This is a genomic window from Streptomyces sp. NPDC046859, from assembly GCF_040645135.1.
Taxonomy (GTDB): Bacteria; Actinomycetota; Actinomycetes; order Streptomycetales; family Streptomycetaceae; genus Streptomyces.
In genome coordinates this window covers 337,380-393,591 of the sequence record NZ_JBEYXR010000005.1, presented here as the reverse complement: position 1 = coordinate 393,591, position 56,212 = coordinate 337,380, and the positions used below count along the sequence as shown (strand labels likewise).

The following is a 56,212-nucleotide window of genomic DNA, read 5'->3' as shown; positions in this document are numbered from 1 at the left end:
GAGGTTGGTGTCGACGACCGCGGTGAAGTCCTCCTCGGACATGCGCATCAGGAGCTGGTCCTTGGTGATGCCGGCGTTGGCGACGAGCACCTCGACGGGCCCGTGCGCGTCTTCGATCTCCTTGTAGGCCTGCTCCACCTGCTCGGTGTCGGTGATGTCGCACCTGACGGCGAGGCAGCCGAGGTCCGCCAGGGCGGCCGGCGGCTCACCCGAGCGGTAGGTGATGGCGACCTTGTCGCCGGCTTCGGCGAACGCGCGGGCGATGGCGAGGCCGATGCCCCGGTTGCCTCCGGTGACGAGAACCGAGCGGCTCAACGGATCACCCTTTCGATAGGGGTCTGACACGTCCGCCCCGACAGCTGGATGACAGGCGGCTTCTCCGAAAACCTATCGGTCGTGCCTGGGCGGAGGACATTCGGGCACCGACAGTGGCTCAGGGAAGTCACTGTCGGGTCCCTACAGAAAGTCGCCGGTGGGCGCCGGAAACGTGTGGTCCCGGGCGCCGCCCGCGCGACATGATCGGTGCCGACAGGTCACGACAGCAGGGAGACCCCCGTGCCCCATACCATCGACGAAGCCTTCACGGCGCTTCCGCTCCGCGCGTTGGCCGACGCGGCCCTCGCTCGCGCGCGTGCGCTGGGCGCCGAGCACGCGGACTTCCGGTTCGAGCGGGTGCGCAGCGCCTCGTGGCGGCTGCGGGACGCCCGGCTCGCCGGGTCGTCCGACACCACCGACCTCGGGTACGCGGTGCGGGTCGTGCACGGCGGCACCTGGGGCTTCGCCTCCGGTGTCGACCTCACGATGGACGCCGCCGCCAAGGTCGCCTCGCAGGCCGTGGCGATGGCGAAGCTGTCCGCGCAGGTGATCAAGGCGGCCGGGTCGGACGTGGGGGCACCTCCCGCGCCTTTCGGGCAGTGGGGGAGGGTGGAGCTCGCCGACGAGCCGGTGCACAGCGACAAGACCTGGATCTCGTCGTACGAGATCGACCCGTTCACCGTGCCCGACGAGGAGAAGTCGGGGCTGCTCGCGGAGTGGAGCGCGCGACTGCTCGCGGCGGACGGCGTCGACCACGTGGACGCCTCGCTGCTCACCGTCCACGAGAACAAGTTCTACGCCGACACCGCCGGCACCGTCACCACCCAGCAGCGCGTACGGCTGCACCCGCAGCTGACGGCCGTCGCGGTGGACGAGTCCAGCGGCGAGTTCGACTCCATGCGCACCATCGCACCACCGGTCGGACGCGGCTGGGAGTACCTGACCGGCACCGGCTGGGACTGGGAGTCCGAGCTGGCGCAGATCCCCGGGCTGCTCGCCGAGAAGATGCGGGCGCCGAGCGTGGAGGCCGGGTCGTACGACCTCGTCGTCGACCCGTCGAACCTGTGGCTGACCATCCACGAGTCGATCGGGCACGCCACCGAGCTGGACCGTGCCCTCGGCTACGAGGCCGCCTACGCCGGCACCTCCTTCGCCACCTTCGACCAGCTGGGCAAGCTGCGGTACGGCTCCGAGCTGATGAACGTCACCGGTGACCGCAGCGCCGAGCACGGCCTCGCGACCGTCGGGTACGACGACGAGGGCGTCGCGGCCCAGTCCTGGGACCTGGTGAAGAACGGCACCCTGGTCGGCTACCAGATGGACCGGCGCATCGCGAAGCTCACCGGGTTCGAGCGCTCCAACGGGTGCGCGTTCGCCGACTCCCCCGGCCGGGTGCCGGTGCAGCGCATGGCCAACGTGTCGCTCCAGCCCGATCCGGCGGGAATGTCGACGGAGGACCTGATCGGCAGCGTGGACCGCGGGATCTACGTGGTCGGCGACCGGTCCTGGTCCATCGACATGCAGCGCTACAACTTCCAGTTCACCGGACAGCGCTTCTTCCGGATCGAGAACGGCCGGATCACCGGGCAGCTGCGGGACGTCGCCTACCAGGCGACGACCACGGACTTCTGGGGCTCCATGGCAGCCGTCGGCGGCCCCCAGACCTATGTCCTCGGCGGCGCCTTCAACTGCGGCAAGGCCCAGCCCGGGCAGGTCGCGGCGGTGTCGCACGGCTGCCCGTCGGCCCTCTTCCGGGGCGTCAACATTCTGAACACCACGCAGGAGGCCGGCCGATGAGCGCCCGTACCCACAAGCCGCACGAGATCGTCGAGCGGGCCCTGGAGCTGTCCCGGGCGGACGGCTGCGTCGTGATCGCCGACGAGCAGTCCACCGCGAACCTGCGCTGGGCCGGCAACGCCCTCACCACGAACGGCGTCACGCGCGGGCGCACGCTCACCGTCGTCGCGACCGTCGACGGCCGGGAGGGCACCGCCTCCGGTGTCGTCTCGCGGGCCGCGGTGACCGCGGACGAGCTGGAGCCGCTGGTGCGGGCCGCCGAGGCCGCCGCGCGCGCCGCGGGCCCCGCCGAGGACGCGCAGCCGCTGGTGACGGACGTACCGGCGTCGCCCGACTTCACCGACGCGCCGGCCGAGACGTCGTCCACCGTGTTCGCCGACTTCGCCCCGGCGCTCGGCGAGGCGTTCGCCCGCGCGCGTGCGGGCGGCCGGGAGCTGTACGGCTTCGCCAACCACGAGCTCGTGTCGACGTATCTGGGCACCTCGACCGGGCTGCGGCTGCGGCACGACCAGCCGAACGGCACGCTGGAGGTGAACGCCAAGTCGCCGGACCGCACCCGCTCGGCCTGGGCGGGCCGCTCCACGCGCGACTTCAAGGACGTCGACCCCGTCGCCATGGACGCCGAGCTCGCGGTGCGCCTGGGCTGGGCCGAGCGGCGCCTGGAGCTGCCGGCGGGCCGGTACGAGACGCTGCTGCCGCCGACGGCCATGGCCGACCTGCTGATCTACCAGCTGTGGTCGGCGTCGGGGCGGGACGCGGTGGAGGGCCGTACGGTCTTCTCCCAGCCCGGCGGCCGTACGCGCGTGGGCGAGCGGCTGACGGAGCTTCCGCTGAGCCTGCGCAGCGACCCGAACGAGCCGGGCCTGGAGTCCGCGCCCTTCGTGATCGCCCACTCCTCGGGCGGCGACCAGTCCGTGTTCGACAACGGGCTGGCGCTGACCGCGACCGACTGGATGCACCGGGGCGAGCTGCGGCACCTCACGACCAGCCGCCACAGCGCCGGGCTCACCGGTCTGCCGGTCGCCCCGGGCATCGACAACCTGATCCTCGACGGCGGCGAGGACCGCTCGCTGGAGGAGATGGTCGCGGACACCGAACGCGGTCTGCTGCTGACCTGCCTGTGGTACATCCGCGAGGTGGACCCGGCGACGCTGCTGCTGACCGGCCTGACCCGGGACGGTGTGTACCTGGTCGAGAACGGCGAGGTGGCGGGCGAGGTCAACAACTTCCGGTTCAACGAGTCGCCGGTGGACCTGCTGGGGCGGGCCACCGAGGCGGGCCGCACGGAGAAGACCCTGCCGCGGGAGTGGAGCGACTGGTTCACCAGGGCGGCCATGCCGGCGCTGCGCGTCCCCGATTTCAACATGAGCTCCGTCAGCCAGGGCGTATAACCTCGTAGGCGGCTGTCACTCGACTGCCCGAGATCATCAAGGAGACACGAGAACCGTGACGGACATCGTCGACGAGCTGAAGTGGCGCGGCGTGATCGCCCTGTCCACCGACGAGGACGCCTTGCGCAAGGCGCTCGCGGACGGTCCCGTCACGTTCTATTGCGGCTTCGACCCGACCGCGGCCAGCCTGCACGTCGGCCACCTGGTCCAGGTGCTCACGATGCGCCGTCTCCAGCAGGCGGGCCTGCGCCCGCTGGCGCTGGTCGGCGGCGCCACGGGCCAGATCGGCGACCCGCGCCCGACGGCCGAGCGCACGCTGAACGACCCGGAGACCGTCGCGAACTGGGTGAACCGGCTGCGCGCCCAGATCGAGCCGTTCCTCTCCTTCGAGGGGGACAACGCGGCGACGATGGTGAACAACCTGGACTGGACGGCCGGCCTGTCCGCCATCGAGTTCCTGCGGGACATCGGCAAGCACTTCCGCGTCAACAAGATGCTCACCAAGGACTCGGTCGCCCGCCGGCTCCAGTCGGAGGAGGGCATCAGCTACACCGAGTTCAGCTACCAGCTGCTGCAGGGCATGGACTTCCTGGAGCTGTACCGGCGGTACGGCTGCACGCTCCAGCAGGGCGGCAGCGACCAGTGGGGCAACCTCACGGCGGGTCTCGACCTGATCCACCGGCTGGAGCCGCACGCGCAGGTCCACGCGCTGGCGACGCCGCTGATGACCAAGGCGGACGGCACCAAGTTCGGCAAGACCGAGGGCGGGGCCATCTGGCTCGACCCGGAGATGACGACGCCGTACGCGTTCTACCAGTTCTGGCTGAACGCGGACGACCGGGACATCTCGGCCTACATGCGCATCCTGTCGTTCAGGTCCCGCGAGGAGCTGGAGGAGCTGGAGCGGCAGACCGAGGAGCGTCCGCAGGCCCGGGCGGCGCAGCGCGCGCTGGCCGAGGAGCTGACGACGCTGGTGCACGGCGCCGACCAGACGGCCGCGGTGATCGCCGCGTCGAAGGCGCTGTTCGGTCAGGGCGAGCTGGCGGACCTGGACGACCGGACGCTGGCGGCGGCGCTCTCCGAGGTGCCGCACATCCAGGTCGAGCAGCTGAGCCCGGTGGTCGACCTGTTCGCCGAGGTGGGTCTGGTGGCCAGCAAGTCGGCGGCGCGGCGCACCGTGAAGGAGGGCGGCGCCTACGTGAACAACGTGAAGGTGGCCGGCGAGGACGCGGTCCCCGCGAAGGAGGACCTGCTGCACGGGCGCTGGCTGGTGCTGCGGCGCGGCAAGAAGAACCTGGCGGCGGTCGAGGTCACCGACGTCTGAGCGGCAGAGCCACGGCGAGGGGCCTCCGCTTTCGCGGGGGCCCCTCGCCGTGACACGGCCTAGGCGCGTTCCCTGCGTTTGCCCAGCGTCGCCATGTAGAGCATGTCGCCCACGTACACGATGATCACGGCGGCGACGATCTGGAAGATGTGCCGGATCCAGTCGATGCCGCGGGTCGCCTCGACACCGAACGCCCTGGCCACGGCGTTGCCGACGATCGCGCCGAGGATGCCGAAGATCGTGGTCAGCCAGAGCGGGCTGTGCTGCTTGCCCGGGATCAGCGCCTTGGCCAGCAGGCCCAGCACGAAGCCCACGATGATCGCCCACAACCAGCCCATGGCTGCCTCCTTGTACGGCTCGGGTGGACAGTACGGCCAGTCTTGGGCCGGTCGGGGTACGCCGCATGCCGGGCACGGCCGTACGTGTGAGGACGGAGACCGTCCGGTCGGCACCGGGATACCCGGTCTCGTAGGCGGCGCAGGCGAGGCGTACGGTGGGACTTGTCCCGGTCCGGCCCCCCCGACCGGCGGTGGACGGGTGAGAGCAGGGGGAGGGTCCGATGCGGGCGGATGGTGGAATCTGATGCGGAAGCTGCGTGCGGGCGGCAACGCCGAGGTGTTCCGGATCACCGGAGCGCGGACCGGGCTTCAGGAGGACGTACGCGGTCGCCAACGGCGCTATGTCATCTCGATGTCGATCCGCACCCTGTCGGTGATCCTGGCGGCCGCGCTGTGGAACGTCGAACGGCACGTCGCCGTCGTGGCGTTGGTGCTCGGCCTGATCCTGCCGTACATCGCCGTGGTGATCGCCAACGCGGGGCGTGAGAACGCGCCGTCGCTCCCGTCGACCTTCGTGGCCATGCCGACGCGCCCCATGATCGATCCGTCGCGGACGAATGACGGTTTCACGGAACCGTCTCCGGAAGATGTGGCGGGCACCGCGGGGCCCGGCGGACAAAGCGAACCGCGCGACCGGGCGTGACGTCCCGGAGCGTTGCACTCCGGAAGACCGGGGTGCGCCAACCTCAGTAAAACCTCAGATCGATACTGTTGTTCAGGTGCCGGGCGGCGGGTTACCCGTGACATACTTCGTAGGCGCTCCGCATCCCCCGTCGGAGCGACGGACCGACGCCGGGCAGCTCCCCCCGTGGCTGCTCGGCGTCGCCTTTTTGTGCGCAAATCTGTGAGACGAAAATCGTGAGTGACGAGACCCCCGAGACCCCTGTCTGCTCCGCCAAGGGCTGCCGCGCCGACGCCGTCTGGGTCCTGGCGTGGAACAACCCGAAGATCCACACACCGGAGCGGCGCAAGACGTGGCTGGCGTGCGAGGAGCATCGCGAGCATCTGTCGCAGTTCCTCGGGGTGCGAGGGTTCCTCAAGGACGTCGTGCTGATGGAGGAGTGGGAGGCGCGGGGGGCCTGAGCGCGCTCCCGGCGCCGCACCTCACCGGGCCGAGCGCTATCCCCCGATGGCGGACATCGGCCGGTCCGGCTGCACGAACGACGGGTCGTCGAGGCCCGCGCCCGCCTTCTTGCCCCACATCGCCAGCCGCCAGATCCGGGCGATCTCCTCGTCCGGCGCCCCGGAGCGCAGGGCCGCGCGCAGGTCGGTCTCCTCGCGGGCGAAGAGGCAGGTGCGGACCTGGCCGTCGGCGGTGAGGCGGGTGCGGTCGCAGGCCGAGCAGAAGGGGCGGGTGACGGAGGCGATCACGCCGACGACATGCGGGCCGCCGTCCACGATCCACCGCTCCGCCGGGGCCGAGCCGCGCTTCTCCGCGCCCTCCTCGGTCAGCTCGAAGCGGGTGCGCAGGGAGGTGAGGATGTCCCCGGCGGTGATCATGCCGTCGCGCTTCCAGCCGTGCTGGGCGTCCAGGGGCATCTGCTCGATGAAGCGCAGCTCGTAGTCGTGCTCGACGGCCCAGGCCAGGAGGTCGGGGGCCTCGTCGTCGTTCAGGCCCGGCATCAGCACGGAGTTGACCTTCACCGGGGTGAGGCCGGCCTCGCGGGCGGCGGACAGGCCCTCCAGGACGTCCTTGTGGCGGTCGCGGCGGGTGAGGGTCTTGAAGACGTCGGGGCGCAGGGTGTCGAGGGAGACGTTGACCCGGTCCAGGCCGGCGGCCTTGAGGGCGGCGGCGGTGCGCTTGAGGCCGATGCCGTTCGTCGTCAGGGACATCCGGGGGCGGGCGTCGAGGGCGGCGACCCGCTCGACGATGCCGACCAGCCCGGGCCGCAGCAGGGGCTCACCGCCGGTGAAGCGGACCTCCTCGATGCCGAGGGAGGTGACGGCGATGTCGATGAGCCGCACGATCTCGTCGTCGGTGAGCAGATCGGGCTTGGCGAGCCACTGCAGGCCCTCCTCGGGCATGCAGTACGTGCACCGCAGATTGCAGCGGTCGGTCAGCGAGACCCTCAGGTCGGTGGCCACCCGGCCGTAGGTGTCGATGAGCACGTGGGCCCCCTCCTGGTCGTGACCAGTTCTCGACGTACGTCACCTGCGAGCCTACGTGACCGCACGGACAGTCACACGGGTTCGATCCCACGACGTGGGACGGGGCCGGTGGTAGGGATGCACGACGGGGGGCCGGATCGGGGCCTCTGTCGGTCGTGGGGCGGTCCGGCGAGGGCGTGGGCGAGCCGATCCCGTCCCCGGCACACCGAACGGCCACGTCGCGCATCACGCGACGTGGCCGCCGGGGATAACGGGGTCAGTGCGCGCCCGTGCCCGTCAGGGAGCGGACCTCCAGTTCCGCGTACTTGCCGGCGTCCGGTTCCTCCTTGGAGAGGACCGTGCCGAGCCAGCCCATGAGGAAGCCGAACGGGATGGAGATGATGCCCGGGTTCTTCAGCGGGAACCAGGCGAAGTCGACGTCCGGGAACATCGCCTTGGGATCGCCGGAGACGACCGGTGAGAACAGCACCAGGCCGACGGCGACGATCAGGCCGCCGTAGATCGACCACAGGGCGCCCTGGGTGGTGAACCTCTTCCAGAACAGGCTGTAGAGGATCGTCGGCAGGTTGGCGGAGGCCGCGACCGCGAAGGCCAGGGCGACCAGGCCGGCCACGTTGAGGTCGCGGGCGAGGGCGCCGAGCAGGATGGAGACGGCGCCGATGCCGATGGTGGCCAGGCGGGCGGCCCGGACCTCCTCCTTCTCCGTGGCGGTGCCCTTCTTGATGACGTTCGCGTAGATGTCGTGGGCGAACGACGAGGAGGACGCCAGGGTGAGGCCGGCGACGACGGCGAGGATCGTCGCGAAGGCGACCGCCGAGATGGTGGCGAGCAGGATGGCGCCCCAGGTCGAGTCGACGCCGCCCAGATGCAGCGCGAGCAGCGGGGCCGCCGTGTTGCCGGACGGGTTGGAGGCGAGGATCTCGTCCTGGGAGATCAGCGCGGCGGCGCCGAAGCCGAGGGCGATGGTCATCAGGTAGAAGACGCCGATGATGCCGATGGCCCAGTTCACGGACTTACGGGCGGCCTTGGCGTTGGGCACCGTGTAGAAGCGGATCAGGATGTGCGGCAGACCGGCGGTGCCGAGGACCAGGGCGATGCCCAGGGAGATGAAGTCCAGCTTGGAGGTGCCTGTTGCGCCGTACTGCAGGCCGGGCTCCAGGAAGGCGGCGCCCTTGCCGCTGTTGTCGGCGGCCTTGCCGAGCAGGTCGGAGATGTTGAAGTTGAACTTCAGCAGCACCAGGAAGGTGATCAGGATGGTGCCGCCGATGAGCAGGACGGCCTTGATCATCTGGACCCAGGTCGTGCCCTTCATGCCGCCGATGGAGACGTAGACGATCATCAGCACGCCGACGAGGCCGACGATGAGGATCTTGCCCGCGTCGGAGGTGATGCCGAGCAGCAGGGAGACCAGCACGCCGGCGCCGGCCATCTGCGCCAGCAGGTAGAAGATCGACACGACGATCGTGGAGGTGCCGGCGGCGGTGCGGACGGGCCGCTGGCGCATCCGGTACGCGAGCACGTCACCCATCGTGTAGCGGCCGGAGTTCCTGAGCGGCTCGGCCACCAGGAGCAGCGCGACCAGCCAGGCGACCAGGAAGCCGATGGAGTACAGGAAGCCGTCGTAGCCGAAGATCGCGATGGCGCCGGCGATGCCGAGGAAGGACGCGGCGGACATGTAGTCGCCGGAGACGGCGAGGCCGTTCTGGAAGGCGCTGAACGACCGGCCGCCGGCGTAGAAGTCGGCGGCGTCCTTGGTCTGGCGGCCGGCCCAGACGGTGATGAAGAGGGTCGCGACCACGAAGAGCGCGAACAGGGTGATGATCAGCGGCCGGTGCTCGCTGGCCTCGTTGGCCGCGAGGGTCATCGCGGGGCTCATGCGCCGCCCTCCATACGTGTCTTGATGGCCTCGGCCTTGGGGTCGAGCTTGGCGTTCGCGTGCCGCGCGTACCACCAGGCGATGAGGAACGTGGTGACGAACTGGGCGATTCCGAAGACGAATGCGACGTTGACGTTGCCGACCAGCTTGGTGCCCATGAAGCCGCCGGCGTAGTTGGAGAGCAGGACGTACAGCAGGTACCAGACGATGAAGGCGACGGTCAGCGGAAAGGCGAAGGAGCGGTAGGAGCGGCGCAGTTCGGCGAACTCCGCGCTCGCCTGCACCTCGCTGAACTCCTCGGTCGTGGGGAGCCGGTGTGTCTCTTTCGAGGGGGGCGGTGCGTCGGTGGCCACGGAGTCTCCTCGCGTTGCGGGCGCCGGTTCGGCGGTGGACGGGGACGGTTCGGGGGTCGGGGGCGGCTCGGGGGTCGGGGGCGGGGTGGGTACGGACATGACGGCTCTGTCTTTCGCAGTGACATGGATCACGTGACCGGCTGGCGATGGTAGGGCCATGGCGAGTGATCCAAAAGGGGGCACGACCGGGCTCGTGCCTCCTGCCCAAGGTCACGGCGCCGCGTGAGGACCGGTTCAACTCCCGCTGCTTCTTTCCGAAGATGCCCCGTCCCGATTGCTGGCCAGGGAGTTCGGGGATAGCTTCGGGCTGCACCACTCGTCATGTACCTGCCCGGGCGTCATCCACGTCCCGGGCCGTTCCGTTCCGGATGATGTGGAGATCCCATGACTCCTCTGCGGTCCAGACGCCGTCTCGGCCTCGCGGTCCCGCTGGTCCTCTCGCTGACCGCCACGCTCGGCTTCCTGCCGACGGCGTCGTCCGCGGCCCCGCTCGCGGAGCCCTCCGCGCGGGCCGCGGACGCGTCCTCCCTGGCGTACGTCGTCAACACCAGGACGGACAACCGCACGATCGAGTCCGTGAAGAAGGCGATCCAGGCGGCCGGCGGCACCGTGGTCATCGCGTACGAGCGGATCGGCGTCATCGTCGTCCACTCGGCGAACCCCGAATTCGCCCGCACGATACGGGCGGTGCGCGGTGTGCAGTCCGCGGGAGCGACCCGTACGGCGCCGCTGACCGCCGCCGGCACGACGGACGAGGGGCCCGTCGAGCCCCTGACGAAGCAGCAGGCCGCGAAGATCGCCGGCGCCGCCAAGACGACCACGGGCAGCACCGAGGGCACCCCGGAGCCGCTGGAGGCGGACCAGTGGGACCTGCGGGCGATCGGCGCCGACAAGGCCGCGCTGATCAACCCGGGCAGCCGCAAGGTGACCGTCGCCGTGATCGACACCGGCGTCGACGACACCCACCCGGACCTCGCCCCGAACTTCTCCGCCTCCCAGTCGGCCAACTGCGTCGGCGGCAAGGCGGACACCAGCGCGGGAGCCTGGCGGCCGTACACGAGCGGGGACTACCACGGCACCCATGTGGCCGGTGAGATCGCCGCGGCCCGCAACGGTGTCGGCGTCGCCGGCGTCGCGCCCGGCGTCAAGGTGGCGGGCATCAAGGTGAGCGATCCGGCCAGCGGGCTGTTCTACCCGGAGAACGTCGTCTGCGCCTTCGTGTTCGCCGCCGACCACGGCGTGGAGATCACGAACAACAGCTACTACGTCGACCCGTGGATGTACAACTGCACGACCGACCCGGACCAGAAGGCCATCGTGGACGCGGTCGACCGCGCCCAGCTGTACGCCCAGCGCAAGGGCACCCTGCACGTCGCCTCGGCGGGCAACAGCAACCACGACCTGGCCTCGGACGCCATCGAGGACACCTCCAGCCCCAACGACACGACCCCGGGGCCGCGCACCGTCGACCCGTCGGTGTGCCTCGACATCCCGACGCAGCTGCCGGGTGTCGTGACGGTCAGCGCGACCGGCGTGCAGAACCTCAAGTCGTACTACTCGTCCTACGGTCACCGCGTCGTGGACGTGGCCGCGCCCGGCGGTGACGGCCGCTACCAGGTGCCGGACACCCCGTCCAAGAACGGGCGCATCCTGTCCACGCTTCCGGACGGCGGCTACGGCTTCCTCCAGGGCACGTCGATGGCCTCCCCGCACACCGCGGGCGTCGCCGCGCTGCTGAAGTCCCGCTATCCGAAGGCGACTCCGGCCCTGCTGAGGGCCCTGCTGAAGGCCCAGGCGGACAACCCGGGCTGCCCGGCGTCGTACGACCAGAACGGCGACGGCACACAGGACGCGCGGTGCGAGGGCGGCAAGCGGCTCAACGGCTTCTACGGAGCCGGCATCGTCGACGCCCTGGACGCCGTCGACTGAGCCTTGTGGCGCATAGTGCGGTCATGACTGCACTGGAATCCGCCTGGTCGGCGGTGGGCGGCGACGCCGCCCTGCTCGAAGGGGTGTCGGCCGTGGTGCGGGAGGGCGCGCTCGCCGCGCGCCTTCCCGTACGGGAAGCGGCGCGCGCCTGTGTGGGTGCGTGCGCCCTGGCCGCCGCGGAGGCGGGCGCCCGGCGGGCCGGTCTCGCCGGGGTGCCCGCGGTACGGCTGGACGACGGGGCGATCGCCACGGCGTTCGTCAGCGAACGGCATCTGCTGGTCGACGGGCGGGCGCCGGTCTGGTTCGCGCCGCTGTCCCGGTTCTGGCCGGCCGCCGACGGCTGGGTGCGCACCCACGCGAACTATCCGCACCACCGGGCCGCTCTGCGGGCCGCGCTGGGCGTGTCCCGGGAGGACCCGGACGCCGTCGCCGCGGCCGTCGCCGAGCGGCCCGCGCGCGAGGTGGAGGACGCCGTGTACGCCGCCGGCGGTCTCGCGGTGGCGCTGCGCACCCCCGCGGAGTGGGCGGCGCACGAGCAGGCGGCGGAGGTGGCCCGGCGCCCGCTGGTCGGACGGGAGCGGACGGCCCCGGCACGCGCGCGTGCGCTCCCGCCGCTCGACGGCACCCCCCTGCTGCCGGCCACCGGGGTGCGGGTCCTGGACCTGACGCGGGTCATCGCGGGGCCGGTCGCCACCCGCACGCTCGCGCTGCTCGGCGCCGACGTCCTGCGCGTGGACGCGCCGCGGCTTCCCGAACTGGCCGACCAGCACACCGACACGGGCTTCGGCAAGCGCTCGGCGCTGCTGGACGCGGCGGTGGACCGGCGCGGCCTCGAGGAGTTGCTGGAGGCGGCGGACGTGGTGGTCACCGGGTACCGGCCGGGCGCCCTGGACCGGTTCGGGCTGTCGGCGCGAGCGCTGGCCGAGCGGTGGCCCGGACTGGTGGTGGCGGAGCTGTCGGCCTGGGGCGCCTACGGCCCCTGGGGCGGGCGGCGCGGGTTCGACAGCCTCGTGCAGGCCGCGACCGGGATCGCGGTGACCGAGGGGTCGGCCGGGCGGCCGGGCGCCCTGCCGGCGCAGGCCCTGGACCACGGCACGGGCTATCTGCTGGCGGCGGCCGTGCTGCGGGCGCTGACCGACCGGGGCGAGGACGGGCACGGCTCCCTCCTGAGCCTGTCCCTGGCGCGTACGGCACACTGGCTGACCCGTGAGGTCGGTCCGGGCCCGGCCGGGGACGCGGTGTACGAGGCCCCGGACGACTGGCTCGCCGAGCGGGACAGCGCGCTGGGCCGGCTGCGGTACGCCCTGCCGCCGGTCTCCTTCGAGGGCGGTCCGCGCGACTGGGCGCGGCCTCCGGGGGCGTGGGGCGCCGATCCGGCGAGCTGGCTGCGACGGGCCTGGGACGGACCGGCGGAATGCTCTTCCGCCAGTTCTTTTCCGGCACTTGTGCGCCTCTGCGATGCTTTGTGAAGATCCTGAGGTGACGTTGACGAAGTCCTCGACCGGTACACCCGAGGGCAGCGAGGCCGGGTCCCGCCCCGGCGTGGGCCGGGCCGTCGCCGTACTGGCCCTGGTCGCCGCCGCCGCGTGCGTCCCGCTGCTCGGGCCGTCCGCCGCGCTGCACGGCACCGGGGAGGCCGCCGCACCCGGCACGGCCGGGATCGGGCTGCTGCGCGCGGTGCTGTTCGCGGCGCTGTGCGTCCCGCTGGGCGAGGTGTTCGTAGGGCGGCTGGCGCGGTCGGTGCCGGGGGCTTTGCCGGCGCTGCCGCGCAGTTGGGCGCCGTACGCCGCCGCCGTGGGTTTCGTCGCCGCCCTCGCGCTGGCCTCCGTCGTCTCCACGGGCAATCTGGTGCCGCGGGGCCCCACCGACCTCGACGTGGGCGGGCTCTACGCCACGCGCGACGGCAAGCTCGCGCTGCTGGAGGTCAACGCGTTCGTGGTGGCCGGGCTGTGCGCGCTGTCGCGCCGGCCCGGCACCCAGGTGTGGCCGCTGGCCGCGCTGGTCTTCGCCGAGGCGCTGCGCGCCCACCCCACCACCGAGGACGACCCGTTGCTCGGCTCCGCGCTGACGCTGGTCCATCTGACCTGCGCGTCGCTGTGGGCGGGCGGACTGCTGTACGTCCTGCGGACACTGCGCGGCCGGGGTGCCGGGGAGGCGGGCGCGGCCCTGCTCGGGCTGTACGCGCGCGTGGCGGCGGCGCTGCTCGTCGCCCTGACGGCCACCGGGGTGTGCAGTTCGCTGCGCCGGATGCCGCCGGAGACGATCCTGACGCAGCTGACCGGGACGGCCTACGGGCGGGCCCTGCTGGCGAAGGTGCTCCTCATGGTCGTCGTCGCCGGGCTGGCGCTGTGGGCCCGCATCCGGCTGCGCCGGGCCGCCGATCCGCTGACGGCGTGCACGCCCGCGCGTGCCGAGGTCGTGGCGCTGGCCGGGGTGGTCGCGCTGTCGGGGCTGCTGACGGCGCTTCCGGTCCCGATCCGCTGGTGAGGCGTCAGGGCGTGATCATGACCTTGAGGGCGGTGCGCTCGTCCATCGCCCGGTAGCCGTCCGGGACGTCCTCCAGGCCGACGGTCCGGTCGAAGACGGGGGACGGGTCGATCGTGCCGTCCAGCACGTCGGGGAGCAGCTCCGGGATGTAGGTGCGCACCGGTGCGACACCGCCGCGCAGCGCGATGTTCCCGTCGAACAGGACGCCGAGGTCGAGGCCGGTGCCGCTGCCGTGCGGCACCCCGACGAATCCGATGGCTCCGCCGTCCCGGGTGACGCCGACCGCCGTCCGCATGGACTGCTCGGTGCCGACGGCCTCGACGACGCAGTGCGCGCCCTGGCCGCGGGTGAGTTCGCGGACGGCCTCGATCGCCGCCTCGCCGCGCTCGGCGACGATGTCGGTGGCGCCGAAGCGGCGGGCGATGTCGGTGCGGTCCGGGTGCCGGCCGAGGGCGATGATCCGTTCGGCGCCGAGCCGCCGGGCGGCGAGGACGGCGCAGAGTCCGACGGCGCCGTCGCCGACGACGGCGACCGTGGCGCCCGGCCGGGCGCCCGCGCCGAGGGCGGCGTGGTGACCGGTGCCGAGGACGTCGGAGAGGGTCAGCAGCGCGGAGAGCAGATGGTCGTCGGAGGCCGCGTCCCCGGGCAGCCGGACGAGGGTGGCGTCGGCGAACGGCACCCGGACGGCCTCGCCCTGGCCTCCGTCGGAGCCGACGGAGCCCCAGAAGCCACCGTGCTCGCAGGAGGTGGTCAGGCCCTCGCGGCAGTAGTCGCAGACGCCGTCGGACCACATGAAGGGGGCGACGACGAGGTCGCCGCGCCGCAGCCCGCTCACCTCGGAGCCGGTCTCCTCGACGACGCCGAGGAACTCGTGGCCGATGCGCTGCCCCGGCCGGCGGGGCGACTCGCCCCGGTAGGCCCACAGGTCGCTGCCGCAGATGCAGGCGCGCAGCACCCGGACCACGGCGTCCGTGGGCTGCCGCACGGCGGCGTCGGGCACGTCCTGGACCCGTATGTCGAAGGGGGCGTGGATCGTGGTGGCTCGCATGACGAGGGTCCTTCTCGCGGGGGCGTCCGTGCGCCCGGGGGTGGGCGGGCGCCCGGGGATGTCGTGCGCCCGGGGGTGGGCGGGCGCGCTTCTCACCGTACGTCCCGGCCGGTGGTCGGCGCGCTTCGGGGAGGGCGTGCACCCCGAACACGCCGTGCCCGCCTCGGCTACACCCCCGCCACCTCCAGCGCGCTACCCGCCGCATAGGTGACGCCCATCGCCAGGGCACCGCCCGTCATGTTGCGCAGGACGGCCCGGGCGGGGGCGGCGGCGCCCAGGCGGGCGCTGCTCCAGCCGGTCAGGGCGAGGGCGGTCAGGACGGAGGCGACGGTGACGGCCAGTCGGGTGTCGGCCGGGGGCAGCACCATCGCCAGCAGCGGCAGCAGCGCGCCGGCCGTGAACGCCAGGAAGCTCGCCCACGCCGCGTGCCAGGGGTTGGTCAGCGCGTCCGGGTCGATGCCGAGCGCCACGCGCGCGTGTGCCCGGAGGGCGTCCCGGTCGGTCAGCTGGACCGCCGCCTCGCGGGCCACCTGGCGCGACAGCCCCCGGCGCCGCAGGAGGCCCGCCAACGCCTCGAGTTCGGCCTGCGGACGCTCTTTCAGCTCGCGCCGCTCCTCGGCCAGCGCGGCCCGCTCCGCGTCGCGCTGGGTGGAGACCGACACGTACTCCCCCGCCGCCATCGACATCGATCCCGCGAGCAGTCCGGCCAGGCCCGCCGTGAGCAGGGCGGAGCGGGTGTCGGTCGCACCGGCCACGCCGACGACGAGCCCGGCCGTCGACACGATGCCGTCGTTGGCGCCGAGGACGGCCGCGCGCAGCCAGTTCAACCGCTCCCCCAGACCACCCCGGTGGACCTGGTCGCGCTTCGGTTCGGTCATAGGGGGAGGATCGCACCGCCTTGGACATCAGGGACGTATCGACGCTCCAGGGCCGATCGACGGGTCGCCGGGCCGGGCCAACGCCCCGCGCCCGCCGTCCGGTTGGCGCCCGTCTGTTCGCCCGGCCCGAACAGACGGGCGGGGCAGGGCACCTGAGGGCCGGGGCTGTCAGTCCCGGCCCGTATCCTCAGTGACCATGCTCGAAGACCCGACGACCACAGCGTCCTCCCCGACTGCGTGGCCGGCCGCGTATCCGCAGGGATACGCGGTCGTTGACGTGGAGACCACCGGCCTCGCCCGGGACGACCGGATCATCTCCGCCGCCGTCTACCGGCTGGACGCGCTCGGCGAGGTCGAGGACCACTGGTACACGCTGGTCAATCCGGAGCGGGACCCGGGGCCCGTCTGGATCCACGGTCTGACGAGCGAGGCCCTGGAGGGCGCCCCTCTCTTCGCGGACATAGCCGAGGAGTTCGCGGCCCGGCTCGACGGCCGGGTGCTCGTCGCGCACAACGCCGTCTTCGACTGGCAGATGATCGCGCGGGAGTACGCGCGCGCCGAGCGGCAGGCGCCGGTGCGGCAGCGGCTGTGCACCATCGCGCTGTCCAAGGAGCTGGGCCTGCCCCTGCCCAACCACAAGCTGGCGACGCTCGCGGCGCACTTCGGCGTCGTACAGCGGCGGGCGCACCACGCGCTGGACGACGCGCGGGTGCTGGCGGAGGCGTTCCGGCCGAGCCTGCGGGCCGCGGCGGCGGGCAGCGTACGGCTGCCGCTGCAGGAGTGCCTGCCGCTGACGGAGTGGCGGGACACGGCGGTGCCCCGGATCGGCCGGCAGCCGGGCGGGGCCGGCGGCTACCGCCCGACGAGCTGGCGCCCGACCCGCAGGCGGCCCGCCTGCCCCTACCCGAACCCGGGGCGCTACGCGGAGGGCGGGCGGCTGAAGCAGGGGATGCGGGTCGCCTTCTCCGGGGACACGTCGACCGAGCGCGATCTGCTGGAGGACCGGGCGGTCGAGGCCGGGCTCCATGTGTCGACGAGCCTGTCCCGGCTGACCAGCCTGCTCGTCACGAACGACCCGGACTCGGGCACCTCGAAGGTGCTCAAGGCCCGGCAGTACGGGACGCCGGTGGTGGACGAGGCGGCGTTCGGTCAGCTCCTGGAGGACGTGGAACCGGCCACGGAGGGGTGACCGTACGGACGGGTGATTGACGCGCGACTCGCCCGGAGCCCTCTCGCCCCGGCCGCGGCGGGGGCCCACCCTGTGGCGCATGGCGACATGTGAAGTGTGCGGAAACGACTACGGCATGACCTTCGAGGTGCACGCGCAGGGCGCGGTGCACGTCTTCGACTGCTTCTCCTGTGCGATCCACCGCATGGCACCCATCTGCGAGCACTGTCGTGTCCAGATCATCGGCCAGGGCGTCGAGGTCGACGGGCAGTGGTACTGCGGCGCCCACTGCGCCCGCGCGGAGGGAAAGGCGGGCATCGTCGACAAGGTGTGACCGGGCACCCGCGTGAGAGCACCCCTCGACCGAGTTGTACGGTCGTGGGGTGTACCGCTTCCTGTTGTCCCGGCAGTGGGTGATCCTCACGCTGATCGCCCTGCTCCTCATCCCCACGATGATCAGGCTGGGCTTCTGGCAGATGCACCGCTACGAGGAGCGCAGCGCCCGCAACGATCTGGTCGCCGCCGCCCTCGACGCGAAGCCGGTGCCGGTGGAGCGGCTGACGTCACCGGGGCACTCCGTCACCGCCGGGCAGCGCTACCGCGCCGTGACCGCCGTGGGCCGCTTCGACGCCGACCACGAGGTGGTCGTCCGGCGGCGCGTCAACTCCGACGACAAGGTCGGCTTCCACGTCCTGACCCCGTTCGTGCTGGCCGACGGCAGGGTGCTGCTGGTCAACCGCGGCTGGATCCCGGCCGACGGCCCCAGCCAGACGGCCTTCCCGAAGATCCCCGCGCCGCCCAGCGGCCGGACCACCGTCACGGGCCGGCTGATGCCGGACGAGACGACCGCGGCCAGCGGCATCAAGGACCTCGAGGGCCTGCCCGACCGCCAGGTCATGCTGATCGACAGCGAGCGGGAGGCGCAGCGCCTGGACGCCCGGGTGCTCGGCGGCTACATCGTGCAGACGGCGCCCGCGCCCGGGGGCGACCGCCCGGAGCCGATCGGCCCTCCCGGTGACGAGAACGCCGCGCTGAACTACGCGTACGCCCTGCAGTGGTGGCTGTTCGCCGCGGGCGTCCCGCTGGGCTGGTTCATCCTGGCCCGCCGCGAGGCCCGGGACCGGGCGGCGGGTGCGTCGGAGCCGGCCGAGGCCGAGCCGGTCGCCGCGACACCGGCGGTCTGACGGCGGCTGTGGCGCCGGTCACACCGGGGGCTTCCGTCTGATTGGCGATGTGACCCCCGGGGAATCCGCACTTGCGTGCACCCCCGCATCGAGGACTACGCCCTGATCGGCGACGAGCAGACGGCAGCCCTGGTCGGCAGGGACGGTTCGGTCGACTGGCTGTGTCTGCCCCGCTTCGACTCGGCCGCCTGCTTCGCCAAACTGCTCGGCGACGAGGACAACGGCCACTGGCGGATCGCCCCGAAGGGAGTCGACGGGCCCTGCACCCGACGGGCCTACCGCCAGGACACCCTGGTGCTGGACACCGAGTGGGAGACCGCCGAGGGCGCGATCCGGGTCACCGATCTGATGCCCCAGCGCGACGAGGCCCCCGACCTCGTCCGCATCGTCGAGTGCCTGCGCGGCCGGGTCACCGTGCACAGCACCCTGCGGCTGCGTTTCGACTACGGCGCCGTGACGCCCTGGGTGCGCGAGTCGCACGGGCACCGCGTGGCCGTGGCCGGCCCGGACTCGACGTGGCTGCGCAGCGAACCCCAGGTGCACACCTGGGGCGAGAACTTCGGCACCCACGCGGAGTTCACCGTCGAGGAGGGGGAGAAGGTCGCGTTCGTCCTGACCTGGCACCCCTCGCACCGGCCGCGGCCCGCGCTCATCGACCCGTACGAGGCGCTGGAGGCCAGTGTCCGGGACTGGCGCGCCTGGGTGCGACAGTGCCACTACGACGGCCCCTACCGGGAGGCCGTGGTCCGCTCCCTGATCACGCTGAAGGCCCTCACGTACCGGCCCACCGGCGGGATCGTCGCCGCCGCCACCACCTCGCTGCCCGAGGAGACGGGCGGGGTGCGCAACTGGGACTACCGCTACTGCTGGCTGCGCGACTCCACCCTCACCCTGAACGTGGGCCTGTCGGCGGGCTACCGGGAGGAGGCCGAGGCGTGGCGGGACTGGCTGCTGCGCGCCGTCGCCGGCGACCCGGCCGACCTGCAGATCATGTACGGCCTGGCCGGTGAGCGGCGGCTGCCCGAGTTCGAGGTGCCCTGGCTGTCCGGCTTCCGCGGCTCCGCGCCCGTACGCATCGGCAACGAGGCGGTCAACCAGCTCCAGCTCGACGTGTACGGCGAGGTCATGGACACACTCTCGCTGGCCCGTGAGGCGGGGCTGCCCACCGAGCCGCACATGTGGGCGATCCAGGTGGCCCTCGTGGAGTGGCTGCGCGCGCACTGGCGGCAGCCCGACGAGGGGCTGTGGGAGGTGCGGGGCGGCCGCCGGCACTTCGTGCACTCCAAGGTGATGGTGTGGGTGGCCGCGGACCGGGCGGTGCGCACCCTGGAGCACAACCCGCAGCTCCACGGCGATCTGGAGGGCTGGCGCGCCTTCCGCGACGAGGTGCACCGGGAGGTGTGCGAGCGGGGCTACGACGCCGAACGCAACACCTTCACCCAGTCCTACGGCTCCAGGGAGCTGGACGCCGCCGTGCTGCTCATCCCGCGCGTCGGCTTCCTGCCGCCGGACGACCCGCGGGTCGTCGGCACGATCGACGCGATCCGCGCCGAACTCAGCCATGACGGGCTGCTGCGCCGCTACAGCACCGAGGGGCGGTCCGTCGACGGCCTGCCCGGCGGCGAGGGAGCGTTCCTCGCCTGCTCGTTCTGGCTGGCGGAGGCGCTGCACATGGCGGGCCGCGCCAAGGAGGCGCGCGAGCTGTTCGACCGGCTGGTGGGCCTCGCCAACGACGTGGGCCTGCTGGCCGAGGAGTACGACCCGGTCGCCGGGCACCAGCTGGGCAACTTCCCGCAGGCCTTCAGCCACATCGGCCTGGTGAACACCGCCCTCGCGCTGTCCGGGGACGGCGGGGCAGGATAGGGACCATGGATCTTGGACTGAAGGACCGGGTGTACGTCGTCACGGGTGCCACGCGCGGCCTGGGCAACGCGGCGGCACGGGAGCTGGTGGCCGACGGGGCGAAGGTCGTCCTGACCGGCCGGGACGAGGAGCGGGTCGCCGCGGCCGCCGCCGAGCTGGGGCCGGACGCCGTCGGGGTGGCCGTCGACAACGCCGACGCCGAGGCCCCGGGACGGCTCGTCGCCGCCGCGCGCGAGGCGTTCGGCCGCTTCGACGGCGTCCTCGTGAGCGTCGGCGGCCCGCCGGCCGGGTTCGTTGCGGACATCACGGACGAGCAGTGGCGGGCCGCGTTCGAATCGGTGTTCCTGGGCGCGGTCCGGCTGGCGCGCGTGGCGGCGGCCGAGCTCGACGAGGGCGGGGTGATCGGGTTCGTGCTGTCGGGCTCGGTGCACGAGCCGATCCCGGGGCTGACCATCTCCAACGGGCTGCGGCCGGGCCTGGCCGGCTTCGCCAAGTCCCTCGCGGACGAGCTGGGGCCGCGCGGCATCCGGGTGGTGGGGCTGCTGCCGGCTCGGATCGACACCGACCGGGTGCGGGAGCTGGACGCGCTGTCCGCCGACCCGGAGGCCACCCGCGCGGCGAACGAGTCGCGCATCCCGCTGCGCCGCTACGGCCGCCCGGAGGAGTTCGGGCGGGCGGCGGCGTTCCTGCTGTCCCCGGCCGCGTCCTATCTGACGGGCGTCATGCTGCCGGTGGACGGCGGGATGCGGCACGGGTTCTGAGCGGGCGAGCGGACGGGGTCGTCAACTGACCCGTTCCGCACCGTGCCTGACGCCCTTGAGGCGGACCTCCGCGGGCAAGGACGCCAGCCCCGCCGAGGTGCGGGCGTGCGCCAGGGCCCCGTCGGTGAACTCATCGAGCGCCGCCCCGGGGTCCACGTGCGGCTCCAGCAGCAGCCGTACCCGGGTCTCGGGCGCGGTGCGTCTGCCCCCCAGCTGGACGCGGGCGCGCTGCACGCCCTCCTGGACGGCGGTCTCGTCCGCGAGGGCGTCCGCCAGGGCGCGGCCCCGCAGCAGCGCGCCCGCGCCGTCACCGGTGTCGACGAGGACCTCGGTGAGGGTGCGCCTGCGCAGGTTCGCGGTCAGCCACCACAGGGCGAGCAGGACCAGCACCGCGAGGACGGCGATGACGGTCGGCCACCACCAGCCGTCGTCCCGCAGGCGGGTCCGCTCGGCGTCGCTGAGCAGTACGTCGTGCCGGTCGTCGTGGATCCACCAGGAGGGCGCGGGCGCCCCCAGCCCCACGGCGAACACGGAGCCGCCGACCACGAGCAGCACCAGTCCGACGAGCCCGACGAGCAGCCGGTTCACGGCCCTGAGCACGGCCCTCACCCCTTCCGTCCGGGTCGCCGGACCCGCACGGACAGGGCGGGCCGCCGGGACAGCCCGAGCCCCCGCACGGTCTCGGCGAGCGTGGCGTCCAGCTCGGCGCGTACGTCGTCCAGGTCGCCGAAGTGCGAGACGGCCCGCACGTCGGCCTTCGCACGGCGCACGCGGACCCGCACCGACTGGACGCCGGGGACCTTCATCGCCCGGTCGCGCAGGACCAGTGCGGCGAGGTCGCGGTGCAGCCCGGCGCGGACGTCGGGGTGGGTGCGCCGCATCGGCAGGACCCGGCGCAGGCCCGGGGTGAGCGCGAGGACGAGCAGCCACAGACCGAGGACGGCGACCAGCCCGGCGCCGACGAGCACCCAGGTGTCGTCGAGGGGGCGGTGGGCCAGTTGGTCGGCGAGTTCGCGGCGCCACCGCATGGCGGGCCGTCCGGCCCGCACGGAGACGACGTCGTACAGCAGGAAGCCGGCGCCGACGATCAGCACCAGCGCGGTGAGCGCGGCGGGGACCCGGCGGGCCGACCAGAAGCGGCCCGCGCGGCCGACCGGAGGCGGAGGCTGGTGGTCGGCCGCCGACGACGACTGGCCGTAGTCACCGGAGCCGGTCGTCTTCTCCAGGACCGGCAGCCGCTCGGTGGCGCCCTCCGGTCCCCCGGACTCGCTCATCGCGTCCTCCCCTGTGCCGCGTCCCGTACGGACGCCGGGTGCAGCCGCTCGACGTGCACGGCGACCTCCGTCACCTCCATGCCCACCAACGCGCTTACCCGTTCGGTGACATGGCGACGCACGGCCGCGCAGCGCGCGCCGATGTCGGTGGGGTGGCCGAGCTCGACGTGGACCCGGGCCCGGACGGTGTCGTGCGCGACGAGGACGTTGGCGTAGGGGTGTCCGGCACCCTCGGGCGGTGGCCCGACCGCCTCCCGGGCGCACTGCGAGGCGATCTTCGCGACGACCCGGTCGGCGATCCGGAGGGATCCGCGCTCCGCGGGCTCGATCTGGGCCGGGGGCCTGCGGACCTCCGCCCCGCCGCTCACGGCCGTCACCGGCGTCGTTCGTCGCGGTGGCGGAGGAAGTCGCCGAACTCCCCGTCCCCCTCCAGGAACCGCCCGACGGCGAACCCCACGGCGCCCAGGGCCGCAACCAGCAAAAAGGCGCCGAATCCGCCGAAGTATCCGGCGAAGGCCAGTGCCATGCCGGCGATCATGCCGACCACGGCCATGCTCATCCTGCGCTCCTCAGCTTCTCGGCGCCTTCACGCCCCCGGTCGTACGGCCCTCGGCGGATCACTGGATGCGGCGCTCCGGTTCCTCGTCCTCCTCGTCCGGCAGCTTCACGTCGCTCACCGCGATGTTGACCTCGACGACCTCGAGACCCGTCATCCGCTCCACCGCGTTGATGACGTTCTCGCGCACGTCGCGGGCGACCTCGGCGATGGACACGCCGTACTCGACGACGATCTCCAGGTCGAGCGCGGCCTGCTTCTCGCCGACCTCGGCCTTGACCCCGCGGGTGACCGACTTGGCCGTCCCGCCGCCGGGGACCCGGTCCCGCATCGCGCTGAAGGTCCGCGACAGGCCGCTGCCCATCGCGTGCACGCCCGCCACGTCGCGGGCGGCCATTCCGGCGATCTTCTCCACGACTCCGTCGGCGATGGTGGTCCTGCCCCGGGCGCCGGTGTCCGTCCCACCGCGCCCGGGCCCCTGGATCTTCTGCTCGGTCATCTCGGTCATGGCCGTCGGTCCCTTTCGGTCGTCGTCCCTCGACCACCGTAAGCACGGTTACGGGAAACCGCGCCATGGATACGGCAGGCTGGAGGAATGACGACGGCGGACCGGTGGCAGCGGGCGGTGCGGCAGCAGGTCGGGCTCGGACGGCTGCTGCCGCTGGGCGGGGCGCGCGACGGCGCGTGGATCTTCGAGACGGCGGCCGAGTCGGTGCTGCGGAGAGCGGCGGAGCCGGTGCGCGGTGCCCGGCTGGGCGCGCTGCGGATCGCACCGGCCGATCCGGACGGCAGCGGCGAGCCGGTCGTGCCGCCACCGCCGAGTGCCCTGCCGCCGGGGCCGCTGCGGATCACGGCCGAGTGCGCGGCGGCCGGCGCCGAGCCGCTGCCGGCCACGACGGACCGGCTGCGCGCGGCGCTGTCGGCCGCCTCGGATCAGCTCGGTCTGGCGGTGACCGAGGTGGATCTGCGGGTGACGGCCCTGTTCGACGAGGACGGTGGTGACGAAGGCCCCTCGCCCACCCGGCCGTCCGAGCCGGTGCCCCCGGCGCGGCCCGCGAACCCCGACGAGCAGCGCGTCACGGCCGTCGCCCTGGCGGTCCCGGGGGTCACCGGGCTGACCGGAGCGCTGGGCGGGCCGGGCCGCTCCGTGCACGTCGAGACGCGGCAGGACGGGGCCGCTCTGCCGCACCGGCATGTACGTGTCGAACTCGCGGTCGCCGCGGACCACCGGGCCGTGGAGGTGGCCCGGGAGGTACGCGAGAGGGTGGGCCGGGCCCTCGCGGACCGGCCGACGGTGGCCGTACTGGTCACTGCCGTCGGCTGATCCGCGCGCGGCTCACTCTCCGAGGCCGGCCAGGTCCCGCAGACGGCGCGCCTGCGCGGCCCGTTCGGCGCCGCGCTGCTCGTCGTAGGTGCGGTCGGTGGCACCGCGCAGCAGCGCCTTGGTCTCCACGACGGCGTCCCGCGGCGCGGCGACGACGGCCCCGGCCAGGTCCCGTACGGCGTCGTCGAGCTGGTCCACGGGCACGGCGAGGTTGGCGAGCCCGCCGGCCACGGCCTCCTCGGCCAGCACGGAGCGGCCCGTCACACAGATCTCCAGCGCGCGGCCGTAGCCGACGAGCCCGACGAGCGGATGCGTGCCGGTCAGGTCCGGCACCAGTCCGAGGCTGGTCTCGCGCATGGCGAACTGCACGTCGTCGGCGACGACGCGCACGTCACAGGCGAGCGCGAGCTGGAAGCCCGCCCCGATGGCATGGCCCTGCACGGCGGCGATGGACACCAGGTCGTTGCGCCGCCACCAGGTGAACGCCTCCTGGAACCCCGCGATCGCGGAGTCGAGCTCGCCGTCGCTGCTGCGCGCGAGGTCGATGAAGGAGGGTTCGCCCTCGATCCCCTCGGGCGTGAACATCTTGCGGTCGAGTCCGGCGGAGAAGGACTGGCCCTCTCCGCGCAGCACGACGACGCGCACGCTGCCCGGCAGGACCCGCCCGGCCTCGGCGAGCGCCCGCCACATGGCGGGGCTCTGCGCGTTGCGCTTGGCCGGGTTCGTCAGGGTCACCGTCGCGATCGCGCCGTCGACGGTGAGCCGGACGTGGTCCTTGTCGAGCAGGGGAGCGATGTCCTGGGCGGGCGAAGCCATGGGGTGCCTCCGATGCGTGCGGTCAGCCTGCGGATGCCGAGGAGGCACCCACTAAGTGACTGCACAGTAACCACCCGGTCGATCCGGTATCCCGCCGGGCCCCTCAAGGGCTCAGGGGAGGACCGGCCGGATGGTCACCATCGAAGCCGATGGACCGCCCGGGATCAGGACGATGCGGCCTTCTTGCCTCGCGTCGCCCCGCCACGCCCACGGAGCGTGACGCCCGATTCGCTGAGCATCCGGTGGACGAAGCCATACGAGCGGCCGGTTTCCTCGGCCAGTGCCCGGATGCTCGCACCGGAGTCGTACTTTTTCTTCAGGTCTGCCGCGAGCTTGTCGCGCGCGGCGCCGGTCACCCGGCTGCCCTTCTTCAGAGTCTCGGCCACCCGTGCCTCCTCATGGGAAGTGCGCTCTGGTCTCCTCATGATCACCCCTCCGGGGCTACATGGCCACCCATTCGGCAAGGTCCGTGAGACATGGTTGTGACGACAGGAGCGCGTCCCCACATGCGGAATATGGAATTCCGGAGGCTCGCGTCCGTACAGCCGAACGGGTTCATTTGTGAATTCCCAGGTCAGCGTCCTGGCATACGCGCGCCCCCGCCGATAACCGACGAGGGCGCGAAATCGATGTACTACACACCTCGGTACGAGGAGATCTCACACAGATGGTGGATCACCCGTGGGCCGAATGATCCATAGCCCGTGGATCACGCATTCGGTCACGCGAGGGCGACGAGATCCGCGTAGTCGGCGCCCCACAGGTCCTCGACCCCGTCCGGCAGCAGGATGATCCGCTCCGGCTGGAGCGCCTCCACGGCGCCCTCGTCGTGGGTGACCAGTACGACCGCGCCCTTGTAGGTGCGCAGCGCGCCGAGGATCTCCTCGCGGCTGGCCGGGTCGAGGTTGTTGGTGGGCTCGTCGAGGAGCAGGACGTTCGCCGAGGAGACGACCAGGGTGGCGAGGGCGAGCCGGGTCTTCTCGCCGCCGGAGAGGACACCGGCCGGCTTGTCGACGTCGTCGCCGGAGAACAGGAAGGAGCCGAGCGTCTTGCGCACCTCGACGAGGTCGAGGTCGGGGGCCGCCGAGCGCATGTTCTCCAGGACCGTGCGCTCCGGGTCCAGGGTCTCGTGCTCCTGGGCGTAGTAGCCGAGCTTGAGGCCGTGGCCGGGCACGACCGCGCCGGTGTCCGGCTGCTCCGTCCCGGCGAGCAGGCGCAGCAGGGTCGTCTTGCCCGCGCCGTTGAGGCCCAGGATGACCACGCGGGAGCCCTTGTCGATGGCCAGGTCGACATCGGTGAAGATCTCCAGCGAGCCGTACGACTTCGACAGGCCCTCCGCCATCAGCGGGGTCTTGCCGCAGGGTGCGGGCTCGGGGAAGCGCAGCTTGGCGACCTTGTCCTGCTGGCGTACCGCCTCGAGGCCGGAGAGGAGCTTGTCGGCGCGCTTGGCCATGTTCTGCGCGGCGACCGTCTTGGTGGCCTTGGCGCGCATCTTGTCGGCCTGCGAGTGCAGGGCCGCGGCCTTCTTCTCGGCGTTCTGACGCTCGCGCTTGCGGCGCTTCTCGTCCGCCTCGCGCTGCTGCTGGTAGAGCTTCCAGCCCATGTTGTAGACGTCGATCTGGGCGCGGTTGGCGTCCAGGTAGAACACCTTGTTGACGACCGTCTCGACCAGGTCGACGTCGTGGGAGATCACGATGAAGCCGCCGCGGTAGGTCTTCAGGTAGTCCCGCAGCCAGACGATCGAGTCGGCGTCGAGGTGGTTGGTCGGCTCGTCGAGGAGCAGGGTGTCGGCGTCCGAGAACAGGATGCGGGCCAGTTCGATACGGCGGCGCTGACCACCGGAGAGGGTGTGCAGGGGCTGGCCCAGCACCCGGTCGGGCAGGTTCAGCGCGGCGGCGATGGTGGCGGCCTCGGCCTCGGCGGAGTAGCCGCCCTTGGTGAGGAACTCCGTCTCCTGGCGCTCGTACTGCTTGAGGGCCTTGTCGCGGGTGGCGCCCTTGCCGTTGGCGATGCGCTGCTCGTTCTCGCGCATCTTGCGGATCAGCACGTCCAGGCCGCGCGCGGAGAGGATCCGGTCGCGGGCGAGGACGTCGAGGTCGCCGGTGCGGGGGTCCTGCGGGAGGTAGCCGACCTCGCCCGAGCGGGTGATCTGTCCGGCGGCCGGGATGCCCTCGCCTGCCAGGCACTTGGTGAGGGTCGTCTTGCCCGCGCCGTTGCGGCCGACGAGGCCGATGCGGTCACCCTTGGCGACGCGGAAGGTCGCGGACTCGATGAGGACGCGCGCGCCGGCGCGCAGCTCGATACCGGTGGCGGAGATCACGGTCAGACTCCAGGGCGGGGCTAGGTGGCGGTATGGGCGGCTGAGGACAGTCCCGCCGTCTAATGCGCGAGGAGAATGGCCATGGGGCCAGTCTAACGGGGCCGTGCAACCAGTTTTTCCGGGTTCGGACGACCCGGGGCGGGTCATGCATCACACCGGCGGCGGCGACGGCCGCCCGAGGTCGCTGCGCACGAAAGGGTGACGGCATGGCAGGCACGAGCGGTGGGCGTCCGGGACTCAGCCCGGCGCTGCTGTACACGGACGCCGAGGCGGCGGTCCGGCAGCTCACGGAGGCCTTCGGTTTCACGGGACTGGCCGTGCACGAGGGCGAGGACGGCAAGGTCGCGCACGCCGAACTGACGCAGGGCGGCGGCGTGGTGATGCTGGGCTCCAAGGGCACCGGCAGCGTCTTCGACCGGGTGATGGAGGGCGCGGGCCCGGCCGGGGTCTACGTCGTCGTGGAGGACGTCGACGCACACCACCGGCGGGCCGTGGAGCACGGCGCGGAGATCCTGATGCCCCCGACGGACCAGGACTACGGCGGCCGGGACTACCTGGCCCGGGACCTGGAGGGCAACGTGTGGAGCTTCGGCACCTACGTCCCCGGGACGGGCGGCTGAGCGGCGCGGGGCCGGCTCAGCTCCCCCCGGTGTGCACCTGGAAGGCGGCCCGGCGCACGGCCTTGGCGAGGGCCGGGTCGGGGTGCGCCGCGGCGAGGGCGACCAGGACCTGCACGGTGCGGGGGTGGCCGACGGCACGCACCTCGTCGAGGAGGGCGGGCACGGTCGGCTGGACGGCGGACTCCAGGTGCCGTACGAGCATCGGGGCCTCGCCGTGGTCGGCGACGGCGGCGGCGGTGTCGACCCACAGCCAGGTGGCCTCCTCACGGGTCAGCACCTCGTGGGCGTCCTCGGGGTCGGCGCCGTCGTGCTCGGCGAGCCACAGCAGGGCGTAGGGGCGCAGGGCCGGCTCGTCGGCGATCGCGCGCACATCGGGTTCGGCGGGGGCGCCGACGACGCGCAGCGCCTCGAAGGCGAGGCCGCGCAGCAGGGCGTCGTCGCCGCGGGCGGCGGCCAGCAGCTCGGTGACGGCGCTGCCGACGGGGCGGGCGGCGAGCCAGGCGCGGTACTCGTCGCGGGCGGCGTTGGGCCGCAGCTGGGCGCAGCCGCGCAGCATGTCCTCGGCGGACTGCTCGATGTTCCCGGCGGGGCTCTGGGCGGCCACGCAGATCTGCTCCAGCTTGACCCAGACCGCCCAGCTGCCGAGGGGGGTGAGGGTGGCCTGGCCGTCGCCGTAGGTGAGGGCGCCGACGGAGGCGAGGGCGGAGAGGGCCCAGTCGAGGAGCGGGGCGAGCGGGGTGTCCTCGACGGGTCTCGCGTCGGGGAGCGGCTCCGGCCGCGGTCCGTACGGGATCTCGCAGCGTTCGGTGCGCAGCTCGGTGACGCGCTGCTCCAGCAGGTCCAGGAGCTGTTCGACGGGGACCGGACCGGCGGACAGCTGGAGGAAGGACAGCACCTGGGGCAGGGCCGAGACGATGTCGGCGACGGCCGCGTGCTCGAGGTGGGCGGGCTCGGGGTGGGCCAGCGACCAGGCGTCGAAGAGGGCGACCCAGCCGCGCAGGACGGCGCTGTCGTCGCGGTCCCAGGCACGCAGCCGCCAGCTGGGGCGGGCGCTGTCGCCGTGCACCTCGACGAGGCCGGCGAGCCGGGCGGTGTCCCAGTCGGCGCGAACCTGAGCGACGGTCAGGCCGAGGGCGCGGGAGGCGCGTTCGGCGGTCTCGTCGGAGAGGGTGCCTTTGCCGTCGGGGTTCGCGTTCGTACGGCCGGGGCGCAGGGCGGTGTCGGCCCAGAGGGCGACGCGGACCGCGTCGGCGAGGAGGGAGCGTGCCATTCCGGCCAGCTCGGACCGGGCCGGTGTGCCCTCCGGCGGCCGGGGCGCGGGTCGGCGCGGGCGCCGCTGGTTCACTGCTCCGGGGGCGGCGGCCAGGGGTCGCGGGCGGACGAGTCGAAGCCTGGAGTCGCGCGGGATACGGGACGTCACGGGTGCAGTCTTCCGGTTGACGGTCCGAAAACCCAAACGGAATGCCGTGAGCGGCTTCGGGGACGGCCGGCGCGGGGGGTCCGACGGTGCCCGGGGGCCGGGAGCAGGCCGGCCGTACGGCCTTAAACGGAATGGCACGGGACCGGCCGCGGGTGCCGGTCCCGCGGGGGCGTCTCAGACCAGCGGCGTCATGAAGCGGCGCAGCGACTCCTCGTAGAAGTCCGGGTCGGCGTTCCACATGGCGGCATGGGGCGCGTCCCGCACGGTGTGCAGGGTGACGAGGCCGGGGTGCGAGTCGGCTAGGCGGCGGGACAGGGTCCAGGGGGCCACCTGGTCGCCGGGGCCGTGGAAGACGACGGTGGGCACCGTGACGGTGTCGGTGCCGGAGCGGTCGGCGGTCAGGTTCGCGCGGCCCTGGGCGGCGCGGACGGCGAGGGGCAGCAGGGCGCTCGGGATGTGGCGGGCCGCGGCGAGGGCGCGCAGCGTGGCCTCCCAGCTCAGCACCGGGGAGTCCAGGACGAGCCCGGCGATCCGGTCGCGCAGGCTGGAGCGGGCGGCGGCGCGCAGCGCCATGGTGGCGCCGGTGGACCAGCCGAGCAGGACGACCTTCCGGGCGCCGTAGCGCACGGCGTAGCGCAGCGCGGCGTCGAGGTCGCGCCACTCGGTCTCGCCGAGGTGGTTCAGGCCGTCCGGCGGGCGGGGCGCGCCGAGGTCGCCGCGGTAGGCGAGGGCGAGCACCGGGACGTGGCGGGCGTTGAGGGGCCGCATGAGGTTCATGGCGTGTTCGCGGGTGGTGCCCAGGCCGTGCACCGCGATGACCCAGGTGTCCCGGGCGCCGGGCACGAACCAGGCGGGCAGCGGGCCGAGTTCGCCGGGGATGTCGACGTCGGCGTGGTCGAGGCCGAGGGTGGCTCTCGGGTTGCCGACGTACAGGTTCGGGGTGAGCCAGACGCTGTCGCCGGGCCTCAGGGTGCCGTGGGTGACGAGCTCCAGGCGGCGGACCACGGTGTCGGCGGAGTGCGGCGCGTCCTCGAGCACCGGGCCGACGACGGCGTGGGAGCCGTGACCGGCGAGGCCGTACGTGCCGGGGCGCAGCGAGGCCAGGTCGCGGGTGAGGACGATCTGCCCGGGAGCCGTGGCGTGCACGGTGAGCCGGGGTTCGGTGGGCAGCGGACGGCCGGGGGGCGCCGTCAGGGCGGCGCCGCTGGCGAGCCGCCCGGCGGCGACGCTCGCGGCGCCGGCGGCCAGGGCCACGGAGACGGCTGCGGCCGTCGTTCGGACAGTGCGCACCCGTCCAGTGTCCGGAAGGACCGGGCGTGTGGCCAGTGGGAGGGCGGGGCGGGGTGAAGCGGGGCAGCCGCCCGCGGGCCGTCAGCGCCGCTGCCCGTACCCCTTCAGACGCTCCCCCACCTCCGCCACCTGTTCCTCGGACAGCAGGGCCGGGGACAGGCCCGGTACCGAGGCCGCCGTGAGCCAGACGCGGCACATCCATTCCAGTTGGGCCGTGCGGTCGTACGCCTGGTCCAGGGTGGCGCCGTGGGCGACGGTGCCGTGGTTGCGCAGGAGGCAGGCGGTGCGGCCGGTGAGGGCCCGCAGCATGTTCTCGGCCAACTCCTCGGTGCCGTAGGCCGCGTAGGGGGCGACCCGGACGGGTCCGCCGAGGGCGGCCGCCATGTAGTGGATCAGCGGGAGCTCGGGCACCAGGGTCGAGACGGCCGTCGCGTGGACGGCGTGGGTGTGCACGACGGCACGGGCGCCGGTGGCGCCGTAGACGGCGAGGTGCATGGGCAGCTCGCTGGTCGGCACCAGCGTGCCCAGCACCTGCCGGCCGTCGAGGCCGACGCCCGTGACGTCCTGGGGCGTGAGCCGGTCGTAGGGCACGCCGGAGGGCGTGACCAGCACCGTGTCCCCCACGCGCACCGAGACGTTCCCGGACGTGCCGACCACGAGTCCGTCGGCGACGGTCCGGCGGGCCGTCGCGACGAGGGCCTCCCAGGCCGCCGCCTCCTCGGGCCGCACCGTGCGCCGGTACGGGGTGTCCCCGTCCCCCTGCTCCCACCGTTCCTCAGCCATGCGGCGATCCTGCCAGGCGCGGTGCGTGAAGTCGCCGGAGAGTGGGGGCACTTTAGGGCGGAGAGGCGACCTCCGGAAGGGTGCATAGCAGGACATACCGCCTGCGCCGCCCGCTTGGCCTGAGATCGATCAGAGTTCAACGATCTTCCGATAATCTCCGGGTGATTTGCCGCACACGTCGCCATTCCGGGGGGAATCATGGCTCGTGCCCGCAAACCGTCCCGTCCGCACCATCCGCCCCGTCCGTCCCGTCACCGCATCCACCGCTCACGCCTCATGGCGGCCTGCGCGGCGGTGCTCGCGCTGAGCGGCGCCGCCGTCGCCGGCACCCCGGCCCCGGCCGTGGCCGCCGGGGAACCCAGAGGCCATGACGTCTCGTCGCACCAGAAGGACGTCGACTGGCCGGACAGCCGGGCGAAGGGCGCCCGGTTCGTCTACGTCAAGGCGACCGAGTCGCACACCTACCGCAACCCGTACCACGCCCGGCAGTACGACGGCGCCCGGGCCGCCGGCCTGGTGCGCGGCGCCTACCACTTCGCCCTGCCCGACCGGTCCTCGGGCCGCGCGCAGGCGGCTTTCTTCGTGCGCAACGGCGGCGGCTGGCGGCCGGACGGCTGGACCCTGCCGCCCGCCCTCGACATCGAGTACAACCCGTACGGCACGCACAAGTGCTACGGGCTGCGCAAGGCGGCGATGACCGCCTGGATCAGGGCGTTCAGCGACGAGGTGCGCCGGCTGACCGGCCGCCGTCCGGTGATCTACACCACCACCCACTGGTGGAACACCTGCACCGGCGCCTCCCGCGCCTTCGCCGACCACCCGCTGTGGGTGGCCCGCTACGATGCCCCGAACCCCGGAACGCTGCCGTCCGGATGGCGTGCGTGGACCCTCTGGCAGTACGACAACGGCGGCAGCCTGCCGGGTGACCAGAATCTCTTCAACGGGTCCCTGGCACAGCTGAGGTCGTTCGCCCGCGGCGGTTAGGCCGCGCCCCGCAAGGGCCCGGCCGGGGTGCCGCGGACGGAGGGCTTCCGTTCATAGCGGAAGTCCTCCCTGCCGGACACCGTGCGGCCCGCCCCAGTTCACCTTCCGTTCACTCAGGTTGCCTACGTTCATCGAGCCAATGACCTCGAACGATTGCCTGGGTAAATGGAAAACTTCTCGCTGATCCTCGCGATCGTGGTGGTAACCGCGCTCGCGTTCGATTTCACGAACGGTTTTCACGACACCGCCAACGCGATGGCCACGACCATCTCGACCGGTGCGCTCAAGCCCAAGGTCGCGGTGGCCATGTCCGCCGTGCTCAACCTTGTGGGCGCCTTCCTCTCGGTGGAGGTCGCCAACACGATCTCCAAGGGTCTCGTCGACGAGACCGGCATCCGTCCCGAGGTCATCTTCGCCGCGTTGGTCGGCGCGATCCTCTGGAACCTCCTCACCTGGCTGGTGGGCCTGCCCTCCAGCTCGTCGCACGCCCTGATGGGCGGCCTGATCGGCGCCACCATCGCCTCGGCGGGCGTCGGCGCCGTCCACGGCGACGTGCTGGTCACCAAGGTCCTGCTCCCGGCCGTCGCCGCCCCGATCGTCGCGGGCGTCGCGGCCCTGCTGGCCACGCGGCTCACCTACACGCTCGGCAGGAAGGCCGACGGCCAGGCCGCGAAGAAGGGCTACCGCGCCGGTCAGATCGCCTCCGCGGGCCTCGTCTCCCTCGCCCACGGCACCAACGACGCCCAGAAGACCATGGGCATCATCACCCTCGCCCTCGTCGCGGGCGGCACCCTCGCCCCCGACTCGGACCCGCCCACCTGGGTCATCCTCTCCGCCGGCCTGGCCATCGCGCTCGGCACCTACCTGGGCGGCTGGCGGATCATCCGCACCATGGGCAAGGGCCTGACCGACCTCCAGCCGCAGCAGGGCTTCGCCGCCCAGACCAGCGCGGCGACGGTCATCCTGGCCTCCTCCCACCTCGGCTTCTCCCTGTCCACCACGCACTCGGTCTCCGGCTCCGTGATGGGCGCCGGTCTGGGCCGCAAGGGCGGCGTGGTCCGCTGGTCCACGGCCACCCGGATGTTCGTCGCCTGGGGCCTGACCCTGCCGGCCGCCGCGCTGGTCGCCGCGCTCGCCGAGTACGTGACGGGTCTCGGCGACTGGGGCACCGCCGCCGTCGCGGTCTTCCTGGTCGCCTCCAGCGCCGCCATCTGGAAGATCTCCCGCCGCGAGGTCATCGACCACACCAACGTCACCGACTACGACGAGCCCGCCGGCGTGGTCACCACCGCCATGGCCGCCGTGACCCCGCCTCCCGCGGGCACGGTGACCGAGGACCTCGCGGTCACCCTCCCCGCACCGGCATCCGGAGCCGAGCCCTCCAAGGCCGGCGTGTGACCCCCGGTCCCCCCTCCCGGCAACACAAGGAAGCAGCATGAAGATCGACTGGGCGTCCCTCGGCTCCGTCTTCGGTGTCAGTCTCGTCGTCACGGTGGCCCTCGTGGGCCTGTTCACCCTCGGCATCGCGGGCCTCTCGCGCCGCGAACGGGCGGTCGCCCAGGGCGACTCGGCCGCGCTCGCGGTCACCGGCGCGTACGCGTGCTTCGCGGCGTGCACGGCGGCCGTGGCGTACGGCATCTATCTCATCGTGGCCTGACGCACGGCGCGCGACTCCTGAGGTGCGTGACGGGACACCGTCGCGCACCTTCGGTGTGTGTGGGCCTGCGCACACTCTCCCGTCGCAGGTCACAGGCAAGTTGACGGCCGTCGCGACCCATGGTGGACTTCCGGAGCCATCTACGGCGGCAGAAGAGGAAGCCGGTGCGAATCCGGCGCGGTCCCGCCACTGTCACCGGGGTAGTAACCCCCGGGAGCCAGGAACTCTCGCCGCCGGTCTCGTCGAACCAGGGCGTGGACACCCTGAGTGAGGACATCACGCGATGCTCGCCTGCCGCTCGTCACGCAGTACCGGACCCCTGTCCGACGCCACCACCGGCTGAACCCCATGCGTGCCGAACGCGTCTTCGCGTACGGCGCCGCCGCCGGACTCCTCGGTGACCTGCTGCTCGGCGATCCACGCCGTGGGCATCCGGTCGCCGCGTTCGGACGTGCCGCGGGCGCCGTGGAACGAGTGCTGTGGCGCGACCACCGCGCCTGGGGTGTGCTGCACACCGCCGTGTGCGCCGGTGGCGCCGTGGCGGCCGCCGCGCTGGGCGCACGTGCCGTGCGCCCCTCCCCCGCCGCCTCCGTCGCCCTGACCGGCGCCGTCACCTGGGCCGTCGTCGGCGGCACGTCGCTCGCCCGGGAGGCCCGGGCCGTCGGACGTGCCCTGGAGGCAGGCGACGTCGAGGCGGCGCGGGCGCGGCTGCCGCATCTGTGCGGCCGCGACCCGCAGGCGCTGGACGCCGACGGGATCGCGCGGGCGGTCGTGGAGTCCGTCGCCGAGAACACCTCGGACGCCGTGGTCGGCGCCCTGGTGTGGGGAGCCGTCGCCGGCGTGCCGGGCCTCGCCGGGTTCCGGGCCGTCAACACCCTCGACGCCATGGTCGGGCACCGCTCCCCCGAGTACCGCCGCTACGGCTGGGCCTCGGCCCGTCTCGACGACGTGGCCGGCTGGCCGGGTGCCCGGCTGACCGCCGCGCTGGCCGCCGTCGCCGGGGGCGACCCCCGGGGCGCCGTACGGGCCTGGCGCGCGGACGCGCACCGGCATCCCAGCCCCAACGCGGGCCCGGTGGAGGCGTCGTTCGCGGGCGCGCTCGGGGTGCGGCTCGGCGGGACGCTGTCGTACGGCGGGCGGGTGGAGCACCGGCCCGTGCTGAACGGCGCCGCCGGACGGGCCGTCCGGGTCGCCGACATCGAGCGGGCCGTGCGTCTCTCCCAGCGGGTCGGGGTGCTCGCCCTGGGCGTGTGCGCCGGGGCGCGGCTCCTGCTCGGGCGGCGCGGGGCGAGAGGACGTGTCTCGTGAAGGGCGGGCTGCTCGTCGCCGGCACGACCTCCGACGCCGGCAAGAGCGTCGTCACCGCCGGGATCTGCCGGTGGCTGGTGCGCCAGGGCGTGAAGGTCGCGCCCTTCAAGGCGCAGAACATGTCGCTGAACTCGTTCGTCACCCGCGAGGGCGCGGAGATCGGGCGGGCGCAGGCCATGCAGGCCCAGGCGTGCCGTATCGAGCCGACCGCGCTGATGAACCCCGTCCTGCTGAAGCCGGGCGGGGACCAGAGCAGTCAGGTGGTGCTGCTGGGCAGGCCGGTGGGCGAGATGAGCGCACGCGGCTACCACGGCGGACGGCAGCAGCGGCTGCTCGGCACCGTGCTGGACTCCCTCGCCGAACTGCGGGCCACGTACGACGCGGTGATCTGCGAGGGGGCCGGTTCCCCGGCCGAGATCAATCTGCGGCGCACCGACATCGTGAACATGGGGATCGCACGCGGCGCGGGGCTGCCCGTGCTGGTCGTGGGCGACATCGACCGGGGCGGTGTCTTCGCCTCGTTCTTCGGGACCGTGGCGCTGCTGTCCCGCGAGGACCAGGAGCTGGTCGCCGGGTTCCTCGTCAACAAGTTCCGCGGCGACGTCTCGCTCCTCGAACCCGGCCTCGACATGCTGCACGGCCTCACCGGACGGCGGACGTACGGCGTCCTGCCCTTCCGGCACGGACTCGGCATCGACGAGGAGGACGGCCTGCGGGTGTCGCTGCGCGGGGCGGTGCGCGAGTCCGAGGTGGCCGCCCCGGTCGGCGAGGACGTGCTGCGGGTCGCCGTGTGCGCGGTGCCGCTGATGTCGAACTTCACGGACGTCGACGCGCTCGCCGCCGAACCGGGCGTCGTCGTGCGGTTCGTGGACCGGCCGGAGGAACTGGCCGACGCCGACCTGGTGGTGGTGCCCGGCACCCGGGGCACCGTCCGCGCCCTGGCATGGCTGCGGGAGCGGGGTCTCGCGCAGGCCCTGGTGCGCCGGGCCGCCGAGGGCCGCCCGATCCTCGGTGTCTGCGGCGGCTTCCAGCTTCTCGGCGAGCACATCGAGGACGACGTGGAGAGCCGTGCCGGTCACGTCGACGGCCTCGGCCTGCTGCCCGTGCGGGTGCGGTTCGCCCGCGAGAAGACCCTGACCCGGCCCGCCGGTGAAGCGCTCGGCGAGCGCGTCGAGGGCTACGAGATCCACCACGGGGTCGCCGAGGTCCTGGCGGGCGAACCCTTCCTGGACGGCTGCCGGGTCGGTCAGACCTGGGGCACCCACTGGCACGGCTCGCTCGAGTCGGACGCCTTCCGGCGCGCCTTCCTGCGGGAGGTGGCGGCCGCCGCGGGCCGCCGCTTCGTGCCGGCGCCCGGCACCTCGTTCGCCGCGCTGCGCGAGGAGCAGCTCGACCGGCTCGGCGACCTCATCGAACGACACGCGGACACGGACGCGCTGTGGCGGCTCATCGAGTCGGGCGCGCCGCGAGGACTGCCCTTCATCCCCCCGGGAGCGCCCGCATGAGCACAGTGTTGTTGCTGTCGACCGCCGACACGGACCTGCTGGCGGCACGCGCCGGCGACGCCGCGTACCGGATCGGCAACCCGACCCGCCTGGACGTCGGTTCCGAGCTGCCCGCGCTGATCGAGGGCGCCGACATCGCCGTCGTACGGCTGCTGGGTGGCAAGCGGGCCTGGGAGGACGGGCTCGCCGTGCTGAAGGCGTCGGGGGTGCCGACGGTGCTGCTCGGCGGCGAGTCCGTGCCGGACGCGGAACTCATGGCCGAGTCGTCGGTGCCGGCCGGCGTGGTGGCGGAGGCGCTGAAGTACCTGGTGGCGGGTGGTCCCGCCAACCTCACCGAGCTCGCCCGGTTCCTGTCCGACACCGTGCTGCTGACGGGCGAGGGGTTCCTGGAGCCGCGGCCGATGCCGGAGTACGGCGTCCACGGCTCACGTCCGTGGGTGGAGGGCCGGCCGGCCGTGGGCGTGCTCTTCTACCGGGCCCACCACCTCAGCGGCAACACCGCGTTCGTGGACACCCTGTGCGACGCGATCGAGGCCCGGGGCGCCAACGCGCTGCCCGTGTACTGCGGTTCGCTGCGCGGCGCGGACGCCGGGCTGTACGAGATCCTGGGCCGGGCCGACGCCCTGGTCGCGACCGTCCTCGCGGCGGGCGGCACCCATGCCTCCCAGGCGTCCGCGGGCGGCGACGAGGAGGCGTGGGACATCGGCAGGCTGGCCGAGCTGGACGTGCCCGTGCTGCAGGGGCTGTGCCTGACGTCCTCGCGGGCGGCCTGGGAGGAGTCCGACGCGGCCCTGTCCCCGATGGACGCGGCGATGCAGGTGGCGATCCCCGAGTTCGACGGGCGTCTGGTCACCGTGCCGTTCTCGTTCAAGGAGCAGGGCCCGGACGACGTGCCGGTGTACGTCGCCGACCCGGAGCGGGCCGCGCGGGTCGCCGGGATCGCCGTCCGGCACGCACGGCTGCGGCACGAGCCGAACGCCGCGAAGAAGCTGGCGCTCGTCTTCACCGCCTACCCGACCAAGCACTCCCGTGTCGGCAACGCCGTCGGTCTGGACACGCCCGCCTCGGCGGTACGGGTGCTCGACGCGCTGTCCCAGGCGGGCTACTCGCTCAGCGAATACCCGGACAACGGGGACGAGTTGATCCACCGGCTCATCGAGGCCGGCGGTCACGACGTCGAGTGGCTGACCGAGGAGCAGCTGGCGTCGGCGCCCGCGCGGGTGCCGCTCGCCGACTACCGGGCGTGGTTCGCCGCGCTCGACCCGGAGCTCAGGGACGCGATGACCGAGGCGTGGGGCGAGCCGCCGGGCTCGCTGTACGTGGACGGCGACGACATCGTGCTGGCGTCCCTGCGGTTCGGGAACGTCGTCGTGATGATCCAGCCGCCGCGCGGCTTCGGCGAGAACCCCATCGCGATCTACCACGACCCCGACATGCCGCCCTCGCACCACTACATGGCCGCCTACCGCTGGCTGGAGGCCGCGCCTTCGGAAGGGGGCTTCGGCGCCGACGCGATCGTGCACATGGGCAAGCACGGCACGATGGAGTGGCTGCCCGGCAAGGGGCTCGGGCTCAGCCGCGGCTGCGCCCCGGACGCCGTCCTCGGCGAACTGCCGCTCGTCTACCCGTTCATCGTGAACGACCCCGGTGAGGGGACCCAGGCCAAGCGGCGCGGGCACGCCACGGTGGTCGACCACCTGGTCCCGCCGATGGCCCGCGCCGACACCTACGGCGACCTGGCCAAGCTGGAGCAGCTGCTGGACGAGTACGCGCTCGTCTCCGACCTGGACCCGGGCAAGGCCCCGGCGGTGCGCGCGCAGATCTGGACGCTGGTGAAGGCGGCCGAGCTCCACCACGACCTGCACGTCGACGAGCAGCCGGACGACGACGCCTTCGACGAGTTCGTCATGCACATCGATGGCTATCTGTGCGAGATCAAGGACGTGCAGATCCGGGACGGGCTGCACATCCTGGGGGGCGGTCCGGTCGGCGAGCCGCGGGTGAACCTGGTGCTCGCGGTGCTGCGCGCGTCCCAGGTGTGGGGCGGCCGGGCGAACGCGCTGCCGGGGCTGAGGGCCTCGCTGGCCGCCCACTTCGGGCTGGTGGAGGCCGAGTTGCTGGCCGAGCCGGGGGCGCCGGTGAAGGTCCCGGCCGAGCTGACGGACCTGGTGGACGGCCCGGCGCGCACGGCGTCCGACGCGATCGACCTGCTGGAGCAGCTGTGCCGGCGGATCGCCGAGGGCCTGGAGGAGCGGGACTGGGCCGCGGGCGAGAGCCGGGGCGTGCTGCGGGCGGTCCTCGGCACCGAACTCCCGGACGCCCTGCGGGTGCTGGAGTTCGCGTGCACCGAGGTGGTGCCGCGGCTGGCCCGCACCACGGACGAGATCGGGCACATCCTCAAGGCGCTCGACGGCGGCTACGTCCCGGCGGGCCCGTCGGGCTCCCCGACCCGCGGTCTGGTCAACGTGCTGCCGACCGGCCGGAACTTCTACTCCGTCGACCCCAAGGCGATCCCGTCCCGGCTGAGCTGGGAGGTCGGCCAGTCGCTCGCCGACTCGCTGGTGCAGCGGTATCTCCAGGACACGGGTGAGTACCCGAAGTCCGTCGGCCTGACGGTCTGGGGCACGTCGGCCATGCGCACCCAGGGCGACGACATCGCGGAGATCCTGGCGCTGCTGGGCTGCCGCCCGGTGTGGGACGACGCCTCGCGCCGGGTCACCGGCTTCGAGGTGGTCGCCCTGCCGGAGCTGGGGCGGCCCCGCATCGACGTCACGGTCCGGATCTCCGGGTTCTTCCGGGACGCGTTCCCGCACGTCGTCGGGCTCATCGACGACGCCGTGCGCGCGGTCGCCGAGCTGGACGAGCCCGCCGAGCACAACTTCGTGAAGGCGCACGCCGACGAGGACACCGCCGCGCACGGCGACCGGCGGCGTGCCACGGCCCGCGTCTTCGGCTCCAAGCCCGGCGCCTACGGTGCGGGACTGCTGCCGCTGATCGACGCCCGCAACTGGCGCTCGGACGCCGACCTCGCCGAGGTGTACGCGGTCTGGGGCGGCTACGCCTACGGGCGCGGGCTGGACGGGCGGGCCGCGCGCGGTGACATGGAGACCGCGTTCCGGCGGATCAACATCGCCGCGAAGAACGTCGACACCCGCGAGCACGACCTCGTGGACGCCGACGACTACTTCCAGTACCACGGCGGCATGGTCGCGATGGTGCGGCATCTGACGGGCAGCAGCCCCGAGGCGTACGTGGGCGATTCGGCCACCCCCGACCAGGTGCGCACCCGCACCCTCGGCGAGGAGACCCACCGGGTCTTCCGGGCCCGGGTGGTCAACCCGCGCTGGATGGCGGCCATGCGCCGGCACGGCTACAAGGGCGCCTTCGAGATGGCGGCGACCGTGGACTACCTCTTCGGCTACGACGCGACGGCCGGCGTGGTCGACGACTGGATGTACGAGAAGCTCAGCGCCGCGTACGTCTTCGACGCGGAGAACCGGGACTTCATGAAGAAGTCCAACCCGTGGGCGCTGCGCGGCATCACCGAGCGGCTGCTGGAGGCCGCCGACCGCGGCCTGTGGGCCGAGCCGGACGCCGGGACGCTGGACCGGCTGCGGGCCACCTACCTGGAGCTCGAAGGCGATCTGGAGGGCGACGAGAAGTGACGACCCCCTTTCCTTTCACGGCCGTCGTCGGCCAGGACGACCTGCGGCTCGCGCTGCTGCTGAACGCCGTCTCCCCGGCGGTCGGCGGGGTGCTGGTGCGCGGTGAGAAGGGCACGGCCAAGTCGACGGCCGTACGGGCGCTGTCGGCGCTGCTGCCCGAGGTGCCGGTGGTCGCCGGGTGCCGGTTCTCGTGCGATCCGGCCGCTCCCGACCCGGGCTGCCCGGACGGGCCGCACGAGGACATCGCCGGTGTGTCCCGGCCGGCCCGCATGGTGGAGCTGCCCGTCGGCGCCTCCGAGGACCGGCTGGTCGGCGCCCTGGACATCGAGCGGGCGCTCGCCGAGGGGGTCAAGGCGTTCGAGCCGGGCCTGCTCGCCGACGCCCACCGCGGCATCCTCTACGTCGACGAGGTGAACCTCCTCCACGACCACCTGGTCGACCTGCTGCTGGACGCGGCGGCGATGGGCGCGTCGTACGTGGAGCGCGAGGGCGTGTCGGTGCGGCACGCCGCCCGGTTCCTGCTGGTCGGCACCATGAACCCCGAAGAGGGCGAGCTGCGCCCGCAGTTGCTGGACCGGTTCGGACTGACCGTCGAGGTCGCGGCGTCCCGTGAGCCGGACCAGCGGGTGGAGGTCGTCCGGCGGCGCCTCGCGTACGACGACGACCCGGCCGGTTTCGCGGCCCGCTGGGCGGACGAGGAGGCGGCCGTACGGCAACGCGTCGTCGCGGCGCGGGAGCTGCTGCCGTCGGTGCGGCTCGGCGACGGTGCGCTGCGGCAGATCGCGGCGACCTGTGCCGCGTTCGAGGTGGACGGGATGCGCGCCGACATCGTGATGGCCCGTACGGCCACCGCGCTGGCCGCCTGGGCCGGGCGCACCGACGTGCTCGCCGAGGACGTCCGGCAGGCGGCGCTGCTCGCGCTGCCGCACCGCAGGCGCCGCAACCCCTTCGACGCGCCCGGCCTGGACGAGGACAAGCTCGACGAGACGCTGGAGGAGTTCGGCGGCCCGGACGACGATCCCGACCCGGATCCCGGTCCGGACGGGCCCGGCGGGGGCGGCGGACAGCCGGACCCCGGCGACGCGCCCCAGGGCGACGGTGACGCGCCCCAGGGCGACGGTGACGCCGCGGCCCGGCCCGAGGCCGGTGAGAACGGGCAGCCGCAGCCCTCGGGGGCCGGCGAGCAGTCGCCCGCACGGGCCTCCGAGCCCTTCCGCACCAAGGTGCTGAGCGTGCCCGGGATCGGTGAGGGTGCCGCCGGGCGGCGGTCCCGGGCGCGGACCGAGCACGGGCGGACGACCGGGGCCCGCCGGCCCCGGGGCACGCTCACCAAGCTGCACCTGGCGGCGACCGTGCAGGCCGCGGCGCCGCACCAGCGGGCGCGCGGACGGTCCGGGCCCGGCCTGGTCCTGCGCCGGGACGATCTGCGCCAGGCCACCCGGGAGGGCCGCGAGGGCAATCTCGTGCTGTTCGTGGTGGACGCCTCCGGGTCGATGGCGGCACGGCAGCGGATGGGCGCCGTGAAGGGCGCGGTGCTGTCGCTGCTGCTGGACGCCTACCAGCGGCGGGACAAGGTGGGGCTGGTGACCTTCCGGGGGTCGGCCGCCGATGTCGCCCTGCCGCCGACCTCGTCGGTGGACGCGGCCGCGGCCCGGCTGGAGACGCTGCCGACCGGCGGGCGCACCCCGCTCGCGGCGGGGCTGCTGCGGGCGCACGAGGTGCTGCGCGTGGAGCGGCTGCGTGATCCCGCGCGCCGTCCGCTGGTGGTGCTGGTGACGGACGGGCGGGCCACCGGCGGTCCCGAGCCGGTCGCCCTGGCCGGGCGCGCGGCGCGGCTGTTCGCGGCCGACGGGGTCGCCTCGGTCGTCGTGGACTGCGAGTCGGGCCCGGTGCGGCTCGGGCTCGCCGGGCAGCTCGCGGCCGAACTGGGCGGTACGGCGGTGACGCTGGACGAATTGCGCGCGGACAGCATCGCCGCGCTGGTGAAGGACGTGCAGAGGGGGGCCGCGTAATGCCGCAGGGACAGCCGAGTGTGGTGCCGGACGACGGGCTGACGACGCGTCAGCGGCGCAACCGGCCGCTGGTGATCGTGCACACGGGCGTCGGCAAGGGCAAGTCGACCGCGGCCTTCGGGCTGGCGCTGCGCGCCTGGAACCAGGGGTGGCCCATCGGGGTGTTCCAGTTCGTGAAGTCGGCCAAGTGGAAGGTCGGCGAGGAGAACGCGCTGCGGGTGCTCGGCGCCAGCGGCCAGGGCGGCACCGTGGACTGGCACAAGATGGGCGAGGGCTGGTCCTGGGTGCAGCGCGACGCGCAGCTCGACAACGAGGAGAAGGCCCGCGAGGGCTGGGAGCAGGTCAAGCGGGACCTCGCCGCCGAGACGTACAAGCTGTACGTGCTGGACGAGTTCGCCTATCCCCTGCACTGGGGGTGGGTCGACACCGCCGAGGTGGTGGAGGTGCTGCGCGCGCGGCCCGGCACCCAGCACGTCGTGATCACCGGGCGGAACGCGCCGGAGGAACTCGTCGGCCTCGCCGACCTGGTGACCGACATGTCCAAGGTCAAGCATCCGATGGACGTGGGCCAGAAGGGCCAGAGGGGCATCGAGTGGTGAGTCCGTCCGTCCCCCGGCTGGTCGTCGCCGCGCCCTCCTCGGGCAGCGGCAAGACCACCGTCGCCACCGGGCTGATGGCCGCGTTCGCCGCGCGGGGGCTCGCCGTGTCCCCGCACAAGGTGGGCCCGGACTACATCGACCCCGGCTACCACGCGCTCGCCACCGGGCGGGTGGGCCGCAACCTCGACGCCTACCTGTGCGGTCCCGACCTGATCGGTCCGCTGTTCCGGCACGGGGCGCGGGGCTGCGACCTCGCCGTGGTCGAGGGCGTGATGGGGCTGTTCGACGGGGCCGCGGGCGAGGGCGAGCTGGCGTCCACGGCACAGGTGGCGAAGCTGCTGCGGGCACCGGTGGTGCTGGTCGTCGACGCCTCCGCGCAGTCCCGTTCGGTGGCGGCGCTCGTGCACGGGTTCGCGTCCTGGGACCCGCGGGTGCGGATCGGCGGCGTGATCCTCAACAAGGTCGCCTCCGACCGGCACGAGGAACTGCTGCGGGAGGCCCTGGACTCGGCGGGCGTACCGGTGCTGGGGGTGCTGCGGCGGACCGCGGGGGTGGACACGCCGTCCCGGCATCTGGGGCTGGTGCCGGCCGCCGAACGGCACACCGACGCGGTGGATGCCGTGGCGGCGATGGGGGCGCAGGTGGCGGCGGGGTGCGACCTGGACGCCCTGCTGGCGCTGGCGCGCGGTGCCGGGGATCTGGCGTGCGATTCCTGGGAGCCCCCGGCCGCGACGCCGGGCGGCCGGACGGTCGTCGCCGTGGCCGGCGGACCCGCGTTCACCTTCTCCTACGCGGAGCACGCCGAACTGCTCACCGCGGCGGGCGCCGAGGTCGTCCCCTTCGATCCGCTGCGGGACGAGTGCCTGCCGGACGGCACGGCGGGCCTGGTGATCGGGGGCGGGTTCCCCGAGGTGTACGCCGCCGAGCTGTCCGCCAACGAGCCGCTGCGCGAGGCCGTCGCCGGCCTCGCGGCGAGCGGCGCCCCGGTGGCCGCGGAGTGCGCCGGACTGCTGTACCTGAGCCGTGAGCTGGACGGGCTGCCCATGTGCGGGGTGCTGGACGCCACGGCCCGGATGACCGAACGGCTCACGCTCGGCTACCGGGACGCCGTCGCCGTCGGTGACAGCCCGCTCGCCGCCGCGGGGACGCGGATGCGGGCCCACGAGTTCCACCGGACCGTCGTCGAGCCGGGCGCGGGGGCGGCTCCCGCCTGGGGGGTGCGCACGCCCGCGCGGCGCGTCGAGGGGTTCGTGCAGGGGGGCGTGCACGCGAGTTATCTGCACACGCACTGGGCCGCCGAACCCGGTGTGGCCCGTCGGTTCGTCGAGAGGTGCCGGACGTCATGAGCAGCAGACTGATCGGAGTCGGGGTGGGCCCCGGCGACCCGGAGCTGGTGACCGTCAAGGGCGTCAACGCGCTGCGCGCCGCCGACGTGGTCGTCGTCCCCGTGATGGACACCGGGGAGCGGGGGCGGGCCGAGGCGACCGTGCTGCACTACGTGCCCGCGGAGAAGGTCCTCCGGGTCGTGTTCGCGCTGAACGAGCGCACGGACCGGTCGCGGCGGGAGGCCGCCTGGGACGCGGCCGGTGAGCGGGTCGCCGGGCTGCTCGGCGAGCACGCGACCGTGGCCTTCGCCACCATCGGCGATCCCAACGTGTACTCGACGTTCACCTATCTCGCGCAGACGATCGTCGCGGCGGTGCCGGGCACCGTCGTCGAGACGGTCCCGGGCATCACCGCCATGCAGGACCTCGCGGCGCGTTGCGGCGCGGTGCTGACCGAGGGGACCGAGCCGCTGACCCTGGTGCCCGTCACGGCCGGGTCCGCGGTGCTCAAGGAGGCCCTGGCCGGGCCGGGGACGGTCGTCGCCTACAAGTTCGGCCGGCAGGCGCGCGAGGTCGCCGAGGCGCTGCGGGAGAGCGGGCGTACGGAGGGCTCGGTGTGGGGGTCGGCGCTGGGGATGCCGGAGGAGTCGATCCGCCCGGCCGCCGACCTCGGCGACGCCCCGCTGCCCTATCTGTCGACGCTCATCGCGCCCGCCCGCCGCGACGGCGGCCGCGGCGGCAAGCTCTGACCTTCCCCCCTTCTGCCACCACCCCCTTGTGAGAGGACCCGACCCATGGCCGATGCCCGAACCGGCAAGGTGACCTTCGTCGGTGCCGGCCCCGGCGCCGCCGATCTGCTGACGTTCCGTGCCGCGCGCGCCATCGCCGAGGCCGACGTGGTGATCTGGGCGGCCAGCCTGGTCCAGGCGGAGGTCCTCCAGCACGCGCGGGAGGACGCCGAGGTCCTGGACTCCGCGGCCCTGTCCCTGGAGGACGTCGTCGCCGTCTACGAGCGGGCCCGCGACGAGGGCCTGAAGGTCGCCCGCATCCACTCCGGCGACCCCGCCCTGTGGGGCGGCACGCAGGAGCAGCTGGACCGGTGCGCCGCGCTCGGCCTCACGACCGAGGTGGTGCCGGGGGTCTCGGCGTTCTCCGCCGTGGCGGCGCTCGTCCGGCGCGAGCTGACGATCCCCGAGGTCGCCCAGTCCGTGGTGCTCACCCGGCTCGGCGGCGGCAAGACGCCCATGCCGCCGGGCGAGGAGGTGCGCGAGTTCGCCAAGCACGGCACCACCATGGCGATCTTCCTGTCGGCAGCCCGCAGCGGGCAGCTGGTGCGGGAACTGCTGGAGGGCGGCTACCCCACCTCCACACCGGTCGTCGTCGCCTACCAGGCGACCTGGCCGGAGGAGCTGGTCGTCACGTGCACGATCGGCACGCTGGAGGAGACGGTCAAGGAGCACAAGCTCTGGAAGCACACGCTCTTCCTGGTCGGGCCGGCCCTGGAGGCCCACGGCACCCGCTCGCACCTGTATCACCCGGGCCACTTCCACGGGTACCGCAAGGCCGACCCGGCGGCCCGCCGGGCGCTGCGCGAGCGGGGGGCCAGTACATGATCACAGTGGTCGGTACGGGGACGGGGGCGCCGCCGCCCGAGGACGTCCTGGCCGGTGCCGAGCTGGTGGTCGGCGGACGGCGCCACCTGGACGCCGTACGGCTGCCCGGCGGGGCGGAGCGGGTCGTGCTCGGTCCGCTCGCGCCGGCGCTCGACACCATGGCCGCGTACGTCGAGGAGGAGCGGCGCGTCGTCGTGCTGGCCTCCGGTGATCCGGGGTTCTTCGGCATCGCGCGGGTGCTGGCGGAGCGGTTCGGGCCGGAGCGCCTGGACGTGCGGCCCGCGGTGTCCTCGGTGGCGTCCGCGTTCGCCCGGGTCGGCCTGACCTGGGACGACGCGGTCGTCGTCAGCGCGCACGGACGGGACGCGCGGACGGCCGTGCACATCTGCCGGGCGCGTCCGAAGGTGGCCGTGCTGACCGGGCCCGGCGCCGGACCCGCCGAACTCGGGGCGGCGCTGGCCCGCGCGGACGCGGACCGGACGCTCGTCGTCGCCTCGGCGCTGGGGTCCGGGGACGAGCGGGTCGAGCGGGTGACCCCCGCCGAGGCCGCCGCCCGGGACTGGGGTGCGGCCGTGAACGTCGTCCTGTGCCTCGGCGGTCCCCGTGTCCCGGGTGCCGCGCGCACGGTCGCGGGGGCGGACCGGGGTCCCGCTTCCTGGGCGCTGCCCGAGGACGCCTTCGCGCACCGGGATTCGATGATCACGAAGTTCGAGGTGCGGGCGCTCGCGCTGGCCCGGCTCGGGCCCCGGCTCGGCGATCTCGTGTGGGACGTCGGCGCGGGCTCCGGGTCGGTTGCCGTGGAGTGCGCGCGGCTCGGGGCCGCCGTCACCGCCGTCGAGAAGACCCCGGACGGTGTCGCGCGGATCCGGGACAACGCGGCCGCGCACGGGGTGGACGTCCAGGTGGTGCACGGGACGGCGCCCGCGGCCCTGTCGGATCTGGACGACCCGGACGCCGTGTTCGTGGGGGGCGGGGGGCGGGAGCTGCCCGCCGTCGTCACCGCGTGCGCGCGGCGGGCGCGGCGGACGGTCGTGGTCGCCATGGCCGCGCTGGACCGGGTGCCGGCCGCGCGGGCGGCACTCACCGGTGCCGGCTTCGCCTGCGACGGGGTGCTGTTGCAGTCGTCCCGCCTGGCGCCGCTGCCGGGGGACGTGACCCGGCTGGCGGCCGCCAATCCGGTTTTCCTGTTGTGGGGCGTCAGAAGCCCCTCGGACGGCAAGGGAGTTGCTCAGTGATCGGCCTCATTTCCGCCACCGCGGCGGGGGCTGCGGCGCGGGACCGGCTGGCCGCGGCGTGGCCGGACCGCACCCGCGTGTACGACGGGCCCGTCGGGGACGCCGTGCGGCGGGCGTTCGGGGAGTGCGGGCAGCTGGTGTGCTTCCTGGCCACGGGCGCGGTCGTCCGGCTGATCGCCCCGCTGCTGGACGACAAGGCCGCCGACCCCGGTGTGGTGTGCGTCGACGAGGGCGGGCGGTTCGCCGTGGCGCTGACCGGCGGGCACGGCGGCGGCGCCAACGACCTCGCCCACGAGGTGGGCGAGGTGCTGGGAGCCGCGCCCGTGGTGACGACGGCCACCGACGCCGTGGGGCTGCCCGGTCTGGACACGCTCGGCCTCCCGGTCGAGGGCGATGTCGCCGGGGTGTCCCGGGCCCTGCTCGACGGGGTGCCGGTGGCGCTGCGGGCCGAGGTGTCCTGGCCGCTGCCGCCGCTGCCGGCCGGCGCCGAGGGGGCGTACACGATCCGGGTGACGGACCGGCTCGTGGAGGCGGCGGAGCGCGAGGTCGTGCTGCGTCCGCCGACCCTGGTCGTCGGGGTCGGGGCCTCGCGGGGCGCCCCGGCCGACGAGGTGCTGGCGCTCGTGCGCGAGGCGCTGCGCGACGCCGGGCTGTCCGCCGCGTCCGTGGCCGAGCTGGCCACCGTCGACGCGAAGGCCGGCGAGCCCGGCGTCGTGGAGGCCGCGGCCCGCCTCGGGGTCCCTCTCGTCACGCACGCCCCGGAGCGGCTGGCCGCCGTCCCGGTCCCCCACCCCTCCGACGCGCCGCTGGCCGCCGTCGGCACCCCCTCGGTCGCCGAGGCCGCCGCCCTCGTGCGCGGCGGCGACCTGCTGGTGCCGAAGCGGAAGTCCGTACGGGCCGACGGCCGCCCGTCGATGGCCACCTGCGCGGTGGCCCGGCGGCCGGGCCGCGGCCGGCTCGCCGTCGTGGGCCTCGGGCCGGGCGCCCGCGACCTGCTGACCCCGCGCGCGAAGGCCGAACTGCGGCGGGCCTCGGTGCTCGTCGGGCTGGACCAGTACGTCGACCAGATCCGTGACCTGCTGCGGCCCGGCACGCGTGTCCTCGAGTCCGGCCTGGGCGCCGAGGAGGAGCGGGCGCGTACGGCGGTCGCCGAGGCCCGGGAGGGGCGGGCCGTCGCCCTCATCGGCAGCGGGGACGCGGGCGTGTACGCCATGGCCTCCCCCGCGCTGGCCGAGGCGTCCGACGACATCGACGTGGTCGGTGTCCCCGGGGTGACGGCGGCCCTCGCGGCGGCCGCGGTCCTCGGTGCCCCGCTCGGCCACGACCATGTGTCGATCAGCCTGTCCGACCTGCACACCCCGTGGGAGGTCATCGAGCGGCGGGTGCAGGCCGCCGCCGAGGCGGACCTCGTGGTCACCTTCTACAACCCGCGCTCGCGCGGCCGGAACTGGCAGCTCCCCGAGGCGCTCGCGATCCTCGCGAAGCACCGCGTGCCGACCACGCCGGTCGGCGTCGTCCGCAACGCGTCCCGGGCCGACGAGTCCGCCCGGCTCACCACGCTGGGCGGCCTCGACCCGGCGACGGTCGACATGATGACGGTCGTGACGGTCGGCAACACCGCCTCCCGGGAGGTCGCCGGCCGCATGGTGACCCCGCGCGGCTACCGCTGGCAGAGCGCTCAGGAGGTCCCGCGGTGAACCGTGTCGTCCATCCCATCGAGGTGGAGTCCTACCGGCGGATGCGCGCCCGGCTGGACACCTCGCACCTGCCGCCGCTGACCCGGGCGGTCGTCGAGCGGGTCGTGCACTCCGCCGCCGACCTCGGCTACGCGGGCGACCTCGTACTGGACGAGCGGACCCTGGAACGGGGGCACACGGCGCTGCACGCCGGCGCGCCCGTGGTCGTGGACGTCGAGATGGTGGCGGCCGGCATCACCCGCCGGGAGACGGTATGCCGGATCAGGGACGCGCGGTCCGGGCCCGGACTGACCCGGTCCGCGCACGCCGTCCGGCTGGCGTACGAGCAGGTCGGCCCCGGCGCGATCTGGGTGATCGGCAACGCGCCCACCGCCCTGGAGGAACTGCTCACCCTCGACGCCCGGCCCGCGCTCGTCATCGGCCTGCCCGTCGGGTTCGTCGGCGCGGTCGAGTCCAAGGCCGCGCTGCGCGCGAGCGGGCTGCCCGCCGTCAGCAACGTGTCCGAGAAGGGCGGTTCGGCGGTCGCCTCGGCCGCGCTCAACGCCCTGCTGTACCACCCTGTTCCCGCCTCCCCTTCGTCATCTGAGGAGACATCGTGACCCCCTCCCCGCCCGCCCTGCTCATCGCCGGCCACGGCACCCGGGACGAGGCCGGAGCCGAGGCGTTCCGCGCCTTCGTCCGGGAGCTGGGGGACCGGCACCCCGAACTGCCCGTCGCGGGCGGCTTCATCGAGCTGTCCCCGCCGCCGCTGGGCGACGCCGTCTCCGACCTCGTCGCGCGGGGGGTGCGGCGGTTCGCCGCCGTGCCGCTGATGCTGGTGTCGGCGGGGCACGCCAAGGGTGACATCCCGGCGGCGCTGGCCCGCGAGAAGGAACGGCACCCCGGGATCACCTACACCTACGGCCGCCCGCTGGGCCCGCACCCGTCGCTGCTGCGGGTCCTGGAGCGGCGGCTCGACGAGGCGCTGGGCACGGCGGACGACCGCGCGGACGTCACCGTGCTGCTGGTGGGGCGCGGCTCCACCGACCCGGACGCCAACGCCGAGGTCCACAAGGCGGCCCGGCTGCTGTGGGAGGGCCGCGGCTACGCCGGGGTGGAGACGGCGTTCGTGTCGCTGGCCGCGCCGGACGTGCCGGGCGGACTGGACCGGTGCGCGCGGCTCGGGGCGCGCCGGATCGTCGTGCTGCCGTACTTCCTGTTCACCGGGATCCTCCCGGACCGGGTGCGGCGGCAGACGGAGGAGTGGGCGGCGGCGCACCCGGAGACCGAGGTGCGCTCGGCGGACGTCATCGGTCCGGAGCCGGAACTGCTCGACCTGGTGTGGGAGCGGTACGAGGAGGCGGTGCGGGGCGACCTGCGGATGAACTGCGACTCGTGCGTGTACCGGATCGCGCTGCCGGGCTTCGAGGACAAGGTCGGCCTGCCGCAGCAGCCGCACTTCCACCCGGACGACGACGGGCACCACCACGGGCACGGGCACCACCACGGTGGTCACGCGCATGCGCACTGAGGACGGGCACGATCTGCGGCACCACGGCGACGCCGAGGTCCGCGACGACGGGTCGGCGCTGGTCGACCTCGCGGTGAACGTCCGCACGGACACCCCGCCGGCCTGGCTGCGGGAGCGGATCGCCGCGACGCTGGGCTCGCTCGCGGCCTACCCGGACGGGCGGGCCGCGCGGGCCGCGGTGGCGGCCCGGCACGGGCTGCCGCCCGAGCGGGTGCTGTTGACGGCGGGCGCGGCGGAGGCGTTCGTGCTGCTGGCCCGCGCGCTGAAGGTGAGCCGGCCGGTCGTGGTGCACCCCCAGTTCACGGAGCCGGAGGCGGCCCTGGTGGACGCCGGGCACACCGTCGGGCGGGTCCTGCTGCGGGAGGAGGACGGCTTCCGGCTCGACCCGGCGGCCGTCCCCGAGGGCGCCGACCTGGTGGTGATCGGCAACCCGACGAATCCGACGTCGGTCCTCCACCCGGCCGCGACGATCGCCGCGCTCGCCCGGCCGGGGCGGACGCTGGTCGTGGACGAGGCGTTCATGGACGTGGTGCCGGGCGAGCGGGAGGCCCTGGCGGGGCGGACCGACGTGCCGGGCCTGGTGGTGCTGCGCAGCCTCACGAAGACCTGGGGGCTGGCGGGACTGCGGATCGGCTACGTCCTCGCCGCCCCGGAGACCGTGGCCGCGCTGGAGCGGGCTCAGCCGCTGTGGCCGGTGTCCACGCCGGCACTGGCCGCCGCCGAGGCATGTGTGTCGCCGCGCGCCCTGGCGGAGGCGGCGGAGGCGGCCGACCGCGTCGCCGCCGACCGGGACCACCTGGTCGCGGGACTGCACGGGTTCGCCCCGGCCGGCCTCCGGGTCACCGGCCCGGCCGAGGCGTCCTTCGTCCTCGTACGCGTACCGGGTGCGGCGGAGATCCGCCGCGACCTGCGCGCCCTCGGCTACGCCGTCCGGCGCGGGGACACGTTCCCCGGACTCGACGAGAGCCGGCTGCGCCTGGCGGTCCGGGACCGCGCGACGGCGGACGGCTTCCTGCACGCCCTGGGCCGGGTACTGGCCTCGGCGTGACACCTGAACGGGCCCCGGACGCCGGCAGGGGCGGTGTCCGGGGACCCGTTGAGGTGTTCTGGCGTCAGCCGCGGCCGCGCTTAGCCAGGGCGACGGCGCCGCCGCCCGCGAGGAGCAGGGCGAGCGCCCCGCCCGCGAGGTAAGGCGTCATGGAGTTGCCGCCGGTCTCGGCGAGGCCCTCGTCCGCCTTCTCGCCCTGCGGCTCGACGTCGCCGGCCGGCTCGGTGCCCGGCGCGGCCTCCTCCTCGGGCGCGGCCGGGGTCTCGCAGGTGGCCTTCGCCAGGGTGAGGGTGCCCTCCACCTCGGCCACGTTGAGCTTCAGCGGGTTGACGGAGACCTTGAGCTCCAGGGCCGTGGCGGCGGCCGTCCGCGAGGTCTGCTCGGTCCTGGAGTAGTCGAGGCGCACCTCGCCCACGCCCGGCACCTCGACCTGGGTGGTGCCGCCCGCGGTGAGCTTGACCTTCTTGCCGAGGACGGTGACGTCGCCCAGCAGGTCGGACGTGGCGGTCGGCTTCTCCCCCGCCACACAGGTCGCCTTGGAGGTGACCTGGCCGACCTCGATGAGCGACAGCAGGGGCAGGCCCGGGACATGGACCTTGGCACGGGCCAGCTCGGTGAAGCCCTCGGCGCGGCCGTCCTCGACCGTGGCGCTCGCCTTGGCGACCTCCGCCTTGACGACGCTGAAGGGCTCGCCGCCGTCGACGCCGTCGAGGCGGGCCGTCAGCGCCGTCTTCTCGGCGCTCCGCGGCGCCCGCACCTCGTTGAGGGACACCGCGAGCGGGACGTTCACGGTCTTGTCGAGCAGGGAGACGTCGAGCCCGGTGCGCAGGACGACGGCGCTCGCCCGGCCCTCGTCGCCGGTCGCCCGGGCCGGGCCCGCCGCGCCCAGGACCGCCGGGCCGGCGGTCAGCGCGGTGGCCGTCGCGAGGGTGGCGAACCGGCGTGCGGACATGCGGAATTTCTTGCCGTTCAAGGTGGGACCCCCAGAGGAAACGTGCTCGGGACCCGGCAAGAATCGCGCACCCCGGGTGGACAGTCAGCGTTCCGCCGCCACTTCACTCCAACGTGACTTTCCCGTGTGCCTTTTCGAATCCCGCGGCACGGGTGTTCCCCGAAGTCGCCTCCGTACCCTCGTCCGGGCGAGCGCCCGTACCGGCGCACCGCCCCGCCCGCGCGCACCGGGGCGGGCGGGGCGCCGGATGTCCCGGGGTGCCGTCAGCCGACGACGCGGCCGTTCAGCACGATGCGGCGGGGGGCCGCCAGGACCCGGACGTCGGCGCGGGGGTCCGTCTCGTAGACGACGAGGTCCGCCGCGGCGCCCTCCTCCATGCCGGGGCGGCCGAGCCAGGCGCGGGCCGCCCAGGTCGTCGCCGCGAGGGCGTCGACGGCGGACAGGCCGGCGGTGACCAGTTCGGCCACCTCGGCGGCCACCAGGCCGTGTGGCAGCGTGCCGCCCGCGTCGGTGCCGACGAAGACGGGGATGCCGGCGTCGTGGGCGTTGCGGACGGTGTCGTAGCGGCGCTCGTGCAGCCGGCGCAGATGGGCCGACCAGCGGGGGAACTTGGCCTCCCCGCCGTCGGCCAGCTTCGGGAAGGTCGCGATGTTGACCAGGGTCGGCACGATCGCCACCCCGCGCGCGGCGAACAGCGGGATCAGCTCGTCGGTGAGGCCGGTGGCGTGCTCGACGCAGTCGATGCCGGCCTCGACGAGATCCTGGAGGGAGTCCTCGGCGAAGCAGTGCGCGGTGACCCGGGCGCCCAGCCGGTGGGCCTCGGCGATGCCCGCCTCGACGGCCTCGCGCGGCCAGGTGGGCGCCAGGTCGCCGAGGTCCCGGTCGATCCAGTCGCCGACCAGCTTGACCCAGCCGTCGCCGCGCCGGGCCTCCTGGGCGACGTAGGCGACCAGGTCCTCCGGTTCGATCTCGTGCGCGAAACCGCGGATGTAGCGGCGGGTGCGGGCGATGTGCCGGCCGGCCCGGATGATCTTCGGCAGGTCCTCGCGCTCGTCGACCCAGCGGGTGTCGGAGGGCGAGCCGGCGTCCCGCAGCAGCAGGGTCCCGGTGTCGCGGTCGGTGAGGGCCTGCTTCTCGGCGGTGCCCGCGTCGACGGGTCCGTGCGGACCGAGCCCCACATGGCAGTGCGCGTCGACCAGGCCGGGCAGGGCCCAGCCCTCGACGGTGCGCACGTCGCGAGCACCGGCGGGACGGTCGTAGGAGATCCGTCCGCCGACGACCCACAGCTCGTCCCGGACGTCGTCCGGGCCGGCGAGGACCCGGCCCCTCACGTGCAGCACCGCGCGTTCGCTCATGCCCTGCACCTTAGTGAGCGGCTACTCGGTCCCGCCCACCTGGTCCGGGCCGTCTTCCTCGACCTCGGCCATCGCCGGGTCGAGGAGCCGGGAGAGGAAGTGCCGGGTGCGTTCGTGCCGGGGCCGGCCGATGACCTGGTCGGGGGTGCCGTCCTCGACGATCACGCCGCCGTCCATGAACACGACCCGGTCGGCGACCTCCCGCGCGAACGTCATCTCGTGGGTGACGACCATCATCGTCATGCCCTCGTTCGCGAGCATGCGCATGACGGCGAGCACATCGCCGACGAGTTCGGGGTCCAGCGCGGACGTCGGCTCGTCGAAGAGCATGACCTGGGGGCCCATGGCGAGGGCGCGGGCGATGGCGACGCGCTGCTGCTGGCCGCCGGAGAGGGAGGCGGGGTAGGCGCCGGCCTTCTCGGCCAGGCCGACCCGCGCCAGGTTCTCGGCGGCGACCTTGGCGGCGGCCTCCTTGCCCCGGCGGAGCACCCGGCGCTGCGGCAGGGTCAGGTTCTCGGTCACCGTGAGGTGCGGGAACAGGTTGAACTGCTGGAAGACCATGCCGATCCGGCGGCGTACGGCGTCGATGTCGACGTCCGGGTCGGTGAGCTCGGTCCCGCCGACGAAGACCTGGCCCTTGGTGGGCTCCGTCAGCAGGTTCACGCAGCGCAGCAGCGTCGACTTGCCCGAGCCGGACGGGCCGATGACGCACACGACCTCGCCCTGCCGGATCTCCAGGTCGATGCCGCGCAGCACCTCGTTGTCGCCGAAGGACTTGTACAGGTCGCGGACCTGGATCTCTGCCGTGGTACTCACTTGACGGCCTCCTGGGCCTTGGCCTCCATACGGCGGACGACGAAGCCGAGCGGGATCGTGATCAGCAGGTAGCACAGGCCCGCGACCAGGATCGGTGTGGAGTTGGCGGTCTGGCTGGCGAGGTCGCGGCCGAACTTGGACAGCTCCCGCTCCTCCAGGGTGACCCCGAGGAACAGCACCAGCGAGGAGTCCTTGAACAGCAGGACGAGTTCGTTGGTGAGCGGCGGCAGGATGATCCGGAACGCCTGCGGGATGACGATGGAGATCATCGCGCGGGTGGGCGAGAAGCCGAGCGAGCGCGCGGCCTCCATCTGTCCTTTGGGCACCGCCTGGATGCCGGCCCGGATGGTCTCGGCCATGTACGCGGCGGCGACCAGGCCGAGCGCCAGCGCGACCTTGCCGTACGTGCCGCCGGGGATCTCCGTGCCGGGGAAGGCCAGGGGCACGGCGACGCCGATGAAGATGAAGATCAGCAGGGCGGGCAGGCCCCGGAAGATCTCGATGTAGACACCGGCCAGCCAGCGGTAGGGCCCCACGGACGACAGCCGCATCAGCGCGATCACCATGCCGAGGGCGAGTCCGACGACGAAGCCGGACATCGTGTAGAGCACGGTGTTCTTCAGCGCGAGGGTGATGACGTCCGGGAACATCTCCCGGGCGATGGCCCCCTGCGCGAACTGGTTCTTCAGCCGGCCCCAGTCGGCCACGACCGCGAAGGCGATCACGGCCGCGACGAAGACGACGTACTGGGCACCGCGCGACAGGCTGCGCTTCTGCCGCCGGGTCAGGCCCTTCTTCTTCGGCTGGAGGGGTACCTCTGTGCCGCTCATCGGGGTCAGGCGGCGGGCGACGGAGAGGCGGCGGACTCGTCGTACGGGCCGATCCACTTCTCGTACAGCTTCTTGTACGTGCCGTCGGCCTTGGCCTCGGAGAGCGCCTTGTTGATCGCCGCGAGGAGCTTGGTGTTGCCCTTCTTCACCGTGAAGCCGTACTGCTCGCCGGTGTTGATCTGCTCGGCGACCCGGAAGGCCTTGGCGTTGGCCTTGTCCTTCAGCCAGCTCTGGACGACCGGGTAGTCGATGACGACGGCCTGGACCTGGCCGGTGCGCAGCCCGTTGAGGACGGCGTCGGAGGACTCGAAGGAGACCGGGTCGAGGCCCTTGCTCTTGGCGTAGTCCTCGCCCGTGGTCTGGGCCTGGGCGCCGACCTTCTTGCCCTTGAGGTCGGCGAAGGAGGAGATGCCGCTCTTCTTGTCGACGAGGAGGGCCTGGGTGGCCTCGAAGTACGGGTCCGAGAAGTCGACGTTCTTCTTGCGCTCGGGGGTGATCGTCATGCCGGCGGCCGCGAGGTCGCACTCGCCGGAGTTGAGGAACGCGCCCGTCTTGAAGTTCTCGAAGGGCGTGTCGAGGATCGCCTGCTTCACACCCAGGTCGTCCGCGACCAGGTCGATGAGGGAGACGTCGAAGCCCTGGACCTTGCCGTCGATCTCGGACTGGAAGGGCGGGTACGGCAGGTGGGTGCAGGTGGTGAGCTGGCCCGCCTTGACGAGCTTCACACCACCGGCCGCGGTCTTGGTGCCGCTGCCGCCGTCGTCGCCGGAGGAGCAGCCGGCCAGGAGCACCAGCCCGGCCGTCGCGGTGGTGGCGGCCAGAACGCGGGTCCGGCGCCCGAAGGTCGTCTTCACGGGGGGAGCCTCCTGTGGGGGAA

At 73.6% G+C, this 56,212-nt stretch carries 54 protein-coding genes and 1 riboswitch (1 of these 55 running past the window's edge); of the genes, 31 read left to right on the top strand and 23 right to left on the bottom strand.

Features of this window, described 5'->3' with window-relative positions; all coding sequences use genetic code 11:
- On the bottom strand, positions 1-315 hold the 5' end (the start) of the coding sequence (gene fabG, locus ABZ899_RS10130; RefSeq protein WP_361343476.1) for a 3-oxoacyl-[acyl-carrier-protein] reductase. The gene continues 405 nt to the left of window position 1, outside the view; the window shows 315 of its 720 coding nt (coding positions 1-315); the start codon lies at positions 313-315; its stop codon lies off the left edge, out of view.
- A gap of 240 nt (positions 316-555) precedes the next feature.
- Between fabG and ABZ899_RS10125 the strand changes: the two genes are divergently transcribed.
- From ABZ899_RS10125 to tyrS, 3 genes are read left to right on the top strand one after another with little or no spacing between them, the layout of a single operon-like run.
- The gene (locus tag ABZ899_RS10125; protein WP_361343473.1) at positions 556-2,112 is read left to right on the top strand and encodes a TldD/PmbA family protein; all 1,557 of its coding nucleotides are present in this window, start codon (positions 556-558) and stop codon (positions 2,110-2,112) included.
- Positions 2,109-3,503: a metallopeptidase TldD-related protein gene (locus ABZ899_RS10120; RefSeq protein WP_361343470.1), complete on the top strand. Its 1,395-nt coding sequence runs from the start codon at positions 2,109-2,111 to the stop codon at positions 3,501-3,503. The genes ABZ899_RS10125 and ABZ899_RS10120 overlap by 4 nt, the downstream gene beginning before the upstream one ends.
- A 55-nt stretch (positions 3,504-3,558) precedes the next feature.
- On the top strand, positions 3,559-4,827 hold the full coding sequence (gene tyrS / locus ABZ899_RS10115; RefSeq protein WP_361343468.1) for a tyrosine--tRNA ligase: 1,269 nt from the start codon (positions 3,559-3,561) through the stop codon (positions 4,825-4,827).
- A gap of 59 nt (positions 4,828-4,886) precedes the next feature.
- On the opposite strand, the gene ABZ899_RS10110 is transcribed toward tyrS, so the two are convergent.
- The gene (locus ABZ899_RS10110; protein ID WP_361343466.1) at positions 4,887-5,165 is read right to left on the bottom strand and encodes a GlsB/YeaQ/YmgE family stress response membrane protein; all 279 of its coding nucleotides are present in this window, start codon (positions 5,163-5,165) and stop codon (positions 4,887-4,889) included.
- Between the two features lie 244 nt (positions 5,166-5,409).
- Here ABZ899_RS10110 and ABZ899_RS10105 point away from each other — a divergent pair, with 244 nt between their 5' ends.
- Together ABZ899_RS10105 and ABZ899_RS10100 are read left to right on the top strand one after the other, a co-directional pair.
- Complete coding sequence (locus ABZ899_RS10105; RefSeq protein WP_361343464.1) at positions 5,410-5,808, top strand: DUF3099 domain-containing protein; 399 nt, start codon at positions 5,410-5,412, stop codon at positions 5,806-5,808.
- A gap of 215 nt (positions 5,809-6,023) precedes the next feature.
- Positions 6,024-6,248 (top strand): hypothetical protein, encoded by a 225-nt coding sequence (locus ABZ899_RS10100; protein ID WP_361343461.1) that lies wholly within the window; start codon positions 6,024-6,026, stop codon positions 6,246-6,248.
- 36 nt (positions 6,249-6,284) lie between these two features.
- On the opposite strand, the gene moaA is transcribed toward ABZ899_RS10100, so the two are convergent.
- From moaA to ABZ899_RS10085, 3 genes are all read right to left on the bottom strand, one after another.
- The gene (gene moaA / locus ABZ899_RS10095) at positions 6,285-7,274 is read right to left on the bottom strand and encodes a GTP 3',8-cyclase MoaA (RefSeq protein WP_361343459.1); all 990 of its coding nucleotides are present in this window, start codon (positions 7,272-7,274) and stop codon (positions 6,285-6,287) included.
- 256 nt (positions 7,275-7,530) lie between these two features.
- Positions 7,531-9,150 (bottom strand): cation acetate symporter, encoded by a 1,620-nt coding sequence (locus tag ABZ899_RS10090; protein ID WP_361343456.1) that lies wholly within the window; start codon positions 9,148-9,150, stop codon positions 7,531-7,533.
- Positions 9,147-9,503 carry a DUF485 domain-containing protein gene (locus tag ABZ899_RS10085; RefSeq protein ID WP_361343453.1) on the bottom strand — a complete coding sequence of 119 codons (357 nt, stop codon included), beginning with the start codon at positions 9,501-9,503 and terminating at the stop codon, positions 9,147-9,149. The genes ABZ899_RS10090 and ABZ899_RS10085 overlap by 4 nt, the downstream gene beginning before the upstream one ends.
- A gap of 384 nt (positions 9,504-9,887) precedes the next feature.
- On the opposite strand from ABZ899_RS10085, the gene ABZ899_RS10080 reads away from it, so the two are divergent.
- From ABZ899_RS10080 to ABZ899_RS10070, 3 genes are read left to right on the top strand one after another with little or no spacing between them, the layout of a single operon-like run.
- Positions 9,888-11,432, top strand: a complete 1,545-nt coding sequence (locus ABZ899_RS10080) for a S8 family serine peptidase (protein ID WP_361343451.1) — start codon at positions 9,888-9,890, stop codon at positions 11,430-11,432.
- A 23-nt stretch (positions 11,433-11,455) separates the two neighbouring features.
- On the top strand, positions 11,456-12,901 hold the full coding sequence (locus ABZ899_RS10075; protein WP_361343448.1) for a CoA transferase: 1,446 nt from the start codon (positions 11,456-11,458) through the stop codon (positions 12,899-12,901).
- Positions 12,902-12,911: 10 nt separating this feature from the next.
- The gene (locus tag ABZ899_RS10070) at positions 12,912-13,919 is read left to right on the top strand and encodes a CopD family protein (RefSeq protein WP_361343446.1); all 1,008 of its coding nucleotides are present in this window, start codon (positions 12,912-12,914) and stop codon (positions 13,917-13,919) included.
- Positions 13,920-13,923: 4 nt separating this feature from the next.
- Here ABZ899_RS10070 and ABZ899_RS10065 read toward each other — a convergent pair whose 3' ends face one another.
- Together ABZ899_RS10065 and ABZ899_RS10060 are read right to left on the bottom strand one after the other, a co-directional pair.
- On the bottom strand, positions 13,924-14,967 hold the full coding sequence (locus tag ABZ899_RS10065) for a zinc-dependent alcohol dehydrogenase family protein (protein ID WP_361343443.1): 1,044 nt from the start codon (positions 14,965-14,967) through the stop codon (positions 13,924-13,926).
- Positions 14,968-15,134: 167 nt separating this feature from the next.
- Positions 15,135-15,845, bottom strand: coding sequence for a VIT family protein (locus ABZ899_RS10060; RefSeq protein ID WP_361343440.1), 711 nt, complete (start codon positions 15,843-15,845; stop codon positions 15,135-15,137).
- 196 nt (positions 15,846-16,041) lie between these two features.
- On the opposite strand from ABZ899_RS10060, the gene ABZ899_RS10055 reads away from it, so the two are divergent.
- From ABZ899_RS10055 to ABZ899_RS10035, 5 genes are all read left to right on the top strand, one after another.
- Positions 16,042-17,034 (top strand): DEDDh family exonuclease, encoded by a 993-nt coding sequence (locus tag ABZ899_RS10055; RefSeq protein ID WP_361343437.1) that lies wholly within the window; start codon positions 16,042-16,044, stop codon positions 17,032-17,034.
- Positions 17,035-17,113: 79 nt separating this feature from the next.
- Entirely contained in the window at positions 17,114-17,347 is a 234-nt protein-coding gene (locus tag ABZ899_RS10050; protein WP_361343434.1) for a hypothetical protein, read from the top strand.
- A 49-nt stretch (positions 17,348-17,396) separates the two neighbouring features.
- Complete coding sequence (locus tag ABZ899_RS10045) at positions 17,397-18,197, top strand: SURF1 family protein (RefSeq protein ID WP_361343431.1); 801 nt, start codon at positions 17,397-17,399, stop codon at positions 18,195-18,197.
- Positions 18,198-18,272: 75 nt separating this feature from the next.
- Positions 18,273-20,060, top strand: coding sequence for a glycoside hydrolase family 15 protein (locus ABZ899_RS10040; protein WP_361343429.1), 1,788 nt, complete (start codon positions 18,273-18,275; stop codon positions 20,058-20,060).
- 5 nt (positions 20,061-20,065) lie between these two features.
- Positions 20,066-20,821, top strand: coding sequence for an SDR family oxidoreductase (locus ABZ899_RS10035; RefSeq protein ID WP_361343426.1), 756 nt, complete (start codon positions 20,066-20,068; stop codon positions 20,819-20,821).
- 21 nt (positions 20,822-20,842) lie between these two features.
- Here the strand turns inward: ABZ899_RS10035 and amaP are convergent, their stop codons facing one another.
- Genes amaP through ABZ899_RS10010 form a run of 5 tightly spaced genes read right to left on the bottom strand, consistent with a single transcriptional unit; the run spans position 20,843 to position 23,159 of the window.
- Entirely contained in the window at positions 20,843-21,430 is a 588-nt protein-coding gene (gene amaP, locus ABZ899_RS10030) for an alkaline shock response membrane anchor protein AmaP (protein WP_361343423.1), read from the bottom strand.
- Positions 21,427-22,095, bottom strand: coding sequence for a DUF6286 domain-containing protein (locus tag ABZ899_RS10025; protein WP_361343420.1), 669 nt, complete (start codon positions 22,093-22,095; stop codon positions 21,427-21,429). The genes amaP and ABZ899_RS10025 overlap by 4 nt, the downstream gene beginning before the upstream one ends.
- Positions 22,092-22,472: a hypothetical protein gene (locus tag ABZ899_RS10020; protein ID WP_361343417.1), complete on the bottom strand. Its 381-nt coding sequence runs from the start codon at positions 22,470-22,472 to the stop codon at positions 22,092-22,094. Before ABZ899_RS10020 ends, ABZ899_RS10025 begins: the two co-directional genes overlap by 4 nt.
- Complete coding sequence (locus ABZ899_RS10015) at positions 22,469-22,654, bottom strand: hypothetical protein (RefSeq protein ID WP_361343415.1); 186 nt, start codon at positions 22,652-22,654, stop codon at positions 22,469-22,471. Before ABZ899_RS10015 ends, ABZ899_RS10020 begins: the two co-directional genes overlap by 4 nt.
- 58 nt (positions 22,655-22,712) lie before the next feature.
- Entirely contained in the window at positions 22,713-23,159 is a 447-nt protein-coding gene (locus ABZ899_RS10010; RefSeq protein WP_361343413.1) for an Asp23/Gls24 family envelope stress response protein, read from the bottom strand.
- 87 nt (positions 23,160-23,246) lie between these two features.
- On the opposite strand from ABZ899_RS10010, the gene ABZ899_RS10005 reads away from it, so the two are divergent.
- Positions 23,247-23,975 (top strand): nucleopolyhedrovirus P10 family protein, encoded by a 729-nt coding sequence (locus tag ABZ899_RS10005; protein ID WP_361343410.1) that lies wholly within the window; start codon positions 23,247-23,249, stop codon positions 23,973-23,975.
- 12 nt (positions 23,976-23,987) lie between these two features.
- On the opposite strand, the gene ABZ899_RS10000 is transcribed toward ABZ899_RS10005, so the two are convergent.
- The 3 genes from ABZ899_RS10000 to ABZ899_RS09990 form a co-directional block, all read right to left on the bottom strand.
- Positions 23,988-24,791 carry an enoyl-CoA hydratase/isomerase family protein gene (locus ABZ899_RS10000; RefSeq protein WP_361343407.1) on the bottom strand — a complete coding sequence of 268 codons (804 nt, stop codon included), beginning with the start codon at positions 24,789-24,791 and terminating at the stop codon, positions 23,988-23,990.
- Between the two features lie 164 nt (positions 24,792-24,955).
- Positions 24,956-25,177, bottom strand: coding sequence for a helix-turn-helix domain-containing protein (locus ABZ899_RS09995; RefSeq protein ID WP_004002281.1), 222 nt, complete (start codon positions 25,175-25,177; stop codon positions 24,956-24,958).
- A gap of 335 nt (positions 25,178-25,512) precedes the next feature.
- Positions 25,513-27,111 carry an ABC-F family ATP-binding cassette domain-containing protein gene (locus ABZ899_RS09990; protein WP_361343404.1) on the bottom strand — a complete coding sequence of 533 codons (1,599 nt, stop codon included), beginning with the start codon at positions 27,109-27,111 and terminating at the stop codon, positions 25,513-25,515.
- 206 nt (positions 27,112-27,317) lie between these two features.
- On the opposite strand from ABZ899_RS09990, the gene ABZ899_RS09985 reads away from it, so the two are divergent.
- Positions 27,318-27,731 carry a VOC family protein gene (locus ABZ899_RS09985; RefSeq protein WP_361343401.1) on the top strand — a complete coding sequence of 138 codons (414 nt, stop codon included), beginning with the start codon at positions 27,318-27,320 and terminating at the stop codon, positions 27,729-27,731.
- 16 nt (positions 27,732-27,747) lie between these two features.
- Here the strand turns inward: ABZ899_RS09985 and ABZ899_RS09980 are convergent, their stop codons facing one another.
- The 3 genes from ABZ899_RS09980 to ABZ899_RS09970 all read right to left on the bottom strand — a co-directional run bounded on the left by ABZ899_RS09980 (position 27,748) and on the right by ABZ899_RS09970 (position 31,224).
- The gene (locus ABZ899_RS09980) at positions 27,748-29,151 is read right to left on the bottom strand and encodes a hypothetical protein (protein ID WP_361343399.1); all 1,404 of its coding nucleotides are present in this window, start codon (positions 29,149-29,151) and stop codon (positions 27,748-27,750) included.
- A 174-nt stretch (positions 29,152-29,325) separates the two neighbouring features.
- Positions 29,326-30,441, bottom strand: coding sequence for an alpha/beta fold hydrolase (locus ABZ899_RS09975; protein WP_361343396.1), 1,116 nt, complete (start codon positions 30,439-30,441; stop codon positions 29,326-29,328).
- Positions 30,442-30,522: 81 nt separating this feature from the next.
- Entirely contained in the window at positions 30,523-31,224 is a 702-nt protein-coding gene (locus tag ABZ899_RS09970; RefSeq protein ID WP_361343394.1) for a class II aldolase/adducin family protein, read from the bottom strand.
- Between the two features lie 198 nt (positions 31,225-31,422).
- On the opposite strand from ABZ899_RS09970, the gene ABZ899_RS09965 reads away from it, so the two are divergent.
- From ABZ899_RS09965 to cobC, 16 genes are all read left to right on the top strand, one after another.
- Positions 31,423-32,208: a lysozyme gene (locus tag ABZ899_RS09965; RefSeq protein ID WP_361343391.1), complete on the top strand. Its 786-nt coding sequence runs from the start codon at positions 31,423-31,425 to the stop codon at positions 32,206-32,208.
- Positions 32,209-32,373: 165 nt separating this feature from the next.
- The gene (locus ABZ899_RS09960; RefSeq protein WP_361343389.1) at positions 32,374-33,606 is read left to right on the top strand and encodes an inorganic phosphate transporter; all 1,233 of its coding nucleotides are present in this window, start codon (positions 32,374-32,376) and stop codon (positions 33,604-33,606) included.
- 37 nt (positions 33,607-33,643) lie between these two features.
- Complete coding sequence (locus ABZ899_RS09955) at positions 33,644-33,865, top strand: hypothetical protein (protein ID WP_361343387.1); 222 nt, start codon at positions 33,644-33,646, stop codon at positions 33,863-33,865.
- A gap of 106 nt (positions 33,866-33,971) precedes the next feature.
- A riboswitch (cobalamin riboswitch) is annotated at positions 33,972-34,115 on the top strand.
- Positions 34,116-34,213: 98 nt separating this feature from the next.
- Entirely contained in the window at positions 34,214-35,173 is a 960-nt protein-coding gene (locus ABZ899_RS09950) for a cobalamin biosynthesis protein (RefSeq protein ID WP_361343384.1), read from the top strand.
- A complete protein-coding gene (locus tag ABZ899_RS09945) occupies positions 35,170-36,678 on the top strand; it encodes a cobyric acid synthase (protein WP_361343381.1) in 1,509 nt (502 codons plus the stop codon). The genes ABZ899_RS09950 and ABZ899_RS09945 overlap by 4 nt, the downstream gene beginning before the upstream one ends.
- Positions 36,675-40,343, top strand: coding sequence for a cobaltochelatase subunit CobN (gene cobN / locus ABZ899_RS09940; RefSeq protein ID WP_361343379.1), 3,669 nt, complete (start codon positions 36,675-36,677; stop codon positions 40,341-40,343). The genes ABZ899_RS09945 and cobN overlap by 4 nt, the downstream gene beginning before the upstream one ends.
- Positions 40,340-42,355: a putative cobaltochelatase gene (locus ABZ899_RS09935; protein ID WP_361343376.1), complete on the top strand. Its 2,016-nt coding sequence runs from the start codon at positions 40,340-40,342 to the stop codon at positions 42,353-42,355. The genes cobN and ABZ899_RS09935 overlap by 4 nt, the downstream gene beginning before the upstream one ends.
- Entirely contained in the window at positions 42,355-42,954 is a 600-nt protein-coding gene (gene cobO / locus ABZ899_RS09930; protein ID WP_361343373.1) for a cob(I)yrinic acid a,c-diamide adenosyltransferase, read from the top strand. The genes ABZ899_RS09935 and cobO overlap by 1 nt, the downstream gene beginning before the upstream one ends.
- Positions 42,951-44,300, top strand: a complete 1,350-nt coding sequence (locus tag ABZ899_RS09925) for a cobyrinate a,c-diamide synthase (protein ID WP_361343584.1) — start codon at positions 42,951-42,953, stop codon at positions 44,298-44,300. The genes cobO and ABZ899_RS09925 overlap by 4 nt, the downstream gene beginning before the upstream one ends.
- The gene (cobI, locus tag ABZ899_RS09920) at positions 44,297-45,028 is read left to right on the top strand and encodes a precorrin-2 C(20)-methyltransferase (RefSeq protein WP_361343371.1); all 732 of its coding nucleotides are present in this window, start codon (positions 44,297-44,299) and stop codon (positions 45,026-45,028) included. Before ABZ899_RS09925 ends, cobI begins: the two co-directional genes overlap by 4 nt.
- A 45-nt stretch (positions 45,029-45,073) precedes the next feature.
- Complete coding sequence (gene cobM / locus ABZ899_RS09915) at positions 45,074-45,892, top strand: precorrin-4 C(11)-methyltransferase (RefSeq protein WP_361343368.1); 819 nt, start codon at positions 45,074-45,076, stop codon at positions 45,890-45,892.
- A complete protein-coding gene (gene cbiE / locus ABZ899_RS09910) occupies positions 45,889-47,127 on the top strand; it encodes a precorrin-6y C5,15-methyltransferase (decarboxylating) subunit CbiE (protein ID WP_361343366.1) in 1,239 nt (412 codons plus the stop codon). Before cobM ends, cbiE begins: the two co-directional genes overlap by 4 nt.
- Positions 47,124-48,824, top strand: coding sequence for a precorrin-3B C(17)-methyltransferase (cobJ, locus tag ABZ899_RS09905; protein ID WP_361343364.1), 1,701 nt, complete (start codon positions 47,124-47,126; stop codon positions 48,822-48,824). The genes cbiE and cobJ overlap by 4 nt, the downstream gene beginning before the upstream one ends.
- Positions 48,821-49,423 (top strand): precorrin-8X methylmutase, encoded by a 603-nt coding sequence (locus ABZ899_RS09900; RefSeq protein ID WP_361343361.1) that lies wholly within the window; start codon positions 48,821-48,823, stop codon positions 49,421-49,423. The genes cobJ and ABZ899_RS09900 overlap by 4 nt, the downstream gene beginning before the upstream one ends.
- Positions 49,420-50,334 carry a sirohydrochlorin chelatase gene (locus ABZ899_RS09895; protein WP_361343359.1) on the top strand — a complete coding sequence of 305 codons (915 nt, stop codon included), beginning with the start codon at positions 49,420-49,422 and terminating at the stop codon, positions 50,332-50,334. The genes ABZ899_RS09900 and ABZ899_RS09895 overlap by 4 nt, the downstream gene beginning before the upstream one ends.
- On the top strand, positions 50,324-51,382 hold the full coding sequence (gene cobC, locus ABZ899_RS09890; protein ID WP_361343356.1) for an Rv2231c family pyridoxal phosphate-dependent protein CobC: 1,059 nt from the start codon (positions 50,324-50,326) through the stop codon (positions 51,380-51,382). The genes ABZ899_RS09895 and cobC overlap by 11 nt, the downstream gene beginning before the upstream one ends.
- A gap of 64 nt (positions 51,383-51,446) precedes the next feature.
- Here cobC and ABZ899_RS09885 read toward each other — a convergent pair whose 3' ends face one another.
- The 5 genes from ABZ899_RS09885 to ABZ899_RS09865 form a co-directional block, all read right to left on the bottom strand.
- Positions 51,447-52,355, bottom strand: a complete 909-nt coding sequence (locus ABZ899_RS09885) for an SCO1860 family LAETG-anchored protein (RefSeq protein WP_361343353.1) — start codon at positions 52,353-52,355, stop codon at positions 51,447-51,449.
- A 242-nt stretch (positions 52,356-52,597) separates the two neighbouring features.
- Positions 52,598-53,689 carry an amidohydrolase family protein gene (locus tag ABZ899_RS09880; RefSeq protein ID WP_361343350.1) on the bottom strand — a complete coding sequence of 364 codons (1,092 nt, stop codon included), beginning with the start codon at positions 53,687-53,689 and terminating at the stop codon, positions 52,598-52,600.
- Positions 53,690-53,710: 21 nt separating this feature from the next.
- Positions 53,711-54,505 carry an amino acid ABC transporter ATP-binding protein gene (locus ABZ899_RS09875; RefSeq protein WP_361343347.1) on the bottom strand — a complete coding sequence of 265 codons (795 nt, stop codon included), beginning with the start codon at positions 54,503-54,505 and terminating at the stop codon, positions 53,711-53,713.
- Positions 54,502-55,335: an amino acid ABC transporter permease gene (locus tag ABZ899_RS09870; RefSeq protein ID WP_361343344.1), complete on the bottom strand. Its 834-nt coding sequence runs from the start codon at positions 55,333-55,335 to the stop codon at positions 54,502-54,504. The genes ABZ899_RS09875 and ABZ899_RS09870 overlap by 4 nt, the downstream gene beginning before the upstream one ends.
- Before the next feature lie 5 nt (positions 55,336-55,340).
- Positions 55,341-56,189: a transporter substrate-binding domain-containing protein gene (locus ABZ899_RS09865; protein WP_361343341.1), complete on the bottom strand. Its 849-nt coding sequence runs from the start codon at positions 56,187-56,189 to the stop codon at positions 55,341-55,343.
- Positions 56,190-56,212 lie beyond the last annotated feature (23 nt).

Coding starts and splice junctions, on each gene's coding strand:
- cobM (WP_361343368.1), top strand. CDS start 45,074: ATGGCCGATGCCCGAACCGGCAAGGTGACCTTCGTCGGTGCCGGCCCC.
- cobO (WP_361343373.1), top strand. CDS start 42,355: ATGCCGCAGGGACAGCCGAGTGTGGTGCCGGACGACGGGCTGACGACG.
- ABZ899_RS10065 (WP_361343443.1), bottom strand. CDS start 14,967: ATGCGAGCCACCACGATCCACGCCCCCTTCGACATACGGGTCCAGGAC.
- ABZ899_RS10010 (WP_361343413.1), bottom strand. CDS start 23,159: ATGACCGAGATGACCGAGCAGAAGATCCAGGGGCCCGGGCGCGGTGGG.
- cobC (WP_361343356.1), top strand. CDS start 50,324: ATGCGCACTGAGGACGGGCACGATCTGCGGCACCACGGCGACGCCGAG.
- ABZ899_RS10015 (WP_361343415.1), bottom strand. CDS start 22,654: ATGAGCATGGCCGTGGTCGGCATGATCGCCGGCATGGCACTGGCCTTC.
- ABZ899_RS09955 (WP_361343387.1), top strand. CDS start 33,644: ATGAAGATCGACTGGGCGTCCCTCGGCTCCGTCTTCGGTGTCAGTCTC.
- ABZ899_RS09970 (WP_361343394.1), bottom strand. CDS start 31,224: ATGGCTGAGGAACGGTGGGAGCAGGGGGACGGGGACACCCCGTACCGG.
- ABZ899_RS10080 (WP_361343451.1), top strand. CDS start 9,888: ATGACTCCTCTGCGGTCCAGACGCCGTCTCGGCCTCGCGGTCCCGCTG.
- ABZ899_RS10035 (WP_361343426.1), top strand. CDS start 20,066: ATGGATCTTGGACTGAAGGACCGGGTGTACGTCGTCACGGGTGCCACG.
- ABZ899_RS09880 (WP_361343350.1), bottom strand. CDS start 53,689: ATGAGCGAACGCGCGGTGCTGCACGTGAGGGGCCGGGTCCTCGCCGGC.
- ABZ899_RS10050 (WP_361343434.1), top strand. CDS start 17,114: ATGGCGACATGTGAAGTGTGCGGAAACGACTACGGCATGACCTTCGAG.
- cbiE (WP_361343366.1), top strand. CDS start 45,889: ATGATCACAGTGGTCGGTACGGGGACGGGGGCGCCGCCGCCCGAGGAC.
- ABZ899_RS10120 (WP_361343470.1), top strand. CDS start 2,109: ATGAGCGCCCGTACCCACAAGCCGCACGAGATCGTCGAGCGGGCCCTG.
- ABZ899_RS09965 (WP_361343391.1), top strand. CDS start 31,423: ATGGCTCGTGCCCGCAAACCGTCCCGTCCGCACCATCCGCCCCGTCCG.
- ABZ899_RS10025 (WP_361343420.1), bottom strand. CDS start 22,095: ATGAGCGAGTCCGGGGGACCGGAGGGCGCCACCGAGCGGCTGCCGGTC.
- ABZ899_RS10055 (WP_361343437.1), top strand. CDS start 16,042: ATGCTCGAAGACCCGACGACCACAGCGTCCTCCCCGACTGCGTGGCCG.
- ABZ899_RS09985 (WP_361343401.1), top strand. CDS start 27,318: ATGGCAGGCACGAGCGGTGGGCGTCCGGGACTCAGCCCGGCGCTGCTG.
- ABZ899_RS09870 (WP_361343344.1), bottom strand. CDS start 55,335: ATGAGCGGCACAGAGGTACCCCTCCAGCCGAAGAAGAAGGGCCTGACC.
- ABZ899_RS10005 (WP_361343410.1), top strand. CDS start 23,247: ATGACGACGGCGGACCGGTGGCAGCGGGCGGTGCGGCAGCAGGTCGGG.
- ABZ899_RS10000 (WP_361343407.1), bottom strand. CDS start 24,791: ATGGCTTCGCCCGCCCAGGACATCGCTCCCCTGCTCGACAAGGACCAC.
- ABZ899_RS10110 (WP_361343466.1), bottom strand. CDS start 5,165: ATGGGCTGGTTGTGGGCGATCATCGTGGGCTTCGTGCTGGGCCTGCTG.
- ABZ899_RS10105 (WP_361343464.1), top strand. CDS start 5,410: ATGCGGAAGCTGCGTGCGGGCGGCAACGCCGAGGTGTTCCGGATCACC.
- cobN (WP_361343379.1), top strand. CDS start 36,675: ATGAGCACAGTGTTGTTGCTGTCGACCGCCGACACGGACCTGCTGGCG.
- ABZ899_RS10075 (WP_361343448.1), top strand. CDS start 11,456: ATGACTGCACTGGAATCCGCCTGGTCGGCGGTGGGCGGCGACGCCGCC.
- ABZ899_RS10060 (WP_361343440.1), bottom strand. CDS start 15,845: ATGACCGAACCGAAGCGCGACCAGGTCCACCGGGGTGGTCTGGGGGAG.
- ABZ899_RS09960 (WP_361343389.1), top strand. CDS start 32,374: ATGGAAAACTTCTCGCTGATCCTCGCGATCGTGGTGGTAACCGCGCTC.
- cobI (WP_361343371.1), top strand. CDS start 44,297: ATGAGCAGCAGACTGATCGGAGTCGGGGTGGGCCCCGGCGACCCGGAG.
- ABZ899_RS10090 (WP_361343456.1), bottom strand. CDS start 9,150: ATGAGCCCCGCGATGACCCTCGCGGCCAACGAGGCCAGCGAGCACCGG.
- ABZ899_RS09950 (WP_361343384.1), top strand. CDS start 34,214: ATGCGTGCCGAACGCGTCTTCGCGTACGGCGCCGCCGCCGGACTCCTC.